This window comes from Streptomyces cinereospinus (assembly GCF_042430725.1).
Classification (GTDB): domain Bacteria; phylum Actinomycetota; class Actinomycetes; order Streptomycetales; family Streptomycetaceae; genus Streptomyces; species Streptomyces cinereospinus.
The window spans coordinates 1-55,728 of sequence record NZ_JBHMCY010000010.1; the positions used below are offsets into that span (position 1 = coordinate 1).

At 72.1% G+C, this 55,728-nt stretch carries 47 protein-coding genes and 3 pseudogenes (1 of these 50 only partly in view); 20 read left to right on the top strand and 30 right to left on the bottom strand.

Annotated elements, in window-relative coordinates:
- Nucleotides 1-154 precede the first annotated feature (154 nt).
- On the top strand, nt 155-844 hold the full coding sequence (locus tag ACFF45_RS07255) for a TetR/AcrR family transcriptional regulator (RefSeq protein WP_381343490.1): 690 nt from the start codon (nt 155-157) through the stop codon (nt 842-844).
- A 10-nt stretch (nt 845-854) separates the two neighbouring features.
- On the opposite strand, the gene ACFF45_RS07260 is transcribed toward ACFF45_RS07255, so the two are convergent.
- Together ACFF45_RS07260 and ACFF45_RS07265 are read right to left on the bottom strand one after the other, a co-directional pair.
- Entirely contained in the window at nt 855-1,211 is a 357-nt protein-coding gene (locus tag ACFF45_RS07260; RefSeq protein ID WP_381343492.1) for a 5-carboxymethyl-2-hydroxymuconate Delta-isomerase, read from the bottom strand.
- Between the two features lie 57 nt (nt 1,212-1,268).
- Nucleotides 1,269-1,572, bottom strand: a pseudogene (locus ACFF45_RS07265) (hypothetical protein); the annotation flags it as partial.
- A gap of 133 nt (nt 1,573-1,705) precedes the next feature.
- Here ACFF45_RS07265 and ACFF45_RS07270 point away from each other — a divergent pair.
- From ACFF45_RS07270 to murJ, 4 genes are all read left to right on the top strand, one after another.
- Entirely contained in the window at nt 1,706-2,629 is a 924-nt protein-coding gene (locus ACFF45_RS07270; protein ID WP_381343495.1) for a DUF4158 domain-containing protein, read from the top strand.
- A complete protein-coding gene (locus ACFF45_RS07275) occupies nt 2,523-4,616 on the top strand; it encodes a Tn3 family transposase (protein WP_381343769.1) in 2,094 nt (697 codons plus the stop codon). The genes ACFF45_RS07270 and ACFF45_RS07275 overlap by 107 nt, the downstream gene beginning before the upstream one ends.
- On the top strand, nt 4,613-4,738 hold the full coding sequence (locus tag ACFF45_RS07280) for a hypothetical protein (RefSeq protein ID WP_381343497.1): 126 nt from the start codon (nt 4,613-4,615) through the stop codon (nt 4,736-4,738). The genes ACFF45_RS07275 and ACFF45_RS07280 overlap by 4 nt, the downstream gene beginning before the upstream one ends.
- Nucleotides 4,739-4,850: 112 nt before the next feature.
- Nucleotides 4,851-6,533: a murein biosynthesis integral membrane protein MurJ gene (gene murJ, locus ACFF45_RS07285; protein WP_381343500.1), complete on the top strand. Its 1,683-nt coding sequence runs from the start codon at nt 4,851-4,853 to the stop codon at nt 6,531-6,533.
- 61 nt (nt 6,534-6,594) lie between these two features.
- Here the strand turns inward: murJ and ACFF45_RS07290 are convergent, their stop codons facing one another.
- The 4 genes from ACFF45_RS07290 to ACFF45_RS07300 all read right to left on the bottom strand — a co-directional run bounded on the left by ACFF45_RS07290 (nt 6,595) and on the right by ACFF45_RS07300 (nt 10,319).
- Nucleotides 6,595-7,686 (bottom strand): tyrosine-type recombinase/integrase, encoded by a 1,092-nt coding sequence (locus ACFF45_RS07290; RefSeq protein WP_381343503.1) that lies wholly within the window; start codon nt 7,684-7,686, stop codon nt 6,595-6,597.
- A gap of 120 nt (nt 7,687-7,806) precedes the next feature.
- Entirely contained in the window at nt 7,807-8,151 is a 345-nt protein-coding gene (locus ACFF45_RS35625; protein ID WP_446697128.1) for a zinc finger domain-containing protein, read from the bottom strand.
- A gap of 184 nt (nt 8,152-8,335) precedes the next feature.
- Entirely contained in the window at nt 8,336-9,025 is a 690-nt protein-coding gene (locus tag ACFF45_RS07295) for a potassium channel family protein (protein ID WP_381343506.1), read from the bottom strand.
- Nucleotides 9,018-10,319, bottom strand: a complete 1,302-nt coding sequence (locus ACFF45_RS07300; RefSeq protein ID WP_381343508.1) for a TrkH family potassium uptake protein — start codon at nt 10,317-10,319, stop codon at nt 9,018-9,020. Before ACFF45_RS07300 ends, ACFF45_RS07295 begins: the two co-directional genes overlap by 8 nt.
- 234 nt (nt 10,320-10,553) lie before the next feature.
- On the opposite strand from ACFF45_RS07300, the gene ACFF45_RS07305 reads away from it, so the two are divergent.
- Entirely contained in the window at nt 10,554-10,730 is a 177-nt protein-coding gene (locus ACFF45_RS07305; protein WP_381343511.1) for a hypothetical protein, read from the top strand.
- Between the two features lie 90 nt (nt 10,731-10,820).
- Here ACFF45_RS07305 and ACFF45_RS07310 read toward each other — a convergent pair whose 3' ends face one another.
- A complete protein-coding gene (locus ACFF45_RS07310; RefSeq protein ID WP_381343514.1) occupies nt 10,821-11,282 on the bottom strand; it encodes a GbsR/MarR family transcriptional regulator in 462 nt (153 codons plus the stop codon).
- Between the two features lie 89 nt (nt 11,283-11,371).
- On the opposite strand from ACFF45_RS07310, the gene ACFF45_RS07315 reads away from it, so the two are divergent.
- Together ACFF45_RS07315 and ACFF45_RS07320 are read left to right on the top strand one after the other, a co-directional pair.
- Nucleotides 11,372-12,298, top strand: a complete 927-nt coding sequence (locus tag ACFF45_RS07315) for an ABC transporter ATP-binding protein (RefSeq protein ID WP_381343517.1) — start codon at nt 11,372-11,374, stop codon at nt 12,296-12,298.
- A gap of 31 nt (nt 12,299-12,329) precedes the next feature.
- On the top strand, nt 12,330-13,169 hold the full coding sequence (locus ACFF45_RS07320) for an ABC transporter permease subunit (RefSeq protein WP_381343520.1): 840 nt from the start codon (nt 12,330-12,332) through the stop codon (nt 13,167-13,169).
- Nucleotides 13,170-13,256: 87 nt separating this feature from the next.
- On the opposite strand, the gene ACFF45_RS07325 is transcribed toward ACFF45_RS07320, so the two are convergent.
- The 3 genes and pseudogenes from ACFF45_RS07325 to ACFF45_RS07335 form a co-directional block, all read right to left on the bottom strand.
- Nucleotides 13,257-14,942 carry a Tn3 family transposase gene (locus ACFF45_RS07325; protein ID WP_381343523.1) on the bottom strand — a complete coding sequence of 562 codons (1,686 nt, stop codon included), beginning with the start codon at nt 14,940-14,942 and terminating at the stop codon, nt 13,257-13,259.
- 929 nt (nt 14,943-15,871) lie between these two features.
- A pseudogene (locus ACFF45_RS07330) lies at nt 15,872-16,273 on the bottom strand (DUF4158 domain-containing protein); the annotation flags it as partial.
- 131 nt (nt 16,274-16,404) lie between these two features.
- Nucleotides 16,405-16,608, bottom strand: a pseudogene (locus tag ACFF45_RS07335) (hypothetical protein); the annotation flags it as partial.
- A gap of 250 nt (nt 16,609-16,858) precedes the next feature.
- Here ACFF45_RS07335 and ACFF45_RS07340 point away from each other — a divergent pair.
- Nucleotides 16,859-17,287, top strand: a complete 429-nt coding sequence (locus ACFF45_RS07340; RefSeq protein ID WP_381343526.1) for a nuclear transport factor 2 family protein — start codon at nt 16,859-16,861, stop codon at nt 17,285-17,287.
- Between the two features lie 133 nt (nt 17,288-17,420).
- On the opposite strand, the gene ACFF45_RS07345 is transcribed toward ACFF45_RS07340, so the two are convergent.
- The 5 genes from ACFF45_RS07345 to ACFF45_RS07365 form a co-directional block, all read right to left on the bottom strand.
- Entirely contained in the window at nt 17,421-18,806 is a 1,386-nt protein-coding gene (locus ACFF45_RS07345) for an alpha-amylase (protein WP_381343529.1), read from the bottom strand.
- A 186-nt stretch (nt 18,807-18,992) separates the two neighbouring features.
- Nucleotides 18,993-20,675: a glycoside hydrolase family 13 protein gene (locus tag ACFF45_RS07350; protein ID WP_381343532.1), complete on the bottom strand. Its 1,683-nt coding sequence runs from the start codon at nt 20,673-20,675 to the stop codon at nt 18,993-18,995.
- Between the two features lie 168 nt (nt 20,676-20,843).
- A complete protein-coding gene (locus tag ACFF45_RS07355) occupies nt 20,844-21,752 on the bottom strand; it encodes a sugar ABC transporter permease (RefSeq protein WP_381343534.1) in 909 nt (302 codons plus the stop codon).
- Nucleotides 21,753-21,765: 13 nt separating this feature from the next.
- The gene (locus ACFF45_RS07360; RefSeq protein WP_381343537.1) at nt 21,766-22,716 is read right to left on the bottom strand and encodes a carbohydrate ABC transporter permease; all 951 of its coding nucleotides are present in this window, start codon (nt 22,714-22,716) and stop codon (nt 21,766-21,768) included.
- A gap of 105 nt (nt 22,717-22,821) precedes the next feature.
- Nucleotides 22,822-24,093 carry an extracellular solute-binding protein gene (locus tag ACFF45_RS07365; protein ID WP_381343539.1) on the bottom strand — a complete coding sequence of 424 codons (1,272 nt, stop codon included), beginning with the start codon at nt 24,091-24,093 and terminating at the stop codon, nt 22,822-22,824.
- Between the two features lie 379 nt (nt 24,094-24,472).
- Here ACFF45_RS07365 and ACFF45_RS07370 point away from each other — a divergent pair, with 379 nt between their 5' ends.
- Nucleotides 24,473-25,507 carry a LacI family DNA-binding transcriptional regulator gene (locus tag ACFF45_RS07370; RefSeq protein ID WP_381343542.1) on the top strand — a complete coding sequence of 345 codons (1,035 nt, stop codon included), beginning with the start codon at nt 24,473-24,475 and terminating at the stop codon, nt 25,505-25,507.
- Nucleotides 25,508-25,637: 130 nt separating this feature from the next.
- Nucleotides 25,638-26,489, top strand: a complete 852-nt coding sequence (locus ACFF45_RS07375; protein ID WP_381343545.1) for a phosphatase PAP2 family protein — start codon at nt 25,638-25,640, stop codon at nt 26,487-26,489.
- A gap of 19 nt (nt 26,490-26,508) precedes the next feature.
- Here ACFF45_RS07375 and ACFF45_RS07380 read toward each other — a convergent pair whose 3' ends face one another.
- Nucleotides 26,509-29,538 (bottom strand): bifunctional [glutamine synthetase] adenylyltransferase/[glutamine synthetase]-adenylyl-L-tyrosine phosphorylase, encoded by a 3,030-nt coding sequence (locus ACFF45_RS07380; RefSeq protein WP_381343547.1) that lies wholly within the window; start codon nt 29,536-29,538, stop codon nt 26,509-26,511.
- Between the two features lie 612 nt (nt 29,539-30,150).
- Here ACFF45_RS07380 and ACFF45_RS07385 point away from each other — a divergent pair.
- The gene (locus ACFF45_RS07385) at nt 30,151-30,606 is read left to right on the top strand and encodes a VOC family protein (RefSeq protein WP_381343550.1); all 456 of its coding nucleotides are present in this window, start codon (nt 30,151-30,153) and stop codon (nt 30,604-30,606) included.
- Nucleotides 30,607-30,690: 84 nt separating this feature from the next.
- Here ACFF45_RS07385 and glnA2 read toward each other — a convergent pair whose 3' ends face one another.
- The gene (gene glnA2, locus ACFF45_RS07390; RefSeq protein WP_381343552.1) at nt 30,691-32,052 is read right to left on the bottom strand and encodes a gamma-glutamylpolyamine synthetase GlnA2; all 1,362 of its coding nucleotides are present in this window, start codon (nt 32,050-32,052) and stop codon (nt 30,691-30,693) included.
- Between the two features lie 317 nt (nt 32,053-32,369).
- Here glnA2 and ACFF45_RS07395 point away from each other — a divergent pair, with 317 nt between their 5' ends.
- Complete coding sequence (locus tag ACFF45_RS07395) at nt 32,370-33,566, top strand: globin domain-containing protein (protein ID WP_381343554.1); 1,197 nt, start codon at nt 32,370-32,372, stop codon at nt 33,564-33,566.
- A 30-nt stretch (nt 33,567-33,596) separates the two neighbouring features.
- Here the strand turns inward: ACFF45_RS07395 and ACFF45_RS07400 are convergent, their stop codons facing one another.
- Entirely contained in the window at nt 33,597-34,049 is a 453-nt protein-coding gene (locus ACFF45_RS07400; protein WP_381343556.1) for an RrF2 family transcriptional regulator, read from the bottom strand.
- 166 nt (nt 34,050-34,215) lie between these two features.
- Here ACFF45_RS07400 and ACFF45_RS07405 point away from each other — a divergent pair, with 166 nt between their 5' ends.
- From ACFF45_RS07405 to ACFF45_RS07415, 3 genes are all read left to right on the top strand, one after another.
- The gene (locus ACFF45_RS07405) at nt 34,216-34,875 is read left to right on the top strand and encodes a thioredoxin-like domain-containing protein (RefSeq protein ID WP_381343559.1); all 660 of its coding nucleotides are present in this window, start codon (nt 34,216-34,218) and stop codon (nt 34,873-34,875) included.
- A gap of 22 nt (nt 34,876-34,897) precedes the next feature.
- Nucleotides 34,898-35,524 carry a DUF305 domain-containing protein gene (locus tag ACFF45_RS07410; protein ID WP_381343561.1) on the top strand — a complete coding sequence of 209 codons (627 nt, stop codon included), beginning with the start codon at nt 34,898-34,900 and terminating at the stop codon, nt 35,522-35,524.
- 88 nt (nt 35,525-35,612) lie between these two features.
- Nucleotides 35,613-37,367, top strand: coding sequence for an NAD+ synthase (locus tag ACFF45_RS07415; protein WP_381343563.1), 1,755 nt, complete (start codon nt 35,613-35,615; stop codon nt 37,365-37,367).
- Nucleotides 37,368-37,794: 427 nt separating this feature from the next.
- On the opposite strand, the gene ACFF45_RS07420 is transcribed toward ACFF45_RS07415, so the two are convergent.
- The 3 genes from ACFF45_RS07420 to ACFF45_RS07430 form a co-directional block, all read right to left on the bottom strand.
- A complete protein-coding gene (locus tag ACFF45_RS07420; RefSeq protein ID WP_381343564.1) occupies nt 37,795-39,009 on the bottom strand; it encodes an MFS transporter in 1,215 nt (404 codons plus the stop codon).
- Between the two features lie 139 nt (nt 39,010-39,148).
- Nucleotides 39,149-40,201 (bottom strand): endonuclease/exonuclease/phosphatase family protein, encoded by a 1,053-nt coding sequence (locus tag ACFF45_RS07425; protein WP_381343566.1) that lies wholly within the window; start codon nt 40,199-40,201, stop codon nt 39,149-39,151.
- A 184-nt stretch (nt 40,202-40,385) separates the two neighbouring features.
- Complete coding sequence (locus tag ACFF45_RS07430) at nt 40,386-40,934, bottom strand: TetR-like C-terminal domain-containing protein (protein ID WP_381343568.1); 549 nt, start codon at nt 40,932-40,934, stop codon at nt 40,386-40,388.
- A 330-nt stretch (nt 40,935-41,264) separates the two neighbouring features.
- On the opposite strand from ACFF45_RS07430, the gene panB reads away from it, so the two are divergent.
- Nucleotides 41,265-42,140, top strand: a complete 876-nt coding sequence (panB, locus tag ACFF45_RS07435; RefSeq protein WP_381343570.1) for a 3-methyl-2-oxobutanoate hydroxymethyltransferase — start codon at nt 41,265-41,267, stop codon at nt 42,138-42,140.
- A 184-nt stretch (nt 42,141-42,324) separates the two neighbouring features.
- Here the strand turns inward: panB and ACFF45_RS07440 are convergent, their stop codons facing one another.
- From ACFF45_RS07440 to ACFF45_RS07460, 5 genes are read right to left on the bottom strand one after another with little or no spacing between them, the layout of a single operon-like run.
- Nucleotides 42,325-43,566, bottom strand: a complete 1,242-nt coding sequence (locus tag ACFF45_RS07440) for a cytochrome P450 (protein ID WP_381343573.1) — start codon at nt 43,564-43,566, stop codon at nt 42,325-42,327.
- Entirely contained in the window at nt 43,563-44,180 is a 618-nt protein-coding gene (locus ACFF45_RS07445) for a GTP-binding protein (RefSeq protein ID WP_381343576.1), read from the bottom strand. Before ACFF45_RS07445 ends, ACFF45_RS07440 begins: the two co-directional genes overlap by 4 nt.
- Nucleotides 44,161-44,508, bottom strand: a complete 348-nt coding sequence (locus tag ACFF45_RS07450) for a DUF742 domain-containing protein (protein ID WP_381343579.1) — start codon at nt 44,506-44,508, stop codon at nt 44,161-44,163. The genes ACFF45_RS07445 and ACFF45_RS07450 overlap by 20 nt, the downstream gene beginning before the upstream one ends.
- Nucleotides 44,505-44,912, bottom strand: a complete 408-nt coding sequence (locus ACFF45_RS07455; protein WP_381343582.1) for a roadblock/LC7 domain-containing protein — start codon at nt 44,910-44,912, stop codon at nt 44,505-44,507. The genes ACFF45_RS07450 and ACFF45_RS07455 overlap by 4 nt, the downstream gene beginning before the upstream one ends.
- The gene (locus tag ACFF45_RS07460; protein WP_381343585.1) at nt 44,909-46,888 is read right to left on the bottom strand and encodes an ATP-binding protein; all 1,980 of its coding nucleotides are present in this window, start codon (nt 46,886-46,888) and stop codon (nt 44,909-44,911) included. The genes ACFF45_RS07455 and ACFF45_RS07460 overlap by 4 nt, the downstream gene beginning before the upstream one ends.
- Before the next feature lie 738 nt (nt 46,889-47,626).
- On the opposite strand from ACFF45_RS07460, the gene ACFF45_RS07465 reads away from it, so the two are divergent.
- Nucleotides 47,627-48,646, top strand: coding sequence for an ATP-binding cassette domain-containing protein (locus tag ACFF45_RS07465; RefSeq protein WP_381343587.1), 1,020 nt, complete (start codon nt 47,627-47,629; stop codon nt 48,644-48,646).
- The gene (locus tag ACFF45_RS07470) at nt 48,643-49,455 is read left to right on the top strand and encodes an ABC transporter permease (RefSeq protein ID WP_381343589.1); all 813 of its coding nucleotides are present in this window, start codon (nt 48,643-48,645) and stop codon (nt 49,453-49,455) included. The genes ACFF45_RS07465 and ACFF45_RS07470 overlap by 4 nt, the downstream gene beginning before the upstream one ends.
- Nucleotides 49,456-49,555: 100 nt before the next feature.
- Here ACFF45_RS07470 and ACFF45_RS07475 read toward each other — a convergent pair whose 3' ends face one another.
- Nucleotides 49,556-52,909: an AfsR/SARP family transcriptional regulator gene (locus ACFF45_RS07475; RefSeq protein ID WP_381343771.1), complete on the bottom strand. Its 3,354-nt coding sequence runs from the start codon at nt 52,907-52,909 to the stop codon at nt 49,556-49,558.
- A gap of 175 nt (nt 52,910-53,084) precedes the next feature.
- On the opposite strand from ACFF45_RS07475, the gene ACFF45_RS07480 reads away from it, so the two are divergent.
- Nucleotides 53,085-53,885: a site-2 protease family protein gene (locus tag ACFF45_RS07480; protein ID WP_381343591.1), complete on the top strand. Its 801-nt coding sequence runs from the start codon at nt 53,085-53,087 to the stop codon at nt 53,883-53,885.
- Here the strand turns inward: ACFF45_RS07480 and ACFF45_RS07485 are convergent.
- The 3 genes from ACFF45_RS07485 to ACFF45_RS07495 form a co-directional block, all read right to left on the bottom strand.
- Nucleotides 53,875-54,060 carry a hypothetical protein gene (locus ACFF45_RS07485; RefSeq protein WP_381343593.1) on the bottom strand — a complete coding sequence of 62 codons (186 nt, stop codon included), beginning with the start codon at nt 54,058-54,060 and terminating at the stop codon, nt 53,875-53,877. The genes ACFF45_RS07480 and ACFF45_RS07485 overlap by 11 nt on opposite strands.
- Before the next feature lie 65 nt (nt 54,061-54,125).
- Nucleotides 54,126-54,845 (bottom strand): NADPH-dependent F420 reductase, encoded by a 720-nt coding sequence (npdG, locus tag ACFF45_RS07490; protein WP_381343596.1) that lies wholly within the window; start codon nt 54,843-54,845, stop codon nt 54,126-54,128.
- Nucleotides 54,846-54,855: 10 nt separating this feature from the next.
- On the bottom strand, nt 54,856-55,728 hold the 3' portion of the coding sequence (locus tag ACFF45_RS07495) for a sialidase family protein (protein WP_381343599.1). Its footprint extends 228 nt past the window's final position; the window shows 873 of its 1,101 coding nt (coding positions 229-1,101); the start codon falls outside the window, past its right edge; it ends in the stop codon at nt 54,856-54,858.

The window sequence follows — 55,728 nt, forward strand, 5'->3', positions numbered from 1 at the left end:
CCGCACCTCAAAGCCCCCTGGACAACCCCACCCGAGCCATAACTTCACGGCCTTGGGGCTAGGGGTAGGCCAGGGGGTGTCTGGATCGTCCCGGCGTCGACCATCTGATCGGACCTGCCCGTTCACGGCCGGATCCGATCGGTAAGGTGTTCGTATGTCTACCGGGGTGCGCCGCAGAATGGGTGTCGAGGAGCGGCGGCAGCAGCTGATCGGCGTCGCCCTCGAACTGTTCAGCCGCCGCTCCCCCGACGAGGTCTCGATCGACGAGATAGCGTCCGCGGCGGGCATCTCCCGCCCGCTGGTCTACCACTACTTCCCCGGCAAACTCAGCCTGTACGAGGCGGCGTTGCAGCGGGCGGCGGACGATCTGGCGGGCCGGTTCGCCGAACCGCACGAGGGTCCCCTCGGCGCCCGGCTGCTGCGCGTGATGCGCCGCTTCTTCGACTTCGTGGACGACCACGGCCCCGGTTTCTCGGCGTTGATGCGCGGTGGCCCCGCCGTCGGTTCCTCCCGGACGAACGCGCTGGTCGACTCCGTGCGGCAGGCCGCGTACGACCAGATCCTGTCGCACCTCGGCGTGGTGGAGGCGCCCGCGCGGCTGGAACTGGTCGTCCGGTCGTGGATCTCGCTCACCGAGTCGACGGCGTTGCTCTGGCTGGACGGCCGGCGGATCCCGCGGGCCGAGCTGGAGCGCCAGCTCGTGCACGACTTCGCGGCGCTGGCGGCCGTCGGCGCGGCCCACGACGAGGAGCTGGCGGCGCTGATGCGCCGGGCCCTCAAGGACGAGCGGTCCGACGGGCCGTTCAGCGATCTGGTGACCCGGCTGCTGGCGCTGGCCTCCTGAACCGCCCCGGTCAGGTGTCGAACTGCCGGTAGGACGGGTCGAGGTCCCGCACCTCGGCCGAGGCGTGCAGGGCCAGGCCCGCGGCGGGCTTGACGTACTGCCGCAGCAGCTCCAGTACGGCCTCGGCGAGCCGGGTCTTGGTCTCGTCGGTGCGGCCGGCCAGCAGTGCCAGCGTCACGTGCACCACGGCGTGGCCCTCGGCGTCCGGGCCGACCGTGGTGTCCTCGCTCCGGCGGAACCGCGTCTTGCAGGCCGGGGGCTTGGCGGCCGCGATCTCCACCACGGTGGCGTGCAGCGCCTGCGCGAACCCCGGCCGGTCGAAGTCCTGCGCCAGCTGCTCCGAGTAGTCGACGGTGATCTGCGGCATGGGTGCTCCTGTTCTCGGGCGGACAGGAGCACCCTAGTGCCGCGGCGGCCGTCAGCCGGCCCGGGTGAAGTCCCGGACGTACAGCTCCTGGGTCTGGGCGTCCTTCAGCGGCACGGCCTCCGGCTCGGCGTACGTCGGCCAGCCGGCGGGCTTGACGACGTGTCGCCGAGGTCGACGACCAGGCTGCGCTCGGCGTCGGCGGTCAGCGCGAGGGAGTAGGGGTCGGCGACCTTGTTGGTGACGGCCTGGCGGACGCTGGGCGCCCACACCGTCACGGCGTACCGGTGGGGCCCGCCCTTCCACGAGCTCGGGCCGGTGACGGACCGGACGCCGGTGGCGGGTCGCGCCGCATCCGCACGGTGGAGGCCCTGTTCTCGTATAGCTACGGCGAACGGACATGTAGCGCTGTGTGACTGCTGTGGCCGTCGTTTCCCCTCGCCTGGCGCCTCGTTGAGCTGAACGAGTGATCTCGGGCGTGGGGCGAGGAGTACGGGGTGCGGCAGGACTGGGAGCCGGAGGACCTGATCGAGGTCTGGACGCTGCTGGAAGACGACATGAAGCGGGTGCGGAACAAGTCCGGGGCGACTCGGCTCGGGTTCGCGCTGCTGCTCAAGTTTTTCGAGGCGGAGGCCCGGTTCCCCGAGTCGGCCCAGGAGGTACCGACCGCCGCGGTGGAGTACGTAGCCCAGCAGGTCAAGGTTCCCGCAGAGGCGTGGGCGGACTACGACTGGCAGAGCAAGGCGATCCAGCGACACCGGGGCGAGATCCGGGCGGCGTACGGGTTCCGGGCGAACACCGAGGAGGACCAGGACCGGCTGGCCGCGTGGTTGGCTACCGAGCTGTGTCCGGTGGAGCTGTCCCGTGACCGGCTCGCGGCAGCCGTGGTGGCACGGTGCCGTAATGACCATATCGAGCCGCTGGCGCCCGGGCAGGTGCGGCGGTTGGTGGGCAAGGCGATCAAGGACTTCGAGAAGCGGTTCTCTCGCAGCACGCTGGACCGGCTCAGTCACACGACCCGATCGCGGCTGGAAGATCTGATCGCGGGTGACGGCACCGAGCACGGCGCGGACGGCGAGGGCGCGGTGGCTGGGGGCGGGCGGTCGCACTTCACCGAGTTGAAGACGGACCCTGGCGCCCCGGGCCTGGAGAGCCTGCTTGCGGAGGTGAACAAGCTGGAGCGGGTGCGGCGGCTGGACCTGCCCGCGGACCTGTTCGCGGACGTGTCGGAGAAGCTGGTGGACGCCTGGCGGGCCCGTGCGTCGAAGGCCGGCGAACCTGGAGCGGATGAAGCCGCCGCGGCGGCTGACGCTGCTGGCCACGCTGTGCCATGTCCGGCAGACGGAGATCACCGACTCGCTGGTGGATTTGTTCATCCAGCTCGTACTGAAGATCAACACCCGCGCGGAGCGGAAGGTTGAGAAGGAGCTGGGGGCGGAGCTGAAGAAGGTCCGCGGCAAGGAGGCGATGCTGCTGCGGGTCGCGGAGGCGGCCTTGTCGGAGCCGTCCGGCACGGTGCGGCGGGTGATCTTCCCGGTGGTCGGCGGGGAGAAGACGCTCAAGGCGCTGGCGGCAGAGGCCGCGGCGAACGAGGCCCGCTACAAGGCGCGGGTGCGTACCGTGCTGCGGTCGTCGTACTCGGCGCACTGGCGGCGGATGCTCGCGCCGCTGCTGAAGGCGCTGGAGCTGAAGTGCAACAACACCGCCTACCGGCCGGTGATGGACGCGATCGACCTGCTGGGGCGGTACCTGAAGCAGCCGCTGAAGGAGGGCGCGTTCTTCGACCCGGCGGAGACGGTGCCGCTGGACGGGGTGGTCCCGGAGCAGTGGCGGGCGGCGGTCGTGGACGACAAGGGTCGTGTCGAGCGCATCCCGTACGAGCTGTGCGTGCTGGTCAGCTTGCGGGACGCGCTGCGACGGCGGGAGATCTGGGTCGTGGGCGCCAACCGGTGGCGTAATCCGGAGGACGATCTGCCCGCCGACTTCGAGGACAACCGAGACGTCCACTACGCCGCCCTGGGCCAGCCGCAGGACGCCGGCGAATTCATCACCGCTCTCCAGAGCAAGCTGCGGGCGTCGCTGGACCGCTTCGAGCAGGCCCTGGCCGAGGGCACCACGGGCGGGGTCGCGATCGTCAAGAAGCACGGCGAGCCGTGGATCAGGGTCTCTCCGCGCGGCAAGCAGGAGGAGCCTGAGTCCCTGGTGGCGATCAAGGCGGAGATCGAGCGGCGCTGGGGCACGATCGACCTGCTGGACATCTTGAAGTACGCCGAGTTCGACACGGACTTCATCGCCGAGTTCACCTCGGTCGCCACCCGCGAGAATCTGTCCAAGGACGTGCTGCGGCGCCGGCTGCTGCTGGTGCTGTTCGGGCTCGGCACCAACATGGGCATCAAGCGGGTCGCGGTGACGGGCAAGCACGGTGAGTCCGAGGCGACACTGCGCAGGGTGCGGCACCTGTTCATCAACCGGGCCAACATGCGCGCCGCGCTGGTGAAGCTGGTGAACGCCACCTTCGCTGCCCGCGACGAGATGTGGTGGGGTACCGGCACCGCGTGCGCGTCCGACAGCCGCAAGTTCGGGGCCTGGTCCTCGAACCTGATGACCGAGTGGCACCAGCGCTACCGGGGCCCCGGCGTGATGATCTACTGGCACGTCGAGCGGAAGTCGGTGTGCATCTACTCGCAACTCAAGTCCTGCTCGGCCTCCGAGGTCGCCTCGATGATCGAGGGCGTGCTGCGGCACTGCACCGACATGGAGGTGGACCGGCAGTACACCGACACCCACGGTGCGTCCATCGTCGGCTTCGCCTTCGCCCACATGCTCGACTTCAAGCTGATGCCGCGGCTGAAGAACATCGGCTCCGCCCGGCTGTACCGGCCGGCCCCCGGGGAGGACGACAACTGGCCGAACCTCGCCCCGGTGCTCTCCACCAAGACGATCAACTGGGACCTGATCCGCCAGCAGTACGACCAGATCGTGAAGTACACCACCGCTCTGCGGCTGGGCACCGCCGAGGCCGAGCAGGTCCTGCGCCGCTTCACCCGCGGCGGCCCCAAGCACCCCACCTACCAGGCGATCGAGGAACTAGGGAGGGCGGTACGTACGGCGTTCGTGTGCGACTACCTCGCCGACGTCGAGCTGCGCCAGGAGATCCACGAGGGCTTGCAGGTCGTGGAGAACTGGAACAGCGCGAACAAGGACCTCTTCTACGGCAAGGACGGCGACCTGGCAGGTGCGGACAAGGAGTCCCAGGAGGTGTCCATGCTCGCCCTTCACCTGCTCCAGTCCGCTCTCGTGCACGTCAACACGCTGCTGATGCAGCAGTCCTTGCCGACCCGAAGTGGGCCGACAAGCTCACCGACGCCGACCGGCGGGCCCTGTCCCCGCTGTTCTGGACGCACGTGAACCCCTACGGCAGGTTCGAGCTGGACATGAACAGCCGCCTGGAGCTGGACCTGGCCACCACGGCCAAGGCGGTTCCCGGCCCGCGCCACCCCGAGAGTGAGAGCGCGACGGACCCCGCGTGAGCGGGCCGGGCGGGTGTGCCGCTCCAGGGAGCGGACGGACGCCTGCCGGGACCGCGCGAGCAGTGAGGTGCGCGAATTGGGGGCGTGGGATCTTGGGGCATAGGTTGACGCCATGGTGGAGGGGGCGAACTCCGCGGCGCAGACCATGCCGCAGGAGCAGCAGACAAGGGGGCGGCATGCCGCCCGGCGGAAGAAGGACAAGGGCGGGCTGGCTCGTTCGTCGTTGTTGATGGCTATTGGCACGGTGGTGTCGCGGGCGACGGGGCTGATCCGTCAGGTGCTGCAGGCCGCGGCTCTGGGAACGGGCCTGCTGGCCAGTACGTACAACACGGCGAACACCGTGCCGACGAGCCTGTACACGCTGCTGATCGGCGGCGCGCTCAATGCTGTGCTGGTGCCGCAGCTGGTGCGGGCCCGGGCCACGGAGCCCGATGGCGGGCGGGCCTACGAGCAGCGTCTGGTCACGCTCGTGGTGTGCGTGTTGGGCGTGGGAACGGCGCTGGCGGTATGGGCGGCGCCGCAGATCGTGGGCCTGTACATGCGGGACACCCCGGACAGTCACGAGGCGTTCGAGCTGACGGTGACGTTCGCCCGGTTCCTGCTGCCGCAGATCTTCTTCTACGGCCTGTTCAGCATCTACGGGCAGGTGCTGAACGCACGTGAGAAGTTCGGCGCGATGATGTGGACCCCGGTGCTGAACAACGTCGTGCTGGTCGGCATGTTCGCCGCCTATCTGGGGCTGATGACGGTGCCTGACCGGGTGGAGGACATCACCGCCGGCCAGGTGCGGCTGCTGGGGATCGGGACGACAGCGGGCATCGCCGTCCAAGCCCTGGCGCTGATCCCGTTCGCGCGGGCGGCCGGCTTCCGGTTCCGGCCGCGGTTCGACTGGCGGGGCACCGGCCTGGGCAAGAGCGTGCACGCAGCGAAGTGGACACTGCTGTTCGTCCTGGCCAACCAGGTCGCCCTGACGGTGGTCACGAACTACGCCAACGCCGCCGACCAGGAGCTGCCGCAGGCCGGCGCGGGCTACTCGGCCTACACCTATGCGCAGACCATCTGGATGCTGCCGCAGTCGATCGTGACGGTGTCCCTGGTGACGGCGCTGCTGCCGCGCATGAGCCGGGCCGTCGCCGAGGGACGCATTCCGGATCTGCGCGCGGACCTGTCCCGGGCGCTGCGGATCAGCGGGGTGGTCATCGTGCCCGCCGCCTTCCTCTTCCTCGCCCTGGGGCCCCAGATCTCTTCGCTGCTGTTCGCCCACGGAGCAGCCGATGCCGCCTCAGCCCGCCCACTGGGCTACATGCTGCAGGCGTTCGGGCTCGGGCTCATCCCGTTCTCCGCGCAGTACCTGCTGCTGCGCGGCTTCTACGCCTTCGAGGACACCCGCACCCCGTTCTTCATGGCGGCCTGGATCGCAGGCGTGAACATCGCCCTGGCCACGGCCTGCCATCTGCTGCTGCCCGCCCGCTGGTCGGTGGTCGGCATGGCCGGGGCCTACACCCTCTCCTATGTGGCCGGTCTCGCACTCACCGCCTACCTGCTGCGCAAGAAGATGGGGGGCCGGATCGACGATGGCGGTCTGCGCCGCACCTACGTGAAGCTGCTGTGCGCCGCGGGCCCGGCTGCCGGGCTGGGCTGGGCCGCAGCGCGTGCGTGTGCTGGCCTGGGAGAGGGAACGTGGCCCACTGCTGTCGCCTTGGGTGCCGGGGCGCTCGCGACAGCCCTGGGCTACCTCCTTGTTGCCCGGTTGCTGAAGGTCAACGAGCTCCGTCGTCTGCCCGGGATGCGTTGAGTCCAGGCGAACGATGGAAGGGGGCGGGTAAGAACGCCGCCACTGGCCGCCAACATGGGTGTTACGTCCGGCGACGTGCGGCGGGGTCGCGCTCGGCGACGTGTCGGGCGACTGCGTCGACGCCGGGGCGGGCGTATCGCTCCAGGGAGCGGACGGAGGCGTGGCGGGAGCGGGCCAGCAGCATCGGGGTGGACGTACCGTCCTCGGCGTCGTGTGTGAGGGCACTGTGGCGGAGCCGGTGGAGCGTCCAGCCGTCCAGTTCCTCGATGTCCTCGGGCGAGGCGAGCGGGTTGGCCAGCAGGCGGGTGTTCTCCTCGAAGATCTCTTCGGCCCGGCGGTAGGAGAGCCGGGCCCGGCCGGTCTCCGGGCACACGTCGAGCGTCGGTGTCCCGGCCGGGGCCTTGCGGTCGGTGAGGAACAGCGGGCCGCGCGTACGGCGGGCGATGAGGCGGGGCATACGGCGGGCGATGAGGCGGGGCAGCAGTTGGGCGGTGCCGGACTGCCAGTGGATCCACTCGGTCGCCCCGCCCTTGGCGGTGATCTTCCCGCGCTTGTCCTGCGGGTAGAGGTCCTCCACGTTCAGGCACAGCACCTCGTCGGCGCGGGCCGCGGACTCGTAAAGCATCTTCCAGAACGTCTTCTCCCGTAGGGCGACGTCCAGGCGCCACAGGGCGGCGATCTGGTTCTCGGCCAGGGACTTGGTGCGGTCGGGCGGTGCCGGCCTCCGCTCGATGCCGATCGTCGGGTCGCAGGTGATCCAGCCCTGGCGCTGCCACCAGCCGATCGCCTTGCGTGCGATGGACAGTTCGCGGTTGACGGTGTCGGCGTCCATCTCGTCCGCCCGCGCCGCCGCCAGTTCGGCCAGCACTTCCGGCAGCGCCGGGTCGTCGATCGAAGTGATGGGGAAGACGGGCGGCTTCGCGCCTCGGCGGGCCGGGCCGGTCGGCGCCGCCTCGCCTGCGAGCATCCACCCCCATGTCGTCAGCGAGATCCGGTAGATCCGTGCGGAGGACTTCGCGATGCCCGCGCCGGTGAGGTACCGCTCGACCGCCGCGGTGTACGACGAGGGCGGGGCGGACAGCGGCACGACCCGGGCGCGTGGCAGTCGGAGCGCGCCCCCGCCTGGGAGTTCGGTCACCGGTTCGATCGCCACGCTTGCTCCGCCCTTCCGATATTGCCGCAGTAAATGCGTACACCTCGCCTACGGTGGCCGGAGAGCCCGCCGCAGGTCGCGATGATCACGGTAGGGGCTCCGTCGCAGTAAATCCGGCATTTACTGCGACACCACCCTGGCGGGCCGTGAGCGGCCGGTAGTTCGATAAACCGACAGGGAAGCGGGATGGCCGCTACCGCCAACGGCTGTACCACCGTCCCTCACGCCGGCCAGGCCCCGAGCATCACGTAGCGCTACATGTCCGTTCGCCGTAGCTATGCGAGAACAGGGCCTTTTCAGCCGGGGCACCAGGGTGAAACGGCGGGTGTGGTAGGCGGAGGCGACCGCGCCGCCGCGCGAGCGGCAGGGCGAGCCGGGCTGGGCGTCGCACTTCGGACAGGCGTGCTGTTCGACGTCTTCGGCGTCCGACCGATCGGTTGGGCAGGGCTGCTGAGGGACCGTCATGGGTCTGGATTTTCGCACAATGCAAGTCTCAGAAGGGGGCCCATCCCGCTTTTGAGTAAGAACGGGTTCTGAGAACGGATTCGGGATCGGCGAGGGTCCTGTGGCCCGTTCTCGATCTTGCTCGCGCAAAGGAACGTTCGTGAGAACAGCGGAGATCTGCGGACCGTTGTCTGCCGGGCCGGTCTTACTGGAGTTCGCTGAAGCGTTCGGTTGCTCGGGTGCGCCCGGCGATGATGATGGTGTCGTCTGCTTCCACGACAGTTTCGGGAGTGGCGTAGGTGAAGTCTTCGCCGGGGCGTTTGATGGCGACGACGGTGATGCCGTAACGGGTGCGGACGGCGCTGTTGGACAGGGGAAGGCCGATGATGTCGGCCGGCGGGTTGGTCTTGACCATGGCGAAGTCGTCCTCGAACTCGATGTAGTCGAGCATCCGGCCCCGTACCAGGTGGGCGACCCGCTGCCCCATGTCGTGCTCGGGGTAGACGACGTGGTGGGCACCGAGCTGGGTGAGGATGCGGCCGTGGGCCTCGCTGGTCGCCTTGGCCCAGACGTCGTCGATGCCGAAGGAGATCAGCAGCGAGGCGGTGAGGATGCTGGCCTCCAGGTCGGTGCCGATGGCGACGACGGCCCGCTCGAACTCGTGGACACCCAGCTGGCGCAGGGCGTCCTCCTTGGTGGAGTCGGCCCGCACGACATGGGTGAGGGACCCGGAAAGGGCCTGGACGACTTCGGCGTTCTCATCGATGCCGAGGACTTCGGTGTCCTCGTCGACGAGTTCCAGGGCCAGGGCACGGCCGAAGCGGCCCAGGCCGATCACGACCACGGAGCCCTCCGGGCCGCTGCGCCGCTTCCTGGGGCTGGGTTTCCTAGCCAATGACGGGTCGCTCCTCAGGAAGGTCGTACAGGCGGACGCGGCTGCGCAGGGCGAGCGCGGAGGCGACGGTGATGGGGCCGAGCCGGCCGATGAACATCAGCACGACCAGCAGCAGCTGCAAGCCCGGGTGCAGGCCGGCGGTGATCCCGGTGGACAGACCGACGGTGGCGAAGGCGGAGGTGGTCTCGAACAGCGACTGGTCCAGGCTGTGGTCGGTGAAGACCACGAAGGCCAGGGTGGAGACGGCGACGGCGGCCACGGACAGCAGTACGACGGTCAGTGCCTGGCGCTGTAGGTCACCGTGCAGGCGGCGGTGGAAGATGTTGACCGCTCCCTCGCCACGGATTTCGGCGTATATGACAAAGAACAGCACGGCGAAGGTGGTGACCTTGATACCTCCCGCGGTGCCGGCGCTGGCCCCGCCGACGAACATCAGCACATCCGTGCCCAGCCAGCTCGCAGGATTCATCTGAGAGGTGTCGATGCTGTTGAACCCGGCGGTGCGCGGCATCACGCCCTGGAAGAACCCGGCCAGCAGCTTCCCGGGGGCGTCCATGGGGCCCAGGGTGGCCGGGTTGGACCATTCGATCGCGGTGATGAAGGCGCTGCCGCCGACCAGGAAGATCCCGGAGGCCCACAGCACGATCTTGGTGTGCAGGGACCAGGACCACGGCCGGTGCCAGCGGCGGCGCAGCTCGAACAGGACCGGGAAGCCCAGTCCGCCGGCGATGACCGCCAGCGCGATGGGCAAGCAGACCCAGGGGTCGGTCGCGAAGCCCATCAGGTTGTCGGAGTAGAGCGCGAATCCGGCGTTGTTGAATGCCGATACGGCGTGGAAGACGCCCAGCCACACCGACCGCGGCCACGGCTCGTCATAGGCGGTGGCGAACCGCAGGGCCAGCACCAGGGCGGTGACCGCCTCCAGCAGCAGGCTGACCTTGACCACACCGGTCACGACCGAGCGGACGTCGCCCAGCCCCAGGGTCTTGGTCTCCGCGGCGGCCGTCAGACGCGCTTTGAGGCCGATACGGTGGGAGACCAGCAGGACCAGCAGGGAGGCGAAGGTCATGATGCCGAAGCCGCCCACCTGGATGAGCGCCAGGATCACCGCCTGCCCGAAACCGCTCCAGTAGGCGGGGGTGTCCACCACGATCAGACCGGTCACACATACCGCGGACGTGGCGGTGAACAACGCGTCCACCGCGCCCGCACCGCCCGGCCCCGCTTTGGCGACCGGCAGCATCAGCAGACCGGTTCCGGCCGCGACAGCCGTGGCGAAGCCGGCCACGACCACCTGCGCCGGATGCCGAAGCCGCGGCCACCGACGCGTCACCACCACAAGCCCTCCGCTGCGCGGACAGGCACCACGATCGTTCGCACTGGAAGACGATAGACAACATCCACACCGTTCCCGGCACCGGGCTCTGCCGTGTGTCCTTTGTCGCCTCTAGGCTTGCGCCATGCGCCTACGGAACAGCACTCAACCGCGTCTTCCTCACTGGTCCGTACCGGGCTTCCAGGCAAGCGGGTGAAAGACTCCGGGCTGGGCCGTGCCCGGGACATGCGGCGCATCGAGCACGGCCTGTTCCTGGCCGCTGGGGTTCTGGTCATCGCCGGTGCCCTCAGTGACTCGTTGTGGGTCCTGGGTGTCGGGGCGTGGGCCCTGATCGCCGCCGGCCTGATCGAGATGATCTATCGGCCGTGAGAATCGCCGCTGGTCGGCGCACGCGGCGCCTGCCCCTGAGCCATTGCTCAAAGGCAGGTGACCGGGGCTGAGTGCCCCGTGCCGGGCGGGTCAGAGGCGTTGTCTTTCGGTCTGCCAGCGCTCCACCAGGGCGGGCAGCTCACGGAACATGAAGCCGTAGAAGTCGCGCATCTCCGTCAGGCGCCGCGCGGCGGGAGTGTCGGCGTCGGCGGCGGCGATGCCCTGGTCTGCGGCCTCAAACATGGCTTGCACCACGCTGTTCTGCGCCGACATTAGGGTGGCCCAGGCTCCTTCGCGGAGCCGGTAGTGCTCGCGACGGCTGCCGGGAGCCGGCACCCTCTCGATCAGTCCGACGGTGGACAGCATCTTAACGGCCCCCGAGACCGACCCGGAGCTGATACCCAGCCCCTCAGCCAGTTCGGGAGCGGTGACACTGTCGGTGTCGGCGAACAGCAGAGCCGCAAGCACCCGGGCGGTCGCCTTCTGCAGGCCCCCCTGGCTCAGCGTCAGGGCCATCTGCTCGGCGGCTTCGGTGGTGTATGCCAAGGCCATCCCTCTCATGCTCGATCCACAACGATCCTACACTCCTCAGAGTCTTCAAAGTTCTCTGAAACCTTTGATAGTTTTGGGTCATGAACACGGTGATCGAGCTGTCCGAGCTCACCAAGAACTACGGATCCCGACGAGGACTCACCGAACTGTCCCTGCAGGTGAACGCCGGCGAGGTGCTTGGCTACCTGGGGCCCAACGGGGCCGGCAAGTCCACCACCATCCGGCTGATGCTGGGCTTCATCCGTCCCACCTCGGGCGTTCTGCGGGTACTGGGAGTGGACCCGCGCGCCGACGCGGACGACGTGCATCGCCGGATCGGCTACCTGGCCGGCGACTTCCTGGTCGACAGCCGTCAGCGAGCGGGAGAGTGCCTGGCCTTCCTGGGCAACCTCCGCGGCGGCGTACCGGCGCAACGGATCGGCGAGCTGGCCGACCGGCTGGAGCTTGACCTGTCCGCCCGGATCAAGAGCCTGTCCAAAGGCAACCGGCAGAAAGTCGGCCTGGTCCAGGCATTCATGCATCGCCCCGAGCTGCTGATCCTGGACGAACCTACCTCCGGGCTGGACCCCCTGATGCAGCAAACGTTCCTGGAGATGGTCACCGAGGCCCGGGATCATGGCCAGACGGTGTTCATGTCCAGCCACATCATGAACGAGGTCGAATCGGTCGCCGACCGCGTGGCCATCATCCGCGACGGCCGCCTGATCGCCACCGATACCGTCGCCGGACTGCGCGCCCGATCACTCCTGCGAGTGCAGATCGAGTTCGCCGCCCCGGTCGCCCCCGAGGAATTCGCCGCCCTGCCCGGCATCACCGACCTCACCCTGACCAGCACCGCGCAAGGCGCCCTGCTCACCTGCCGCCTGGACGGCAGCCCCGACGCGCTGGTCAAGGCCGCCGCCCGGCACACCATCAACGCGCTGCGCGCCGACAACCAGGACCTGGAAGAGCTGTTCCACGCCTACTACACCGGCGAACACTCTGCCCAGGACGCGGAGACAAACCCCATCGCCTGACCCCCTCCCGCTGCGCTCGACAGGATGTGACATGACAACCGATGCCGTCTCCCTCCCCACCCTGCCCGGAACCTCCGGCCCCTCCCGCGCCTTCAGCCGCTCGGTATACGCCAAGACCCTGTTCGACAACCGGCGCGTCCTGGCCGTCTGGGCGCTGGCCACCGGCCTGCTGGCGATGGCCTATGCCGGCTTCTACCCGCAGCTGACAGCGAATGCCGCCGACAGCGTGCCCGAGGCGATGCGCGGGTTCGGCTTCGACGACCTGACCTCGGCCGCCGGCTACCTGCAAGGCGCGGTGTTCGGGCTGCTGGTGCCGCTGCTGGCCACCTTCTACGGAGCCGCCACAGGCGCCCGGATGATCTCGGCCGATGAGGAGTCGGGCTACCTGGACCTGCTGCTGGCCCACCCGATCAGCCGTACACAGCTCCTCCTGCACCGCATCGCTGCGCTGGCGACGGGGGCAGTGCTGATCGCCACCGCGGTACTGGGCGCCATGCTGACTGTCCGCACCAGCGCGAAACTGGACTCGGTCCCCGTGGCAGGCTTCACGGCGCAAGCCGTCAACCTGGCACTGCTGGCACTGGTCTTCGGAGCGCTCGCCACAGCAATCGGAGCGGCTACCGGCAAGGGCCGGGCCACCGTATTCGGCGTCACCGCCGGAGCGGGCGTGTTGGCATACGCGCTCCATGGCTTCGCACCTCAGACCGGCGCCGACTGGCTGCGTCATCTCACACCGTTCCACTACTACATCGGCGGCGAACCGCTGAGGAACGGCTTCCAACTCGCTGACGTAGGCGTCCTGACCGCCACCACCGCCGTGCTCGTCGCACTGGGAGCATGGCGATTCAGCCGCCGCGACATCGGCCGCTGAAGGGAAACCGTCTCCACAGCCATCCCTGAAGTCACCGACCTCTCAGCAGGCACCGACGCCAGGCTTGCCACAGCCTTCAGGACAACGTCACGGCGTGCCGCCCACCCTCCCAGACGCGGTGCGGGGGCCAATGACAGTGGTCGCCTCGGTGGCGACGAGGTCGAGGTGAGAGTTCATGTCCAGCTCGAACCGACCGTAGGGGTTCACGTGGGTCCAGAACAGCGGTGACAGTGCCCGCCGGTCGGCGTCGGTGAGCCTGATCTGCCACTTCTCCTCGCTCAGGATGTCCTGGAGCAGCAGGGTGTTGACGTGCACCAATGCGGACTGGAGCAGGTGCAGGGCGAGCATGGAGACCTCCTGGGACTCCTTGTCGGAGCCGGTCAGGTCGCCGTCCTTGCCGTAGAACAGGTCGTGGTTGGCGCTGTTCCAGTTCTCCACGACTTGGAGCCCGTCGTTGATCTCGCGCCGCAGCTCTGCGTCGGCGAGGTAGTCGCAGATAAACGCCGTACGTACCGCCCGCCCGAGTTCCTCGATCGCCCGGTAGGTGGGGTGCTTGGGCCCGCCGCGGGTGAAGCGGCGCAGGACCTGCTCGGCCTCGGAGGTGCCCAGGCGCAGGGCGGTGGTGTACTTCACGATCTGGTCGTACTGCTGGCGGATCAGGTCCCAGTCGATCGTCTTGGTCGACAGGACCGGCGCCAGGTGCGGCCACTTCTCGTCCTCCCCGGCCGCCGGCCGGTACAGGCGGGCCGAGCCGACGTTCTTTAGCCGGGGCAGCAGGTTGAAGCCGAGCATGTGGGCGAAGGCGAACCCGACGATGGAGGCGCCGTGCGTGTCGGTGTACTGCCGGTCGATCTCCACGTCCGTGCAGTGCCGCAGCACTCCCTCGATCATCGCGGCGACCTCGGAGGCCGAGCAGGACTTGAGCTGGCTGTAGACGCACAGCGACTTCTTCTCGACGTGCCAGTAGATCATCACGCCGGGCCCGCGGTAGCGCTGGTGCCACTCGGTCATGAAGTTCGAGCTCCAGGAGCCGAACTTTTTGGAGTCGCTCGCGCAGGCGGTGCCCTCGCCCCACCACGCCTGATCGCGGGCGGCGAAGGTGGCGTTGACCAGCCGCACCAGCGCCGCGCGCATGTTGGTCCGGTTGACGAACAGGTGCCGCACCCGACGCAGGACGGCCTCGCTCTCGCCGTGCTTGCCGGTGACCGCGACCCGCTTGATGCCCATGTTCGTGCCCAGCGCGAACAGCACCAGCAGCAGCCGGCGCCGCAGCACCGCCTTCGGGACCGCCTCGCGCGTGGCGACCGAGGTGAACTCGCCGGTGAAGCCGGTGGCGAACTCGGCCTCCTTGAGGATGTCGATCAGGTCGATGGTGCCCCAGCGGCGTTCGATCTCCGCCTTCAGCGCGACGAGGTTCTCCGGCTCCTCCTGCTTGCCCAGCGGCGAGACCTTGATCCACGGCTCGCCGTGTCTCTTGACGATGTCCACCCCGCCCGTAGTGCCCAGCTCCAGCGCCGTGTCGAAGCGGGTCAGGGCCTCGCGCAGCCTCTTCTGAAGGGCCTCGATGAACTTCTCCGGGTCCTGCGGTTGGCGGATCGCGTCGTAGTGCACATCGCGGTTGTCCTCGAAGTCCGGCGGCAGATCGTCCTCCGGGTTCTGCCACCGGTTCGCTCCCGGCACCCAGATCTCCCGCCGCCGCAGCGCGTCCCGCAGCGCCACGAGCACGCACAGCTCGTACGGGATGCGCTTGACCCGGCCGCGCTCATCCACCACCGCCTTGCGCCACTCCTCGCGCACCACCCCCGCCAGCGGGTCTTCTCCGCCTCGTCGAAGAACGCCCCCTCCTTCGCGATGGGCTGGTCCAGATACCGCTTGAGCAGGTCGATCGCGTCCATCACCGGCCGGTAGGCCGTGTTGTTGCACTTCAGCTCCAGCGCGTTCAGCAGCGGCGAGAGCATCCGCCGCCAGTGGTTCGAGTACGACGAACGCAGCACCGTACGCACCCGGGCCCGGTAGCGTGCCTCGTTCGCCGCGGCCTCCGCCGCCAGCGCCTTCAGCGTGGACTCCCCGGCCACCGGATAGATCACCTTGCGGACCGTGCCGCCCGGCTCCGCGACCGCCGCCTCCGCCAGCCGCAGCAGGATGCCCTCCTTGCCACGGACCCGCTTGAGCTCCTTGGTGAACTCGCCCTCGACCTTCTTCTCCGTCCGCGTGTTGATCTTCTGAACGAGCTGGATGAACACCTCCACCAGCGAGTCGGTGATCTCCGTCTCCCGCACATGGCACAGCGTCGACAGCAGCGTGTACCGCACCGGCCCGGCCGCCGCCCGCAGGTCCGAGGGGTACTCCTTCGCCGCCCGCGCCCGCCAGGCCGCCACCAGCTTCCCCGACACGTCCCCGAACAGCTCCGGCGGAAGCTGAAGCCCGCGCACCCGCTGGAGCTTGTTCACCTCCGCCAGCAGGCTGTCCAGCCCCAACGCGCCCGGGTCCGCCTTCAACTCGGTGAAGAACGTGCCCCCACCGCCCGCGCTCTCCTCGTCCGTGCCGGCGTCCTCGGCGATCAGGTCGTCCAGCCGGGACCGGGTCGCCGCCGACAACCGGCCCACCGTGGCCGCGCAGAACCGTTCCTCGAAGGTGCTGACCGCCTTGCCCACCAGCCGGGCGACCTGCCCTGGGGCCGGCGGCTCCAGCCGGTCCTTGCGGCAGCGGGCCACCACCGCCTCCGCGAGCCGGTCCCGGTTCAGCTCCACCCCGCACAGCTCGACCGCCAGCCACTCGGCGAGCTGGGCCTGGTCCTCCTCGGTGCACTCACGGAAACCGAACGCGCCTCGGATCTCCATCCGGTGCCGCTTGATCGCCCGCCCCGACCAGTCATACGCGGCCCACTCCTCCGCCGCCACCCTCACCTGCTGAGCGACGTACGACACCGCTGGCGCCGGGATCTCCCCGGCGTGCTCCGGGAACCGGGCCTCCACCTCGAAGAACTTCAGCAACAGCGCGAAACCCAACCGGTTCGCCCCCGACTTGTTCCGCAGCCGCTCCTGATCCTCCTCCAGCAGCGTCCAGACCTCGATCAGGTCCTCCGGCTCCCACTCCTGCCGCACCCCGGGCTCCTTCCGGTCGTCTCGACCGGACCAACCTCGCCGAGCACAACCCCCGATGACCCCAGAAGATCAAAAACGCTGACAAGTACACCCCAGATCCGCTACAGAGAGCTACTTGTCACTTCGCCGTAGCTTCGGGAGAACAGAGCCGTGGAGGCGTCGAGCTCCAGGGTCACGTTCTGCGCGGTGGGCGCCCAGACGGAGAGCGTCGGGCGGCCGTGGTGGAACGGCGGCCCGAGGCCGGCCTTCGTCCCGTCGTGCGGATCGTCCAGGACGCCCGCGATCTGCACGCCGGTCGCCGCGAGGACCGCGCCGTGCGCCGTGCGCCGGGCGGCCCCTGCCCCGCGGCACGGCTCCGGCGCCGGGCGCCGGGCGCCGGGCGCGACCGTATCGCCGCCGAAAGGTACAGCAAGAGGGGTGAAACACATAGCAAGAAGTTTTCAGAGGTCTGGGCGACGGCCCGAGCAGCAGCCCGAACGACGGCCCGAGGGATGCTAATCAAGTTTGACTAGTCAGGGAACGGCGGTGTACGTTCCTCGCCGCGGTCGCTGGACGGACCGTCACCCCGCGGCGAAGGAGTTCCGTATGACCCTGCTGCCCGACACGGGCTACACCCCCACCGCCGACGACCGCACGAGCCTGGACGCCTGGTTCGCGGAGTACGACGCGGCGAGCGGCCGGCGCGACGTGGAGCGCATGGCGGACCTGGCGGTGTTCCCGCTCAACCTCGTGAGCGACGACTCCGCGGGCGCCGGCCGGTCGGCGCAGTGGGACCGGGAGCAGTTCGTCGCCACCATGACCCGGGTGATGGGCGAGGGGGACCAGGACATCGCCTTCGAGTCCACCCGGACCCCGGTGTTCCTGTCCGCCTCGATGGCCGTGGTCTTCACGGACTCGACCATGACCGTGGACGGCCGCCGGGAGCGGCTGCGGTACGCCGACGTCCTGCTCCGGCGGGACGGGAGGTGGGCGTTCCAGACCATGGTGCAGGGCGGCTGGGGAGACGGCCTGTAGCGCCGGCCGCCGGGAACGGTCCCGCGCGTGAGTACCCGCACTCGGCGGGCGGGCCGGGCGGCCCGCGACACGGCGCGGCGAGGGGCGGCCGCCGTCCGGCCGCCCCTCGCCGCGCCTCGTGCCGTCCCGCCGGTCAGCAGCTCGGCCTGCCCGCGTGGATCGCCAGCGCGGTGTGGCCGCCCAGGGTCGCGGTGAACTGGCCGGAGCCGTTCACCGTCACCGTGGTGTTGTTCTGGACGTTGCAGTACGTCCCCGCCGGCAGCGAGGTCTGGTAGGTGCGGGTCAGCGAACCGGCCTCGTGGTTGATCGCCACGTAGCCCCTGCCGCCCCGGCCGAAGGCGATCGCGTCGCCGCCGTTGTCCCACCAGTCGGTCACCGCCGCGCCCCGCGTGGCGTTGCGGAAGGCGACCATGCGCTGGATCTCCGGCCAGGCGTGCTGGCACTTCCAGCCGTCCTGCCAGCAGGCGTCGACCCGGCCGCCGTTGGGCGGGCCGGCGTCGCGGTCGGAGAACTCGTAGCCCGAGTTGATGTCGGGCGCGCCGTAGGGCCAGGCCAGCATGAAGACGTTCGCCAGGGTGTAGGTGGCGCCGTCCTTGTAGCTCAGGGTGGAGCCGTTGCGCTCGGTGTCGTGGTTGTCGACGAAGACACCGGCGACGCCGCTGCTCAGGTAGCCCCAGCCCGCGCCGTGGTTCTTGAGGTGGGCGAGGTTCTCGTTGGTGAACACGCGCTTGAGGTCGTAGGCGTAGCGGAACTCCTGGACGTCCCCGTGGCCGGTGTACTCCGCCGGCTGGACCGCCTCTCCGCTGCCGTGGATGACCTCCTGCTTCCAGTAGACGGACGGATCGCTCAGGCGGGACTTGATGTCCGCCAGGTCGGCCGACGGGATGTGCTTGGCCGCGTCGACGCGGAAGCCGTCGACGCCGAGGGAGAGCAGGTCGTTCAGGTGCTGCGCGACGGCCGAGCGGACGTAGTCCTCACCGGTGTCCAGGTCGGCGAGGCCGACCAGTTCGCAGTTCTGGACGTTCGCCCGGTCCTGGTAATTGCTGATGTGCGCCGTGCAGTCGTCGAAGTCGTACGACGAGTACAGCCCGGGGTAGGTGTACTTGCCGTACGACGAGCCGCCGGTGCCGGTGCCGCCGCCGGCCGACATGTGGTTGACGACGGCGTCGACGACGACCTTCACTCCGGCCGCGTGACAGGTGTTGACCATGTTCTGGAAGGCGGTGCGGTCGCCCAGGCGGCCGGCGATCTTGTAGCTGACCGGCTGGTACGAGGTCCACCACTGGGCGCCCGGTATGTGCTCGGCGGGCGGGGAGACCTGCACGTAGCCGTAGCCGGCGGGGCCGAGGGCGGTCGTGCACTCGCGGGCGACCGAGGCGAAGTTCCACTCGAACAGGACGGCGGTGACGTCCTTGGTGCCGGGCGGCGAGGCCTGCACTTCGGTCGGGTGCATGACAAATCCGGCGACAGTGGCGGCGGCTGCGAGGGCGGCCGCCCAGGGGAGGGTACTGCGAGCCATGGGGGGGTTCCTTCACCGTTGAAGGTCCTTGCTGGAAACTTTCCACCACCTTGCGGTGACGGAGATGGTAGAGGCCCGCCGCCCGAAAGGGCAGCGGGCCGGACCGAGGTGTGTGCACGATCTTGCGAGAGGGCGGTCAGGCGGCCTCCGGAGACGGCTCCCGGGTGCGGCCCTCGACGGCGGTCGTCAGGAAGCCGTCGTCCACCACACCGTGGTGTCGGCCGGCACCTTCGCCTCGCCGTCCGCCTCGCTCACCTCACCGCTGGCGAGCAGCAGACGGCCGTGGGCCGGGATCGTCACCGACTCCCCGCCGGTGTTCGCCACGCACACGAACTCCCCGCGCCGGAAGGCCAGCACGCCCTCGGGCGCCTTGAGCCACTCCACCGCGTCGCCCGCGCCGAGGTCGGGCTGCGCGCGCCGCGCGGCGAGCGCGGCCCGGTACAGCTCCAGCGTCGAACCGGCCACCCCCTGCTGCGCCGCCACGCTCAGCTCGCCCCACGCCGGCGGCTGCGGCAGCCAGCTGCCCCCGCTGCCGAAGCCGTACGACGACCCGGTGCGGGTCCACGGGATCGGCACCCGGCAGCCGTCGCGAAAGCCGTCCTGGCCCGCGCCACGGAAGTACGCCGGGTCCTGGCGCACCTCGTCCGGCAGGTCGACGACGTCCGGCAGGCCCAGCTCCTCGCCCTGGTAGAGGTAGGCCGAGCCGGGCAGCGCCAGCATCAGCAGCGTGGCCGCGCGGGCCCGCCGCAGGCCCAGCTCGCGGTCGCCGGCCTCGCGGATCTGCGTGCCCAGACCGGGCGGGTTGGCGAACCGGGTGGCGTGCCGGGTGACGTCGTGGTTGGACAGCACCCAGGTGGCGGGGGCGCCGACCGGGCGCATGGCGTCCAGGGTGCGGTCGATGACCGCGCGCAGCTCCTCGGCGTCCCAGTGGGTGCTCAGGTACTGGAAGTTGAACGCCTGGTGCAGCTCGTCCGGGCGGACGTAGTTCGCGGTGCGCTCGACGGTCGGCGTCCAGGCCTCGGCGACGAAGATCCGCTCGCCCGAGTACTCGTCGAGGATCAGCCGCCACTGCCGGTAGATCTCGTGCACGCCGTCCTGGTCGAAGAACGGCATGACGTCGTTGCCCAGCAGTTTCAGCTGCTCGTGGGAGCCGAGGTCCGGCAGGCCCTCGGCCTTCACCATGCCGTGCGCCACGTCGATGCGGAAACCGTCGACGCCCATGTCGAGCCAGAAGCGCAGGATCGAGCGGAACTCGTCGCCGACCGCCGGGTGCTCCCAGTTGAAGTCGGGCTGCTCGGGCGCGAACAGGTGCAGGTACCACTCGCCGGGGGTGCCGTCCGGTTCGGTCACCCGCGTCCACGCGGGCCCGCCGAAGATGGACTCCCAGTCGTTGGGCGGCAGTGCGCCGTGCTTCCCCTTGCCGGGGCGGAAGTGGTAGCGCTCCCGCAGCGGGGAGCCGGGGCCCTCGGCGAGGGCGCGCTTGAACCACTCGTGCTGGTCCGAGGAGTGGTTGGGCACCAGGTCGACGATGATCCGCAGGCCCAGCCCGTGCGCGTCGCGGATCAGCGCGTCGGCGTCCAGGAGGTTGCCGAACATGGGGTCGACGGCCCGGTAGTCGGCGACGTCGTAGCCGGCGTCGGCCTGCGGGGAGGCGTAGAAGGGGCTGAGCCACACGGCGTCCACCCCGAGGTCGCGCAGGTACGGGAGGCGGGAGCGTACGCCTTCCAGGTCGCCCATGCCGTCGCCGTTGCTGTCGGCGAAGCTGCGCGGATAGACCTGGTAGATCACCGCGTCGCGCCACCAGTCGCGGCGCTTGGTGACGGTGGCGACGGCGGAGTTCGGTGCCGGGTCGGCAGTGTGCTGGCTCATGGCGTCCTTGATGGGTAACCGGTGGGGCCGAGTAGAGGTCGTGCAGGCGTGGGGGCGGCGCGGGGGCGTGCGGGCGGGGTACGAGGCGGCCGCGGTGGCAGCGGGGCCGGACGGGCACCGCGGCCGCCACCCGCGCGGACAGGGCGCGGGGGTCTTCCCGGGGCGGCGTCAGCCCTTGGTGCCGCCCGCGGTGAGTCCGGTCACCAGGTTCTTCTGTACGAGGTAGAAGAACGCGGAGACCGGTATCGCGATGAGTACCGCGGCCGCGGCCATCAGATTGCGCTGGGCGTCGTGCTCGCTGACGAAGGTCTGCAGACCGACCGCGAACGTGTACTTCCCGTCGTCCAGCAGGAACGTGGTGGCGAAGGCGACCTCGCCGAAGGCGGTGATGAAGCTGTAGAACGCGGCCACCGCCAGGCCCGGCTGGGCCAGCGGCAGGATCAGCCGCACGAAGGTGCCGAACGGGGAGAGCCCGTCGACCCGGCCGGCCTCGTCGATCTCGAAGGGGATGGTGTCGAAGTACCCCTTGAGCAGCCAGGCGCAGTACGGCACGGCCGTCGAGCAGTAGACCAGGATCAGACCGAGGTAGGTGTCGATGAGCCGGAGCTCCGACAGGATCTGGTACATCGGCACGATCAGCACGGCGATCGGGAACATCTGGGTGACCAGCAGCACCCACATGAACGTGCGGTAGCCGGGGAAGCGCATCCGGGACACCGCGTAGCCGGTGGTGGCGGCGATGAGCACGCCGATCACCGTGGTGCCCAGGGAGACGACCAGCGAGCTCTTGAGCCACTCGAAGAAGTTCGTCTCCGACAGCACGAACGCGTAGTTGTCGAACGTCATCTTCCCCCAGATGCGTCCGGGGTGCAGGTAGTCGTCCTTGTCCGGGCCCAGGGAGAGAAAGACCAGCCAGGCGATCGGGATCAGGGCGATCAGGCTGGCGACGGTCAGGGCGCCGTGCGCGGCGAGGGTCCCGGCGAGGCCGCGCTCGCCGCGCCGGCGCACCGTGCGCGGCGCTGCGGGGCCGGCGGCCCGGTCCGCGGCGGCGGACTGCTGAACGGTCGTGGTGCTCATGGGAACTCCTGCCTCAGATCGCGGGCCGCTGCTCATCGCGGTTCAGCCAGCGGCGGTGGACGGAGGTGAAGACGATCAGGACGGCCAGCAGCAGCATGCCGTAGGCGGCGGACTGCGCGAAGTCGCGCGGCTGCTGTCCGAAGCCGAGGTAGTACGCCCAGGTGACGAGGATCTGGGCATCCGGCGCAGTGGAGCCGAACAGCAGGAAGATCACCGCGAACTGGTTGAAGGTCCAGATCACCCCGAGCAGCACGACGGTGGCGCTGACCGACCGCAGACCGGGCAGGGTGACGTACCGGAAGCGCTGCCAGGCGTTCGCGCCGTCCATCTCCGCGGCCTCGTAGAGGGTGGAGTCGATGGACTGCAGGCCGCCGAGCAGCGAGACCATCATGAACGGCACACCGCACCAGGTGTTCACCATGATCGCGGCGAACCGCTGCCAGAAGGTGTCCTCCAGCCACAGCGGGGCCGGCAGGTGCAGGCTTTCCAGGGCGGTGTTGACGACGCCGCCGTCGGCGAGCAGGAAACGCCAGCCGAAGACGGTGACGAAGGTGGGCGCGGCCCACGGCAGGACCATGATCAGCCGGTAGACGGTGCGGCCGCGCAGCTTCTGGTCGAGCAGCAGGGCGAGGCCGAGCCCGATGGAGAAGTGCAGGCCGACACAGGCGGCCGTCCACACGATCGTCCAGATGAAGTGCGACCAGAACCGGTCGTAGGCGGTCTCACCCCACAGGATGTCGGCGTAGTTGTCGAAGCCGATGAACCGGTAGGTGGCCTCGATCTCGTTGACGCCGATCGTGCGTGCCGTGTTGAGGCTGTTGGCGTCCGTGAGCGTCAGGTGGAAACCGTACGCCAGCGGATACAGCACGAGGACGCCGAGCACGACGATCACGGGGGCGATCATCGCGTAGGCGTACCAGTGCTTCTGGTAGCTGCGCCTCAGGCGCTGGACGGCGACCGTCATGGTTCGACAACCTTCGTGTGGTCTGCGGATCAAGGGGCACGGCGCACAGGCCGGTGGCCGCCGGGTCCGTCCCCCCTCGCGGGCGGACCCGCGGCCACGCGGTGGTCACTTGCCGAAGTCCGGCACCAGCTTGGCGATCGCGGTCTCGGCGGTGCTCAGGCCCTCGTCCAGGGACACCCTGCCGCCGGCGATCTTGGGCAGCTCGTCGTCGAGCGGGCCCCACAGCGAGCTGTACTCGGGCAGCGCGGGCCGCGGCCGGGCGGCGGCGAGGACTCCCTGGTACCCGGCGATGCCCGGGTCGGCCTTCACCTGGGCGGTGTACGCGTCGTCGCGGGTGGGCAGCGTGCTGTTCTTCAGGGCGATGGTCTCCTGGGACTTCGCCGAGGTCATGAAGTTGACGAACGTCAGCGCGGCCTTCTGGCGGGCCTCGTCGGAACCGGCGTACACGGAGAGGTTGTGGCCGCCGGTCGGGGCACCCGCCGTGCCGGTGGAGCCGGCCGGGACGGTGGCGATGCCCAGGTTCTGCCTGTCCTCGAACGCGGAGCCCTGGTAGAAGTTGGTGATCTCCCAGGGGCCCTGGATGATCGCGGCGACCCTGCCGTTGACGAACGCGTCCTGGATGTGTGCGTAGGCGTCCGCGGTGGTGTCGGCCTTGTGCAGGCCCTTGCCCTCGAACAGGCTCAGCCAGGTGCCGTAGGCCTTCTTGGCGGCGGGCGAGGCGACCGTGATCTTCTTGGCGTCGGCGTCGACGGTGTCGGCGCCCTCGCCGTGGAGGAAGGACTGGGCGTAGTAGGCCTGGGTGGAGCCCCAGTAGCCGTCGACGCCGGTCTCGTCCTTGACGGCGGCGGCGGCCTTCTTCAGGTCGTCCCAGGTCCTGGGGGCCTCGACGCCGGCCTTGGCGAAGAGCTCCTTGTTGTAGACCAGCGCGAGCGTGTCGGTGGTGAAGGGCACGCCGTAGGTCTTGCCCTCGTACCTGGCCTGCTCGATCAGGCTGGACTGGAAGGCGTCCTGCTCGGCGAGGGCCTCGGTGCCGTCCAGCGGCAGGAAGTAGCCCTTCTTGGCGAACGCGGGGGTCCAGCCGACCTCGGAGCGCAGCACGTCCGGGGCGCCCCTGGAGCCGGCGGCCGTGTCGAACTTGTTCTGCGCCTGGTCGAACGGGACGTTGACGTACTCGACCTTGATGTCCTGGTGGGCGGCCTCGAACTCCTTGACCAGGGCCTGGTACGTCGGCGCCTCGTTGGTGGCGTTGGAGGTGTCCCACCAGGTGAGGGTGACCGGACCGCCGGCCGAGTCGCCGCTGTCGTCGTCCCCGCCGCAGGCCGTCGCCGTGAGGGCGAGGGTCGCCATCAGCGCGGTGGCCGCTATGCCACGCCGCATGAGTTCTCCTTGAGGGTGCGAGCCCGAGTTGCAGGGGGTGGTCCCGTCTGCCGCCCCCGTCGACCTGCCGGCCGCGTCGTTGCCGCCGCCGGGCGACCATGAAAGTAACAGCGATGTAAGCGCCGCGAAAGACCTTGCAGAAAAAAAGTGCAAGGCATCGCCGAAGTCACCCGCGCGCGACGTCACCTCGATCGCCGTGAGACCGTTGTTCTGCGGGGTTGAGCGGCCACCGACCGGGTTGTGAAAGACTCTGCAAGCTCTTGCCATCCGTTCCCGAAGGGACGCCATGCCGCAGCAACCCGCAGCGCGCCGGTCAACCGCCCGCACCCGGCGTCCGCTTGGTGGGCAAGGCGAGACCCGGCCGGTACAGTCCCGTCCCGTGACCACACGGCTTGCCGACATCGCTGCTCAGGCGGGGGGGAGCGAAGCGACCGTCAGCCGCGTCCTCAACGGGAAGCCGGGCGTCGCCGCCACCACCCGCCAGTCCGTGCTGGCCGCGCTCGACGTGCTCGGCTACGAGCGTCCGGTGCGGCTGCGGCAGCGCAGCGCCGGCCTGGTCGGCCTGATCACCCCGGAGCTGGAGAACCCGATATTCCCGGCCCTGGCGCAGGTCATCGGCCAGGCGCTGACCCGGCAGGGCTACACCCCGGTGCTGGCCACCCAGACCCCCGGCGGTTCCACCGAGGACGAGCTGACCGAGATGCTGGTCGACCGCGGGGTGGCCGGCATCATCTACGTCTCCGGGCTGCACGCCGACACCACCGCCGACATGCAGCGCTACGAGCGGCTGCGGGCGCAGGGCGTGCCGTTCGTGCTGGTCGACGGCTTCTCACCGAAAGTGCAGGCGCCCTTCATCTCCCCCGACGACCGGGCGGCGATGACCCTGGCGGTCACCCACCTCGTCTCGCTCGGCCACACCCGCATCGGCCTGGCCCTCGGCCCGAAGCGGTTCGTGCCGGTGCAGCGCAAGATCGAGGGCTTCGTTGGGGCGATGCAGGACCAGCTGGGCCTGAGCCAGGAGGCCGTCGAGTCCGACCTGGTCCAGCACTCGCTGTACACCCTGGAGGGCGGCCAGGCCGCCACCGCCGCCCTCATCGGCCGGGGCTGCACGGCGGTCGTCTGCGCCAGCGACATGATGGCCCTCGGCGCGATACGCGCGGCCCGGCAGCTGGGGCTGCGGGTCCCGGCCGACATCTCGGTGGTGGGCTTCGACGACTCCCCGCTGATCGCCTTCACCGACCCGCCCCTGACCACGATCCGCAAGCCGGTCCCGGCGATGGGCCAGGCCGCGGTGCGGACGCTGCTGGAGGAGATCGGCGGGACGCCGGCGCCGCACAGTGAGTTCGTGTTCATGCCGGAGCTGGTGGTGCGCGGTTCGACCGCTTCGGCCCCCGGGGACCGACATCGTCCTTGAGGGGGAGTCCGGCCGCCCGGCCTGCTCCGTGGGGACGAGGCGGGCGCCTCCCGTGGCCGTAGAACGTGCGTGCGCGATGCCACCAGGGGATGATCGGAGCCGGAAGTCTTTTCTGGCAGACTCTGTGCCCATGGGCGAGACGACCGTGACGACACCGGAAGGCCGGGAAGAGGCCGTTCCGCAGCCCGTCGCGGACGACACGGGGGCGGGTCTGCTGCACCGGCTGCGCGCTCCGCGCCGGCCCCGGCTCTGGTTCGAGATCCTGTTGATCGCGGTCAGTTACTGGACGTACTCGCTGATCCGCAACGCGGTCCCGGAGCAGAAGGCCGAGGCACTGCGCAACGCGGACTGGATCTGGCGGGCCGAGCAGCACCTCGGCATCGCCGTCGAGCAGACCGTCAACCACGCCGTGAACTCGGTCTCCTGGCTCATCGTCGGCATGAACTACTACTACGCGACGCTGCACTTCATGGTCACGCTGGGTGTCCTGGTGTGGCTCTACCGTAGCCATCCCGGGCGCTACGCGGCCACCCGCACGGTGCTGTTCGCGACGACGGGCGTGGCGCTGGTCGGCTACTACCTGTATCCGCTCGCCCCGCCCCGGCTGATGAACGGCGGCCACTTCGTCGACACGGTCATGGTCCACCAGACCTGGGGCTCGATGGCCTCGGGCGACCTGAAGAACATGTCCAACCAGTACGCCGCGATGCCGTCCATGCACATCGGCTGGTCCCTGTGGTGCGGCCTGACGATCTTCGCGCTGGCGGCGGTGCCGTGGGTGCGGGTGCTGGGCCTGCTCTACCCGGCGCTCACCCTCGTCGTCATCGTCGCCACGGCCAACCACTTCTGGCTGGACGCGATCGGCGGCCTGCTGTGCCTCGCCTTCGGCTACGGGGTGGCCCGCGCCTGGTACGGGTCGCTGCCGCACGCCCTGCCGCGCGTGGTGCCGCGGGCGAAGCGCCCGGTGCCCACACGGGCGTAGGACGCGGCCCCACGGCCGCTCAGTCCTGGTAGAACAGCGACTCCACCACCCCCCGCGCCCGCCGGGCCGTGCGCCGGTAGGCGTCGAGCATGTCGCCCACGTGCCCCGGCCCGTACCCGAGGCAACGCCCCACCGCGGCCAGCTCCCGCGCGTGCGAGGGGAAGGTGTCCCCGGCCCGCCCGCGCACCAGCATCACGGCGTTGCGCACCCGCGTCGCCAGCACCCAGGCCTCGTCCAGGATCCCCGCGTCCTCCGCCGAGATCAGCCCGGCCTCCCGCGCCGCCGTCAGGGCCTGCCGGGTCCGGGTGGTGCGCAGCCCCGGCACCTCCCAGCCGTGCCGCAGTTGCAGCAGCTGCACGGTCCACTCCACGTCGGACAGCCCGCCCGGCCCTATCTTGGTGTGCAGCTTGGGGTCGGCGCCGCGGGGCAGCCGCTCCGACTCCATGCGGGCCTTGAGCCGCCGGATCTCCCGGACGGCCTCGTCCCCGAGCCCCCGCTCCGGGTAGCGCAGCGGATCGATCAGCTCCACGAACCGGCGGCCCAGGTCCTCGTCGCCGGCCACCGGTTCGGCCCGCAGCAGCGCCTGCGACTCCCAGACCAGGGACCAGCGGCGGTAGTACGCCTCGTACGACTTCAGGGTGCGCACCAGCGGCCCCGACTTGCCCTCGGGCCGCAGGTCGGCGTCGATCAGCAGCGGCGGGTCGGCGCTCGGCAGCTGGAGGAGCCGGCGCATCTCGCCGACGACCCGGTTCGCGGCGTCGGACGCCTCCCGCTCGTCGGCCCCGTCCCGCGGCTCGTGCACGAACAGCACGTCCGCGTCGGAGCCGTAGCCCAGCTCGTGCCCGCCGAACCGCCCCATGCCGATCACGGCGAACCGGGTCGGCAGGGCGTCGCCCCAGCCTCCCCCGCTCCCGGCCTCGCCCGAGCGGGGGGACCCCCATCGCACCACGGCCCGCAGCGTCCCCGCCAGGGTCGCCGCCGTCAGGTCGGACACGGCCCCGCCGACCAGGTCGACCAGCTCGCCCTGGTCCGCCTCGGCGGGCTGGGCCTCGGTGCCGTAGGAGCCGACGATGTCCGCGGCGGCCGTGCGGAACAGTTCCCGGCGGCGCACGCCCCGGGCCGCGGCCACCGCCTGCTCGCCGCTGCCGGCGCGGCCGGCCGCCGCGAGGATCTCCTGCTCCAGCTGGGCCCGCGGCCGGGGCTCCAGTCCCCCGCCGTCCCCGTCGCCCAGCAGGGCCACGGCCTCCGGCGCGCGCATCAGCAGGTCGGGCGCGAGCCGCCCGGCGGACAGCACCCGGGCGAGGTTCTCCGCCGCCGCGCCCTCGTCCCGCAGCAGCCGCAGGTACCAGGGCGTCCTGCCCAGCGCGTCCGACACCTTGCGGAAGTTGAGCAGTCCGGCGTCCGGGTCGGCGGAGTCCGCGAACCAGCCCAGCAGCACCGGCAGCAGGGTCCGCTGGATCGCCGCCTTGCGGCTGACGCCGGACGCCAGCGCCTCCAGGTGCCGCAGCGCCGCCGCGGGGTCGGCGTACCCGAGCGCGACGAGCCGCTCGCGCGCCGCCTCGGGGCTCAGCCGGGCCTCGCCGGGGGCGAGCTGGGCGACCGCGTCGAGCAGCGGCCGGTAGAAGAGCTTCTCGTGCAGGCGCCGTACGACGGCGGCGTGCCGTTTCCACTCGCGGTTCAGCTCGGCGACCGGGTCGGTGCGCAGACCCAGGGAGCGGCCCAGGCGCCGCTGGTCGGCCTCGCTCTCGGGAACGAGGTGGGTGCGGCGCAGCCGGTGCAGCTGGATGCGGTGCTCCATGGAGCGCAGGAAGCGGTAGGCGTCCTCCAGCTGCGCGGCGTCGGCCCGGCCGACGTACCCGCCGCCGGCCAGCGCCCGCAGGGCCTCCAGGGTGGAGCCGCTGCGCAGCGAGGCGTCCGACCGCCCGTGCACCAGTTGCAGCAGCTGGACGGCGAACTCGACGTCCCGCAGGCCGCCGGGACCGAGCTTCAGCTCGCGCTCGACCTCGGCGACCGGGATGTTCTCGACCACCCGGCGCCGCATCTTCTGCACGTCGGCGACGAAGTTCTCGCGTTCGGCGGCCTGCCACACCAGGGGGCCGACGGCGGCGACGTACTGCGCGCCGAGCTCCAGGTCACCGGCGACCGGCCGGGCCTTGAGCAGCGCCTGGAACTCCCAGGTCTTGGCCCAGCGCTGGTAGTAGGCGAGGTGGCTGCTGAGCGTGCGCACCAGCGGACCGTTTCTGCCCTCGGGGCGCAGGTTGGCGTCGACGGGCCAGATCGAGCCCTCGACGGTGGTCTCGGAGCAGATCCGCATCATGTGCGAGGCGAGCCGGGCGGCCGCGCGCAGCGCCTTGCCCTCGTCGGCGCCCTCGGCGGCCTCGGCGACGAAGATCACGTCCACGTCGGAGACGTAGTTCAGCTCGTTCCCGCCGCACTTGCCCATCGCGACGACCGCCAGCCGGCACAGCGCGGCGTCCTCGGGCGCGGCGGCGGCCGCCAGGGCGAGCGCGCGGCGCAGGGTCGCGGTGGCCAGGTCGGCGAGTTCGGCGGCGGTCTCGGCGACGTCGATCGTGCCGCACACGTCACGGGCGGCGATGGACAGCAGACAGCGCCGGTAGGCGACGCGCAGCGCGACCGGGTCGGCCGCCTCGGCGAGCCCTCGCTCGAACTTGGCGATCCCCGGGTGCAGGTCCCGGGGCTCGTAGGTGACCAGGGCCCGCCAGTCGCCGGCGTGCCGGGCGAGGTGGTCGGCGAGGGCGGTGGAGGCGCCGAGCACCCCGAGCAGCCGGTCGCGCAGGGGTTTGGAGCCCCTGAGGGTGTCGAGCAGCACCCGGCGTGCGGTGGGGTCGGGCTGCGCCTCCAGCAGTGCGGCCAGGCCGTGCAGGGAGAGATCGGGGTCGGCGGTGGCGCCCAGCGCGTCCAGCAGCACCGGGTCGTCGCGGACGGCGCTGAGCCCGGCGCCGTCCAGCAGCCGTTCGGCGGCGGACGGGTCGGTGAAACCGTGCCGCAGCAGCCGCGTGAAGGTACTGCTTCTGCGTCCCGGCGTCATCCTCGCCCTCCCGTTCGGATCAACGTGGTACGAGCCGAGCCTAACCGGCCCGCCGGTGGGAGGCGCTGACGAGTTGCCCGACGCCCTGGGGTCCGCGGCCCGGCCCGAACCGGCACCGGCCCGGGAAACCGGCGCCGCGGCCCGCTGGTGCGGGGCGCGGCCCTCCCGGTGCGCCACGGCAGCCCGGACGACGATACGGCGGCCTCCGCCGCTTCGCGCGCACGGCCGCCCAGGTGCGCCACGGCAGCCGGCCCGGGGGCGCGAGGCCCGGCCCGAACCGGCACCGGCCCCGGAAACCGGGGCCGCGGCCCGCTGGTGCGAGGCCCGGCCCCCCCAGTGCGCCACGGCAACCGACGGCGGCCCGGACGACGATACGGCGGCCTCCGCCGCTTCGGGGGTGCGGAACGGTCGCTGAGGTGCGCAACGACCGCTCGGGTGCGGAGCGAACGCTGAGGTGCGGAACGACCGCTCAGGTGCGGAACGACCGCTTCCGCCCGGTCCCGGCCCCGGCCCCGTATTCCTCATTTCGGTGGCGCCGCGCGCCGTTCTCGGCTTCGGTGAGGGGAAGCCGTCGGGCCGGACCCGTCGGCGCTCTGCTCCGGAGGATGCCTGATGGACTTCACGCTCGAAGTGATCCCGCTGCCGGTGAGCGACATCGACCGGGCCCGCGACTTCTACCGGGACAAGGTCGGCTTCCACGTCGACATCGACCAGGAGGTCATGCCGGGCATGCGGATCGTCCAGCTGACGCCCCCCGGCTCGGGCTGCTCGATCGCCCTCGGCGACCACATCTGGGACCTGGGCCAGGGGCGGACCAGGCCCGAGCCCGGCTCGTACCAGGGCCTGCAACTGTGCGTCGCCGACATCGAGGCGGCCCGCGCGGAGCTGGTCGAACGGGGCCTGGACGTCTCCGAACCGGTCCGGTACGCCCCCGACGACGGCGCCACCTTCCTGTACTTCCGGGACCCCGACGGCAACGGCTGGTCGGTGCAGGAGTACCGCCGCCGGGCGACCGAGCCGCTGCACCGGGTCCTGACCGGCCTCGCGGAACGACGCGGGCGCCAGTGACGGACCAGGGGCGCGGGGAACCGCGCGAGCGGCCCTCCGCCGGCCGCGAGCCGGACGGCGGCCCCGTGCCCCCGCCGCGAGGCGCTACAGCACCGGCAGGTTCTTCCGCCGCTCGAACGCGGTCACCTCGGACCGGTACTCGAACCACTCCTGCCGCTTGTTGCGCAGGAAGAAGTCGAACACGTGCTCGCCGAGCGTCTCGGCGACGAGGTCGCTGCGCTCCATGAGGGACAGCGCCTCCCCCAGGTTCTGCGGCAGCGGCTCGATGCCCATCGCCCGCCGCTCCGCGTCCGACAGCGCCCACACGTCGTCCTCGGCGCCCGGCGGCAGCTCGTACCCCTCCTCGATGCCCTTCAGGCCCGCGGCCAGCAGCACGGCGTAGGAGAGGTAAGGATTCGCCCCGGAGTCCAGCGACCGCACCTCGACCCGCGCGGAGCCGGTCTTGCCGGGCTTGTACATCGGGACGCGGACCAGCGCCGAGCGGTTGTTGTGCCCCCAGCAGATGTACGACGGCGCCTCGCCGCCGGCCCCTGCGGTGCGCTCCGAGCCGCCCCAGATCCGCTTGTAGGAGTTCACCCACTGGTTGGTGACCGCCGAGATCTCCGCGGCGTGCCGCAGCAGGCCCGCGATGAAGGAGCGGCCGACCTTGGACAGCTGGTACTCGGAACCGGACTCGTAGAACGCGTTGCGGTCGCCCTCGAACAGCGACAGGTGGGTGTGCATCCCGGAGCCGGGGTGCTCGGAGAACGGCTTCGGCATGAACGTCGCCTGGAGGTTCTGCTCCAGCGCCACCTGCTTCATGACCAGGCGGAAGGTCATGACGTTGTCCGCCGTCGACAGCGCGTCGGCGTACCGCAGGTCGATCTCCTGCTGTCCCGGCGCGCCCTCGTGGTGGGAGAACTCCACCGAGATGCCCATCGACTCCAGCATGGTGATCGCCTGGCGGCGGAAGTCCATGCCGACGTTGGTCGGGGTGTGGTCGAAGTAGCCGGAGTTGTCGGCGGGGGTGGGCACCGAGCCGTCGACCGGCTTGTCCTTCAGCAGGAAGAACTCGATCTCTGGGTGGGTGTAGAAGGTGAAGCCCAGGTCGGAGGCGCGGGCCAGGGCCCGCTTGAGGACGTAGCGCGGGTCGGCGAAGGAGGGCGAGCCGTCCGGCATGAGGATGTCGCAGAACATCCGGGCCGTGCCCGGGGTCTCCGCCCGCCACGGCAGGATCTGGAAGGTCGAGGGGTCCGGCTTGGCGATCATGTCGGACTCGTAGACCCGGGCGAAGCCCTCGATCGCGGAGCCGTCGAAGCCGATGCCCTCGTCGAAGGCCTGTTCCAGTTCGGCCGGGGCCACGGCCACGGACTTCAGGAAGCCCAGCACGTCCGTGAACCACAGGCGTACGAACCGGATGTCGCGCTCCTCGAGGGTGCGGAGCACGAACTCCTGCTGCTTGTCCATCTTCCGATTCCCCATCCTTGCTGGTCAGGCCGCCCGTCTTCCGCGGTCGGGACGACCGGGCACCTGAGCATCCCACCACAACACCATTTCATGCGCGTTGCGCGTCCCGATCGCCCGAGCGTCCGCGGCCTGAACGCCTGGCGGACGGCAGGTGTACTGCGCTGTCGCCCATCTTGCCTGCTGACGCCCGCATCCGTAATGCCCGCGGGACGCACTCGGCGCCGGAGGCGCGAAGTGAGCGACACCATGCCCGTTTAATTTGCATCTCATATGCAAGTTTTCGTAGCGTGCCGCCAGCCGAGCCCTGAGGAGTCGAGATGCTCTCCGCCCCGTCCGCAGCCACCGTCCGCGCCACCCTCCCCGTCGTCGGCGCCGCCATCGGCCAGATCACCGAGCGCTTCTACGCCCGCCTCTTCGCCGACCGTCCGGAACTGCTCCGCGACCTGTTCAACCGCGGCAACCAGGCAGCCGGCACCCAGAAGCAGGCCCTGGCCGGCTCCGTCGCCGCCTTCGCCGCGCACCTGCTGGACCACCCGGACCAGCGGCCCGACGCCCTGCTCGGCCGCGTCGCGCACAAGCACGCCTCCCTCGGCGTGGCCCCCGAGCAGTACGCCCTGGTGCACGAGCATCTCTTCGCCGCCATCGCCGAGGTCCTCGGCGAGGCCGTCACGCCCGAGGTGGCCGCCGCCTGGGACGAGGTCTACTGGTTGATGGCGAACGCGCTGATCGCCGTCGAGAAGCGGCTGTACCAGGAGCGCGGCGGCGCCGGCACGCGGGAGTGGCGGGTCGAGGAGCGGGTCGAGGAGACCGCGGACGTCGCCACCTTCCGGCTGCGCCCGGTGGACGGCGGCCCGGTGGCCGGCTTCCGGGCCGGGCAGTACGTCTCCGTCCGCGTCACCCTGCCCGACGGCGCCCGCCAGACGCGGCAGTACAGCCTGTCCGGCGCCCCGGACGAGCGCGTGCGCCAGTTCAGCGTCAAGCGGGTGCACGGCGGTGCGACGCCGGACGGCGAGGTCTCGAACCGCCTGCACGCGCGCGTGCGCCCCGGTGACGTCCTGGAGCTGTCCGAGCCGTACGGCGATCTCGTCCTGGACGCCGGTACGGACACCCCGCTGCTGCTGGCCTCGGCGGGCATCGGCGTGACCCCGATGATCGCGATGCTGGCCGATCTCGCCGCCGGGGGCCACCGGGGCCCGGTCACCGTCGTGCACGGCGACCGCTCGCCCGCCGACCACGCCCTGCGCGCCGACCACGAGTCCTACGCCGGCAAGCTGCCGGACGCCTCGGTGCACTTCTTCTACGAGCGGGACGCCGGGCCCGGCCACCGCACCGGCCTGGTCGACCTGGACGGCGTCGGCGTACGGCCCGGCACGCGCGCGTACCTGTGCGGACCGCTGCCCTTCATGCGCGCGGTGCGCACCCGGCTGATCGGCGAGGGCGTGGCCCCGGCCGACATCCACTACGAGGTGTTCGGTCCCGACCTGTGGCTGGCGCAGGCCGCCCCGGTGCGGTGACCGGCGGCCCGGCCGGTTCCCGCCACCGGGTCAGTCGCCCGCCGCAGCCCGGGTCCGGGGGATGCCCAGCAGCAGCGGTCCCGTCGGGTCGGCCACCATGTCCGCGACGGTGAGCGGGTCGAGCGCCGCGAAGAACGCCTCCTGGGCCGTGCGCAGGGCGCCGCGCAGCCGGCAGCCGGAGCGCAGCGGGCAGGGGTTCGCCCCCTCGCACTCGACCACGTCGTCGTCGCCCTCGAAGGCGCGCACGACCGTGCCGACGGAGGCCGCGCGGCCCCGCTCGGTGAGGGAGAGCCCGCCGCCCCGGCCGCGGCGGGCGTCGACCAGACCCAGGCGCTGCAACTCGGCGACGATCTTCGCGGCGTGCGTGTAGGGCACGTCCATGTCCGCCGAGACCTGCTTGGTGGTGGGGTTGTCGGTGGCGGCGGCGACGGCGAGTCGCATCAGGACGCGCAGGGCGAGGTCGGTGGAGCGCAGCAGCCGCATACCGGGAGAGTAGTAATACGCATCGGCGGTTCCAAATTGTCCCGCCCGTCCCCGGCCGGCACCCGTTGTTCGCGCCACCTCCCTACGGCCCGGCCCCCGTTGCCCATTACCATCAGCGAGCCCCACCCGTTCCGTCCGTCCGCCCCCCTGTCGAAGGACACGTCTGATGGGTTCCGCCAAGAAGAGCAGTGCGTCGCGCAAGGCGCGCATAGAGGAGATGCGGCGCGCGGAGCGTTCCCGCGAGCGCCGCAACCGGATCCTCACCGTCGCGGCCAGCGTGGTGGTGGTCGCCGGGCTGGTGGTCGGTGGTGTGGTGCTGCTCCAGTCGCAGTCCGGCGACTCGGACACCGCCGGTGACGCCAAGAGCACCGGCACGTTCGCCGCCGGCGCGGACGGCGTGCGGACCTGGCAGGGCGAGCTGACCCAGAACCACGTCACCGAGAAGGTGGCGTACCCGATGAAGCCCCCGGTCGGCGGCGACCACAACCAGGTGTGGATGAACTGCAACGGCGACGTCTACACCGAGGAGATCCCGAACGAGAACGCCGTGCACTCGCTGGAGCACGGCGCGGTCTGGGTGACGTACACGAGCGAGGCGGACAAGGCGGACGTGGACGCGCTGGCGGCGAAGGTGAAGCGGACGCCGTACACGCTGATGAGCCCGGTCGAGGGGCAGCAGGACCCGGTCATGCTGTCCGCGTGGGGCCACCAGCGCACGGTGACCGGCGCGGACGACCCGGACGTCGACACGTTCTTCGAGACCTACGTCCAGGGCAGGCAGACCCCCGAGCCGGGCGCCGCCTGCACGGGCGGGCTGGCGCGGTGACGGCGGCCGTGGGGCGGGACCGGTGAGGAACGCGCAGGCCGGCTGGATCGCCGGGGCGGCGGCGGCGCTGCTCGTCGCGGTCGGCACGATCACCTACGCGGTCGCCGGGGACGGCGGCTCCGGCGGCGGCGTCCCCGCGGCCGGCTCGGCGGACGCCGGCTTCGCGCGCGACATGGCGGTCCACCACCAGCAGGCCGTGGAGATGTCGTACATCGTGCGCGACCGCACCGACGACGAGGAGGTGCGGCGCCTCGCGTACGACATCGCGCAGACCCAGGCCAACCAGCGCGGCATGCTGCTGGGCTGGCTGGACCTGTGGGAGCTGCCGAAGGTGTCGTCGGACCCGATGGACTGGATGGGCATGGGCGGCATGGCCTCCGGCGAGGACGGCGCGCTGATGCCGGGGATGGCGACGGACGCCGAGCTGGACCGGCTCGGCAGGCTCGACGGCCGGCAGGCCGAGGTGTTCTACCTCCAGCTGATGACGGACCATCACCGGGGCGGCGTCCACATGGCCGAGGGCTGTGCGGACCGGTGCACGGTCGAGGTGGAGAAGCGGCTGGCACGGGGCATGGTCGAGGGCCAGCAGTCGGAGATCGGGCTGATGGCGGACATGCTGGCGGAGCGGGGCGCGCGGGCCCGGGAGTAGGCCGGCGCCGGACGGTACGGCGGGTGGCGTGGGGCGGCCCACACTCCGCCGCCCCCCATCGCGTCGCTCTGACGATTACACTGGGCCCGTGCCTCAACTACGTCTCGCCCTGAACCAGATCGACTCGCGCGTCGGCGACCTCGCCGGGAACTGCGAGACGATCCTTCGCCGGACCCGGCACTGCGCCGAGCGGGGAGCGCATCTCGTGGCGTTCCCGGAGATGGTCCTGACCGGGTATCCCGTCGAGGACCTGGCCCTGCGCTCGTCCTTCGTCGAGGCCTCCCGCGCCGCCCTGCGCTCGCTCGCGGCGCGGCTCGCCGAGGAGGGACTCGGGGAGCTGCCCGTGGTGGTCGGCTACCTCGACCGCAGCGAGAGCGCGCAGCCCCGGTTCGGCCAGCCGGCCGGCGCCCCGCAGAACGCGGGCGCGGTGTTGTACGGCGGCGAGGTGGCCCTCACCTTCGCCAAGCACCACCTGCCGAACTACGGCGTCTTCGACGAGTTCCGCTACTTCGTGCCCGGCGACACCATGCCGGTCGTGCGGCTGCACGGCGTGGACGTGGCGCTGGCCATCTGCGAGGACCTGTGGCAGGACGGCGGCCGCGTGCCGGCGGCCCGCTCGGCGAAGGCCGGGCTGCTGTTGTCCGTCAACGCCTCGCCGTACGAGCGCGACAAGGACGACACCCGGCTGGAACTGGTCCGCAAGCGGGCCCAGGAGGCCGGCTGCACCACCGCCTACCTCGCCATGATCGGCGGGCAGGACGAGCTGGTGTTCGACGGTGACTCGATCGTGGTCGACCGGGACGGCGAGGTCGTGGCGCGGGCACCGCAGTTCGCCGAGGAGTGCCTGATCCTGGACCTCGACCTGCCGGCCGCCGCACCGGACGCCCCCACCGGCGTGGTGGACGACGGGCTGCGCGTCGAGCGGCTGGTGCTGTCCGAGGAACCGCTGCCGGCGTACGAGCCGGAGCGGACGGGCGGGTACGCCGAGCGCCTCGACGACGACGAGGAGGTGTACTCCGCGCTGGTCACGGGCCTGCGGGCGTACGTCCGCAAGAACGGCTTCCGGTCGGTGCTCGTCGGCCTGTCCGGCGGCATCGACTCCGCCCTGGTGGCGGCGATCGCGTGCGACGCGGTGGGCGCGGAGAACGTGTACGGCGTCTCCATGCCGTCGAAGTACTCCTCCGAGCACTCCAAGGGGGACGCGGCGGAGCTGGCGCGGCGTACGGGGCTGAACTTCCGCACCGTCGCGATCGAGCCGATGTTCGACGCGTACATGGGATCGCTGGGGCTGACCGGGCTGGCCGAGGAGAACCTCCAGTCCCGGCTGCGCGGCACGCTGCTGATGGCCATCTCCAACCAGGAGGGCCACATCGTGCTGGCGCCCGGCAACAAGTCCGAGCTGGCGGTGGGCTACTCCACGCTGTACGGCGACTCGGTGGGCGCGTACGGGCCGATCAAGGACGTGTACAAGACGTCGGTCTTCCGGCTGGCCAGGTGGCGCAACCGGGCGGCCGAGGAGCGGGGCGAGACGCCGCCGATCCCGGAGAACTCCCTCAGCAAGCCGCCGAGCGCGGAGCTGCGGCCGGGGCAGGTCGACACGGACTCCCTGCCCGACTATCCCGTCCTGGACGCGATCCTGGAGCGGTACGTGGACCGGGACGAGGGGGCCGACGCGATCGTGGCGGCCGGGTTCGACCGCGGGCTGGTGACGAAGACGCTGCGGATGGTGGACACGGCCGAGTACAAGCGGCGGCAGTACCCGCCGGGGACGAAGATCTCGCCGAAGGGGTTCGGGAAGGACCGGCGGTTGCCGATCACCAATGGGTGGCGCGAGACGGCGTGACGCCGGGCCGGGGGGGCACGGTGGGGTGCGGTGCGTCGTCGGGTGGGGTGTTCGAGGGCCGGCCGCGCAGTTCCCCGCGCCCCTGACAGGGCGTTGCCCTCGGCTTCCTCGCGATGTCGAGGGCGTTGCCCTCCCCCAGCGGGGGGCGCCGGGGCGGGTGCGGTGTGTTGCCGGGCGCGGGGCGCGTGAGGGCCGGTCGCGCAGTTCCCCGCGCCCCTGACAGGGCGTTGCCCTCGGCTTCCTCGCGATGTCGAGGGCGTTGCCCTCCCCCGGCGGGGGGCGCCGGGGCGGGTGCGGTGTGTTGCCGGGCGCGGGGCGCGTGAGGGCCGGCCGCGCGGTTCCCCGCGCCCCTGACAGGGTGCGGGGTGCGTGGGGGCCGGCCGCGCAGTTCCCCGTGCCCTGAGAGGGCGTTGCCCTCGCCCCCCGGTCAGTGGTGCAGGGCGTCTGAGGTATGCGGGACGTGGGATGCCACCAGGCGCTGCCGGCTCGTGCCGGTGGAGCGGCGGTCGACCGCGTAGGCCGTGGCGGCGACCGCGACGCCCAGGACCGCCAGTGCCGCGCCCGCCGTGGCCGGGGACGTGGTGCCGAGGCCGGCCGCGAGGGCCAGGCCGCCGATCCAGGCGCCGCCGGCGTTGGCCAGGTTGAAGGCGGCCTGGTTGGCGGAGGACGCCAGGGACGGGGCCGCCGACGCCTTCTCCATGACCATCAGCTGCAGCGGCGAGCCGGTGACGAAGGCCGCCGTACCGAGCAGGGCCACGGCCGGCGCGGCGGTCCACCTCTCCGCCATGAGCACCGGGAAGAGGGCGAGCACCACGACCAGCGACGCCAGGCCGCCGAAGAGGGTGCCCCGCATGTGGTGGTCGGCCAGCCGGCCGCCCAGCAGGTTGCCGATCGTCGCGCCGACGCCGAACAGCGCCAGCAGCAGCGTCACGCTGGTCCCGGCGTACCCGGCGGCGTCGGTGAGCATCGGCGTGATGTAGCTGTACGCGGCGAACAGCGCCCCGAAGCCCGCGACCGTCGTGCCGAGCGCCAGCCACACCGGCAGCGACCTCAGCGCGGCCAGCTCGCCGCGCAGCCCGCTCGCGGGGCCGTGCGGGCGGTCGTGCGGGATCAGCAGCGCCAGCGAGGCGATCGCCGCCAGGCCGATCGCGGCGACGCCGAGGAAGGTCGCCCGCCAGCCGAGGTGCTGGCCCATGAGGGTGGCGGCCGGGACGCCCACGATGTTGGCGACCGTCAGGCCGAGGAACATCAGCGAGACGGAGCGGGCCTTGCGCTCCGGCGCGACCATGCCGGTCGCGACGACGGCGCCGACGCCGAAGAAGGCGCCGTGCGGCAGACCGCTCAGGAAGCGGGCGGCGAGCAGCCAGTGGTGGTCCGGGGCGAACGCCGAGAGCGCGTTGCCGACGACGAACAGGACCATCAGGCCGATCAGGACGGCCCGCCGGGACATCCGGGCGGTGACCGCGGCCAGCAGCGGGGCGCCGACGACGACGCCCAGGGCGTAGGCGGAGACCAGATGGCCCGCGGTGGGGATCGAGACGTGCAGGTCGTCCGCGACGCCGGGCAGCAGCCCCATCATCACGAACTCGGTCGTACCGATGCCGAAGGCGCCCACGGCGAGGGCGAGCAGGGCCAGGGGCATGGAGGGCCTTTCAGAGCGGAGTTCCGAACCTCGTATGTTCATGTTCGGAACAAAGGCTCTCAGGGCGAGTATTCCGGCAGGTTAAGGCGGGGTTGCGGTGAGCTAGCCCACAGTGTGAGCCCGGCCACACCGGCACCGCTCAGGAGCCGGACGGCTCCAGCCGCACCCGCGCCGCCACCGGCAGGTGGTCGCTGCCGGTCGCCGGCAGGGTCCAGGAGCTCATCGGCTCGACGCCCTTGACCATGATCTGGTCGATCCGGGCCAGCGGGAACGACGCCGGCCAGCTGAAGCCGAAGCCGCTGCCCGCCGCGCCCTGCGTGGAGCGCATCTGGGCGGTCACCGCGTTCAGGGCGCGGTCGTTCATGGTGCCGTTGAGGTCGCCGAGCAGGATCACCCGGTCCAGCGCCTCGGCCGCGATGGCCTCGCCGAGCGCGTCGGCGCTGGTGTCGCGCTGCCGGGCGGTGAACCCCGCCTCCAGCTTGACCCGCACGGAGGGCAGGTGGGCGACGTAGACGGCGAGCCGGCCGCCGGGCGCGGACACCGTGGCCCGCATGGCCCGGGTCCAGCCGAGCTTGATGTCGACGGGCCGGACGTCGCTGAGCGGGTACTTGCTCCACACCCCGACCGTGCCCTGCACCGCGTGGTACCGGTACGTCGGCGCCAGCGCCGCCTCGTACGTCGGTACGGCCGCCGCCCGCAGCTCCTCCAGCGCCACCACGTCCGCGCCGGACGCGGCGACGTCCCGGGCGGTGCCGTAGGGGTCGGCGTTGTCGGCGTTGACGTTGTGGGTGGCGACGGTGAGGTCGCCGCCGGCGCCGGCCTTGTCGGTGAGCAGCCCGCCGAAGAGGTTGAGCCAGACGACCGCGGGCAGCAGCACCGCGATCAGCGCGGTGACGGACCGGCGGACCACGGCCAGCAGGAGCAGCAGCGGGACGAACAGGCCGAGCCAGGGCAGGAACGTCTCGGTGAGGCTGCCGAGGTTGCCCACGCTGTTCGGGATGTGCGCGTGCACCACCATCACGACGGCCAGCAGCACCGCGAGCACGGCCACCACCAGGCCGCGCCGCCAGACGCGGGGGTCGCCGCGCCAGCCGTCGGCCACACGGGCCACCACGCGCCGAAGCCGAGATCCGCGGCGCTCGTCCCCCGAGCCACCGCCCGCCGTCTTCGTCGCGTACGCCTGCTGCGCCATACCGTCGCCTCGCTACCTGCCGTGCACACCGTCGTCCCCCGCGCCTAAGACCCTAGGGGATGTTCGGTTCCGATCCTGCCGTCACATGACGGCCGTACGGGCACTTAGGACGAACAAGTCGGCGCCGGTAGTTCCGGTTTCGCGGGACGGAGGCCCCCTCTGTGACGAAACACGCACATTCGGGTTACGGGGCCGATGAGCTGACGGGCCGTAGCCCTGTCGGCAGGGTGTCGACGAGCTGTTGCGCGAGGCCCTCGGGGAGTTCGGCCTCGGGGTGCGGCAACGAGCGGACCAGCAGGGGGCCGAAGACGATGTCGTGGACGAGTTCGACGTCGTGGACGAGTTCGAAGCCGGTGTCGGCGCGCAGTTCGCCGTCCCGCTGCCCGCGGCGCAGGACCTCCACGCCGAGGCGGCGGCGCGGGGCGACGACGGCGCTGTGGCAGGCGGCCCACAGGTGCGGGCCGGACTTCATCTGGGCGTGCACGTTGTGCGGGATCGCCGTGCGGTTGGCCAGGCCGCGGCGGCGCAGCGCTGCGCGGAGGACGACGAGGTCGTCGCGCGGGCAGGCGCCGGGGAGTTCGGGGTCGGGGGGCTCGGCGGCGCGGACGACGTCGAGGAGGAGTTCCTCCTTCTTGCCGCGCCGGCGGCGGTAGATGGTGGCCTCGCCGGCGGTGCGGGCGAGGCGTTCGACGGAGAGCTCGGCGAGCGGGACGCCGTCCTCCAGGAGTCTCATCGTGCCGTCGATGACGGCGCGTTCCGCGGCCGCGCCGCGGGGCCGGCCCCGGACGGGGGCCGGGTGGCCGGTGCACCGCTTCCGGGACCCGGGCGCCGGGGGCGGCGGGAGCAGTCACGCCGCCGAGGGCAGGACGTACGATACGAGACGGTACCGTATCGAAGGGTTCTTACCCGGCTCCGGGGCTTTCCTTGCGCGCGTCCCCGGCGGACCTGCCCCAGGGGCCCGGAGTGCCGGGGTCCCCTGGCCCTCCCCGGCACGAGGTGCCACCATGGGACTGGTCCGGGGACGCCGTCAGGGCGCCTCGAGATGACGTAAGGAGCCGTTGCCATGACGCAGCTTCCGGCTGCCCAGAGCACACCGCAGCAGACCTCCGACGGCAGCAGGGCGCTGTACGGGGGCAAGGGCACCCGCCGCATCACGGTGCGCGACATCGCCGCCGCCAAGGAGCGCGGCGAGAAGTGGCCCATGCTCACCGCGTACGACGCGATGACCGCGTCCGTCTTCGACGAGGCCGGCATCCCGGTGATCCTCGTCGGCGACTCGGCGGGCAACTGCCACCTCGGGTACGAGACCACCGTGCCCGTCACCCTGGACGAGATGACCATGCTCTCCGCGGCGGTGGTACGCGGCACCAGGCGCTCCCTGATCGTCGGCGACCTGCCGTTCGGGTCCTACCAGGAGGGGCCGGTGCAGGCGCTGCGCTCGGCGACCCGGCTGGTGAAGGAGGCCGGGGTGCAGGCCGTGAAGCTGGAGGGCGGCGAGCGCTCGCACGAGCAGATCCGGCTGCTGGTGGAGTCCGGCATCCCGGTCATGGCCCACATCGGGCTCACCCCCCAGTCCGTCAACGCCATGGGCTACCGGGTGCAGGGGCGCGGCGAGGAGGCGGCGGCGCAGCTGCTGCGGGACGCCAAGGCCGTGCAGGACGCGGGGGCGTTCGCGGTGGTGCTGGAGCTGGTGCCGGCCGGGCTCGCGGCCGAGGTGACGCGCACGCTGCACATCCCGACGGTCGGGATCGGCGCGGGCGCGGAGACGGACGCGCAGGTGCTGGTCTGGACCGACATGCTCGGGCTGACCGGCGGGCGGTTGCCGAAGTTCGTCAAGCAGTACGCCGACCTGCGGGCGGTCATGGGGAACGCGGCGAAGGCGTTCGCCGAGGACGTCGTCGGCGGGACGTTCCCGCTGGAGGAGCACTCCGTGCACTGACCAGTGCCCCGCCACCGAGCCACCGCCGCACCACGGACGGCCCGCCGGTCTTCCCCCGCCGGCGGGTCGTCCCCTCATCTCCGCCGGACAGCCGAACCGGGGGCCTCACCCACCTCGCCACCGGAACCCGGGCCGCCGAACGCCGCGCGTCCGTCCTCCGGCGTCGGTGTGTCCGGGCCGGCCGTCATGTGCGCGTCGCCCCGAGGGCGGGGGTGGGGGTGAAAGTGACCGGGAGTTCGGACAGGCCGCGCAGCCACGGCGAGAGGCGGCGGGTCAGCGAGGCGGCCGGGACGGACAGGTCGATGTCCGGGAGCCGGTCCAGCACGACCTCGATGCCGGTCCGCGCGATGACCTCGGCGATCTCCTGCGCCGGGAACGGGCAGCGGTGCTCCCCGTGGCCGAAGGAGAAGTGCGCGCCGTTGCCGCCGGTCAGCGCCGACCCGTCGGTGCGCACCTGCGGGTCCGAGTTGGCGCCCTGGAGGCCGAGGAGCAGCATGTCACCGGCGCGGATGTGGCGACCGCCGAGCTGGGCGTCGCGGGACGCCCAGCGCCCGGCCACGTTCTGGGTGGGCGCGTCCTCCCAGAGCACCTCGTTCATCGCCTCGGCGACGCTGTTGCGGCCACCGAACAGGGAGGCGGCGAACCGGTCGTCGGTGAGCATCAGGTGCAGGGAGTTGCCGATCCAGTCGGCGGTCGGCTGGTGCCCGGCCGCCATCATCACCATCAGGTCCTGACCGATCTCCTCCACGGTGAAACCGGCCGTGTTGGCGAGCATCCGGGACACCACGTCGTCGGCGGGCGCCTCCATGCGGCTCGCCACCAGCCGCGTCATCGCCCCTGTCACGTGGATCTGGCCCGCCAGGGCCCGCTCCCGCCCGTCGACCATGTCGTTGAGGGCGGTGACCAGGTCCGGGCCCTCCTCGTCGGCGAAACCGTAGAGCCGGGCCAGCACCCGCAACGGCAGCAGCATCGCGAACTCGCCGATGAGGTCGGCGCTGCCCCTGGCGCAGATGCCGTCGATCAGTTCGTCGGCGAACTTCTCGGCGTAGCCGCGCAGTTCGACCGGGTTCACCGCCTCCAGCGCGTCCACCAGCATCCCGGCCCGCTCGCGGTGCCGCTCGCCGACCGTGTACAGGATCGACGGCTGCCCGCGGCCGATCATCGGCCGCAGCGGCCAGTCCTCGGGGATGTCGTCCCACTGGTTCCACAGCTCGGAGTCGCGGCTGAACAGCACCGGGTCGCCGGTGACCTGGTGCAGTTCGCGGTAGCCGAGCACCAGCCAGGCCGGGACGTCACCGTCGAGCAGCACCGGGACCACGCTGCCGTGCCGGCGACGCAGCTCCCGGTACACCCGGGCCGGGTCGTCCTGGAGCAGGGGCCCGCTGAGGGGGACGGGGGCGGGACCGTGGGCGGGGGCGGTGTTCACACCAGCTCCTGACGGGAGACTCGGGCGGGGTCGGCGTGCACGGCCTTGACGCGCTCCACCAGAGTGATCAGCACCAGCTTGCTGGACTCACGGGACCGGGCGTCGCAGTGGACCAGCGGCACGTGCGGGTCGAGGTCGAGGGCCTCGCGGATCTGCGCGGGGGTGAAAGCGGGGCCGCCGAAGTCGTTGCACGCCACGATGAACGGCGTGCCGTGCTTCTCCAGGCGGTCGATGGCGTACCAGGAATCGCCGATGCGCCGGGTGTCGACCAGGACCACGGCGCCCAGGGTGCCGGAGAACAGCCGGTCCCACAGGAACCAGAAGCGCTCCTGGCCGGGCGCGCCGAACAGGTACAGCACGTTGTGCGCGTCGAGCGTGATGCGGCCGAAGTCGAAGGCGACGGTGGTCGCCGTCTTGCCGCGCACCCCGCCGAGGTCGTCGATGGCCGCTCCGGCCTGCGTCATCGTCTCCTCGGTGTTGAGGGGGCGTATCTCGCTGACCGAGCGGACCAGCGTGGTCTTGCCGGCGCCGAAGCCGCCCACGACCACGATCTTGAGGCCGTTGTCGGCCGACGCGCCCAGTGGCGTGCGCGTCTCAGAGGTTGCGGAGTCCAACGAGCACCTGCTCCAGGATGTCGGGGTCGGGAACGGCGGCCTTGCGGGGGTGGCGGGCACTGACCCGGCCCGTCGCGAGGAGGTCGGCCAGCAGGATCCGGGTGATGCTCACGGGCAGCCTCAGCTCGGCCGCGATCTCCACGACCGCCGTGGGGCGTTCGGTCATCCGCAGGATCGCCGCGTGCTCGGACTGCATGCCGGGCACCGGGTCGCACTCGGCGACGACCAGGGTGACCAGGTCGAACGGGTTGCCGGGACCGGACCGGCTGCGCCCTCCGGTGAGGGTGTACAGGCGGTCCGGAGCATCGTCCCTGCCGGGCCTGCTCATGAGGTGCGCGGCCCGGCGGTCAGATGTTCGCCGAGCTGTTCCACCAGCTCGCTCATGGTGTGCCCGACGAGCCCGGCGTCCGCGTCCTCGGTGGTGACGACGGCCAGGTGCGCGCCCTCGCCCGCCTCCACGATGAACAGCACGCCGCCGTAGAACTCGGTCATCGCCGAGCGCACGCCTCCGCTGCCGTCGCCGAACTCGACCGAGGCGCCGTGCGACAGCGACTGGATGCCGGCGGCGATCGCGGCGAGCTGGTCGGCCTGGTCGGCGGACAGCTCGGGGGTACGGCACAGTTTCAGGCCGTCACGGGAGAGCACGAGCGCGTGCCGAGCGCCCGGCGTCCGCTCCAACAGGCCCTCTATCAGCCAGGTGAGCTTCTCGTCCGTGGTCGTCGTGCCGGTCATGAAGTGGTGTCGCCTTCCGGGGTCGGGGAGGTGGACTGTGCTTCGGGGGTGGCGCTCCGGCCGGCACCGGTGCCCGGGTCGTCCGGGGTGCCGCGCACGGCCTCGCGGAAGCTGCTGAAGCGGGCCGTGCGGGCCTTGGTCTCCTCGGCGGTCGGGGTCGGGCGCGGGGCGGCGGGGCCGCTGCCGGAGCGTGTGCGCTCGGCGTCGGCCAGGGTCTGGCCCCGGCGGCGGCGGGGCAGCACCAGCGGCGGCGTGTCGCCGTCCTGGTCCGGGGATTCGTGCGCGGGCACCGGGTCGGGGTCCAGGTCGGTCCCGGCGCGGGACGCGGCGTAGGAGGAGGTGGGGGCCGCGGGGCGCACGGTGGCGCGGTCCGCCGTCCCGCCGTCCGCCGGGGCCGTGCCGTACGCGGTGCCGTGGCCGGTCCCCGGTTCCGTCGCGTCCGCGGCGTGCTCCGGTTCGGCCTCCGTGCCGCCACCCCGCCGTCGCGGGAGGACGACCGGCGCCGGCGACCCGGCCGCGGGGGACTGCGCGGGCCGCGGGGCCTTGCGTGCGGGCGGCAAGGCGGCGGACGCGACGGCGGTGCCGGCCGGTGCGGCGCCGGCGGCCGGGCTCGCGGGCCCGTCCGGCGATACCAGGATGTCCTGCGGGACGAGCATCAGCACGCCCGTGCCGCCGCGGGCCGAGGGGCGGTACGAGACCCGGAGGCCGTAGCGCCGGGACAGCCGGCCGACCACGGCGAGGCCGAGCCGGGTGCCGCTGAGACCGCCGAGTCCGGCCGTCTCGCCGGAGACCGCGCGTTCGGCGCGGCGCAACTGGGCCTCGCCCATGACGAGCCCGCTGTCCTCGACGGACACGATGACCCCGGCCGGGACCTCCTCGACGTAGACGTGGACCTCGGCGGTCGGCGGCGAGAAGTTCGCGGCGTTGTCGAGGAGTTCGGCGAGCGCGTGCATGACGCCCTCGGCGGCGTGCCCGGCCACGGCGGTGTCGCTGGCGGAGTGGAGACGGACGCGCTGGTAGCCGCTGATCCGGCCCATGGCGCCGCGCAGGATCGACTCCATGGCGATGGGCCGGGCCCAGCGGCGGCCCGAGCGGGCGCCGGTGAGGACGGCGACGGAGTCGGCGATCCGGCCGGCCTGCGCGGTGCGGTGGTCGAGGTGGAGCAGGTCGGTGAGCACCTCCTCGTCGTGGTGCTTCTCCTCCATCGCGCGCAGGTCCGCGAGCATGGCGGTGGCCAGGGCCTGCATGCGGCCGGCCACGTTGGCGGTCGCGGACAGCGCGGCGGCCCGGGCGCCTTCGGCCTCGCGCAGCCGGGCGGCCAGCCGCTCGTTCTCCCCGGTCAGCCGGTCGCGCTCCTGTGTCAGCCGGTCGCGCTCGTCGGCGTGTTCCCGGGCCGACCGGGCGGTTGCGGCGTCGTGCTCCTCGCCGAGGAGGCGCAGTTCCCCGGCGTGTTCGTCGGTGAGCCGGCGGAGCGCGGCGGCGTGGTCGTCCGCGAGCCGGGCCAGCTCGTCGGCGTGTTCCCGGGCCGACCGGGCGGTTGCGGCGTCGTGCTGTTCGGTGAGCCGGTCGCGTTCCGCCGCCAGGGTCTCGGCCAGACGCGTCCGTTCCTGGTCCAGCTCGGCGGACAAGCGGGCGCGTTCCCGGGTGAGTTCGCCGGTCAGCCGCTCGTGCCGGTGGCGGAAGTCCTCCGTCAGCCGGGACCGTTCCTGGAGCAGCCGGCCGGCGTCCTGGGTGAGGGCGTCCAGCCGCACCCGGGTGGCTCGCGCCGACAGGACGGCACGGGCGGCCACCGTGGCCGCCGCGCACAGCAGCAGGGCGGCGATCGTCCCGGCCGTCGCGAGGGCACTGCGCGCGGCGTCCGGACCGAGGAGAACGGCGGCGGTGACCGCGGCCGCGGCGAGGACCGCGGTGAGCAGCGGGACGGGCAGCAGGTTGCGGAGGGTGGGGCGGTCGCCGGGGAGCAGGGGAGAGGTCATCAATCAGGGTCCTCGATCGGGTCCTCGGTCGGGTCCGCGGGCGTGCACCGTCTGCTGCGCGCGCCGTCGGGCGGGTTTCATGGCGTTGCCGGACCTGAGGTGCGGTCACTTCTCGGCAGAGGACCGACAACTCTGTGCAACTTCCGGTCACTATAAGAGAGAGAGTGATCGGCTGGGAATAATCTGTTCACAGTGTCACCATGTGGTTATCATCCGGGCACCGCGGGTTCCGCCGTCTCGCCACGTGGGCACGGCGAGGACACGGCGGTTCGCCCCGGGCCGCCGCGGGGCCGCGCCGACCGGTGCCCGCCCAACCGCCGAGGGCCTGGCCGCGAGCGGCTCAGGGGCGGGCACTCGGCCACCACGACGAGACCACCACGCGTCTCGTCACGGAAGCCGGCGGAACCTGGAGCCGGTACGCCCCCGGCGATCACCACCCGATGAGGACCGGCCACGTCCTTGCGCAGGGCCCGCAGGGCCACGACGGCCCTCCACGCGGACGATGTGCGGCCCGGTGCCGTCCCGGCGGCGCGACGTCCGCACGTCCCGACAGCGTCCGGCGGCGCGACGCACATCCCGGCAGCAGCGTTCTCCCGGCCACCGGACTCGTCGGGCGCGGCATACGCCCGGTCCGGGCGGTGGGCGCGGGACGTCGCGGGACGCGCTGACGACCGCGCGCCACGCGGCTGTCGGCGAACTGTCGGTCGTTTGTCGGTGGGCCCTGACACCGTCGTCGTCATGACACGCATCGAGAAGAACGACGGCAGCACGGCCGTGACCGTACGAGGGCTGGTGAAGCACTACGGGGAGACGAAGGCGCTGGACGGCGTCGACCTGGAGGTGCGGGAGGGCACCGTGATGGGGGTGCTCGGGCCGAACGGGGCCGGCAAGACCACCCTGGTGCGGATCCTGTCCACCCTGCTCGCCCCGGACGCCGGCCGGGCCACCGTCGCCGGCTACGACGTCGTACGGCAGCCCCGGCAGCTGCGCCGGGTGATCGGGCTGACCGGGCAGTACGCCTCCGTCGACGAGAAGCTCCCGGGATGGGAGAACCTGTACATGATCGGGCGGCTGCTGGACCTGTCCCGCAAGGACGCCCGCGCCCGCGCCGACGAGCTGCTGGAGCGGTTCTCGCTCACCGAGGCGGCCAGGCGGCCCGCGGCCACCTACTCCGGGGGGATGCGGCGGCGGCTGGACCTGGCCGCGTCGATGATCGGGCGGCCGGCCGTGCTCTTCCTCGACGAGCCCACCACCGGCCTCGACCCGCGCACCCGCAACGAGGTGTGGGACGAGGTGAAGTCCATGGTCGGGGACGGCGTCACCGTCCTGCTGACCACCCAGTACATGGAGGAGGCCGAGCAGCTCGCCGCCGAGCTGACCGTCGTCGACCGCGGGAAGGTCGTCGCGGGCGGCGGGATCGAGGAGCTCAAGGCCAAGGTCGGCGGGCGCACCCTGCGGGTGCGGCCGGCCGATCCGGCGCAGCTGCGGCCGCTGGCCCGCGCTCTGGACGAGCTGGGCATCACCGGGCCGGCCACGACCACCGTGGACACCGAGGGCGGCACCGTGCTGGTACCGGTCCTCAGCGACGACCAGCTGACCGCCGTGGTCGGCGCCGTCACCGCGCGCGGCCTCACGCTCGCCGCCATCAGCACCGAACTGCCCAGCCTGGACGAGGTGTTCCTGTCCCTCACCGGCCACCGCGCCGGCGCCCCGCAGGACGCCGCGCCCGCCGACGACCGTAAGGAGGTCGCCGTATGAGCGCCGCCGTCACCATCCCCGACGCCGACACCCGCATCCCGCTCCGCGCCCACCTGCGCCACACCGGGGCCCTGATCCGCCGCAACCTGCTGTGGATCCGGCAGGACCCCGAGTCGATGTTCGACGCGCTGCTGATGCCGGTCGTCTTCACCCTGCTGTTCGTCTACGTCTTCGGCGGCTCGATCGGGCAGGCCCTGGGCGGCGGGCAGGACGGATACGTGCAGTACGTCATCCCCGGCATGATCGCGATGATGAGCATGACGCTGTCCCAGGGCGTCGGTACCGGCTTCAGCCAGGACTTCAACTCCGGTGTCATGGACCGTTTCCGGTCGCTGCCGATCGGGCGTGGCTCGGTGCTGTTCGCGAAGGTCTCGGTCGAGCTGCTGCGGATGCTGTTCGCGACCACCGTGCTGATGATCGTCGCCGTGCTGGTCGGCTTCGACATCATGAGCTGGCCCGGCGTGTTCGCCGCCGTCGGCCTGTCCACGGCGTTCGCCTCGTCGATCATGTGGGTGTTCCTCACCCTGGGCGTGGTGCTGAAGAACGCGCAGTCCGTGCAGGCGATGGGCTTCCTGGTGCTGTTCCCGCTCCAGTTCGGCTCGTCGATCTTCGCGCCGACGGCGTCGATGCCGGGCTGGTTGCAGGCGTTCACCGACTACAACCCGCTCTCCACGCTGGCGGACGCGGCCCGGGGCCTGATGGTGGGCGGCCCGGTCGCGCACGACCTGTGGGTGACCCTCGGCTGGTCGGTGGCGATCACCGCGGTGATGGCGCCGGTCGCGATCCACAAGTTCCGCACCAAGCACTGAGGACGCGCCGGGGGGTGTGCGGCGCCCTAGCTAGTGCCGCGGCAGGCAACGTTCGCCCCGTCGCGACGCCCGCCACGGGCGAACATTGCCTGCCGCGGCACTAGATCAGGGCGGTGGCCTCCTGCTCTCCGAGGTCGCCGCCCTCGGCGTACGCCGCCTCGAACTCCCCCGCGGCCAGCAGTTCCCGCACCGCCGCGGTGGCCCGGTGGCGTATCTCCCGCTCCTGGGTGAAGACGTGGTGCCGGGACGGCCGCAGCGCGTCGGCGGCGCCGAGACAGCGGGCCGCGTCCCGGGCGCCGGGCCGGCCCTCGCCGCCCGCCAGGGCGAACGCGGCGACGGTCAGGTACACCGATGTCAGCTGCGGCGCCATGGCCTTGGTCAACGGGTCCCCGGCCCGCTCCAGGGCCTGCCGGATCCGTTGCCGGGCCGCCGCGTACTGTCCCTCGGCGACGTCCAGCCAGGCCTCCTGGCCCAGGATGAAGGCGTCGAAGAGAGCGAAGTGGGCGATGTCGAAGTCCTCGCGCAGCAGCCGGATCTGCTCGCGGGCCTCGGCGGCCCGGTCGGTGACGCTGAGCCGGCCCGCCAGGAAGAGCCGCGCGGTGGGCATGGCCTCGCCGCCGGTCCCGTCCAGGGAGTCGATGACCTCCCGCAGGACGCGCTCGCCCCGCTCCGCCTCACCGGCCTCCAGCAGGGCGCCGCCGAGGCGGGCGTTGAGCACCGCCAGCTGGGCGCGGGCGCCGAGCCGTTCGGCGATCTCCATGGCGGCCTGGTAGTCGGCGGCGGCCTTCAGGTGCGCGCCGTCGCGCTCGTGTCCCTCGCCGCGCGCGGAGAGCGCCTCGGCGATGCCCCAGCCGTCGCCGAGGCGCCGGTAGATCTCCAGCGCCTCGTCGGCGTCGCCGACGGCGTCGCAGGACCGCTCGGGGCGGTGCGCGAGGAGGTTGGCGCGGGTCTGCAGGCTGAAGGCGAGCTCCCAGTCGTAGCCGGGGGTCGCCCGGCAGGTCGCCACGGTGGCGTCGAGGATGGCGCGCAGCCGGTCCATGCCGCCGGTCAGCATCACGGCGAAGAACCAGAACATGCCGGGGCTGCGGCAGGTCTGCGGCAGACCGGGCACGTAGGTCCCGGCGATGGTGCGCAGCTTCCGCTGCGCCTGGGGCGTCTGCCAGGCGTCCAGTTCGGTGTCCATGCAGGCGAGGTGGGACAGGTGCACCCCGCGCCGGGCCTCCCAGAGGACCTCGCCGGTCATCGGCGGCGGCTCGGCGGTGGGCCGCCGCCACACCGGGGCGGCCCGGCGGACCGGCTCGGTGAACGGGTCGGGGCCGAGGGCCGTGATCTCCTGGCACCAGTTGCGCGCCTCGATGCGCAGGTCGCGCGCCTGCCAGTACCAGCCGAGCGACAGCGCCAGGCACAGCGCCTCCTGCTCGTCGCGTTCGGCGACGGCGTGCCGCAGCGCGGTGCGCAGGTTCTCGTACTCGCGCTCCAGCCGCTGGATGGCGGCGAGTTGACCGGATCCGCGCAGCTGCGGATCGGTGGTGCGGGCCAGTTCGCGGTAGTACGTCAGGTGGGCGCGCTCGGTGGCGCGGCGCCGACCGGCCTCGTCGAGCCGTTCACGGGCGTACTCGGCGACGGTCTCCAGGAGCCGGTAGCGCATCTCGCCGTCGCCGGACGGGGCGGCCACGACGAGCGACTTGTCGACCAGGGAGCCGAGCGCGTCCAGGGCGGACGGCCCGCACACGGCCTCGGCGGCGGCCAGGTCGCAGCCGCCGGCGAACACCGACAGGCGGCCCAGCACCTCCCGTTCGCCGGCGTCGAGCAGGTCCCAGGACCAGTCCACGACGGCCCGCAGCGTCTGCTGGCGGGGCAGCACGGTCCGGCTGCCGGAGGTGAGCAGGCGGAAGCGGTCGTCCAGCCGGTCGGCGAGCTGGCGGGGCGTGAGCATCCGCAGCCGGGCGGCGGCGAGTTCGATGCCGAGCGGCAGGCCGTCGAGGCGGCGGCAGATCTCGGCGCAGGCCTCGGGGTCGTCGTCCACCCGGAACCCGGGCCGGGCGGCCGACCCGCGGTCGGCGAGCAGCCGCAGCGCGTACGGCTCCGGCAGCGGCTCCACCGGCCGCAGCACCTCCCCGGGCACGCCGAGCGGTTCCCGGCTGGTGGCCAGGACCGTCAGGTGCGGGCAGCGGGCCAGCAGCTCCTCCGCCAGACGGGCGGCGGCGTCCACGACGTGCTCGCAGTTGTCCAGGACGAGCAGCATGCGGCGCCGGGCGCAGTGCTCGACGAGACGGGCGACGGGGTCGTCGTGACGGTCGGCCACGGCGGCCCGCAGCTCCTCGGCGCCGGCACCGTGCAGCACGGTCTCGCGGGCGCCGATCGCGGTGAGCACCGCCTCGGGCACGGCGGCGGGATCGTCGACCGGCGCCAGCTCGGCCAGCCACACCCCGTCGGGGGCCGCGTCCCGTACGGTCTCGGCGGCCTCCTGGGAGAGCCGGGTCTTGCCCGCCCCGCCGGGCCCGAGCAGCGTGACCAGCCGGGCGGTGGCCAGGTCGCCGCGGATGGCCTCGAGGTCGCCGGTCCGCCCGACGAAGGAGGTGAGGCGGGCACGCAGATTGCCCGGCGGCGGGGTGCGGGCGCCGGACGGCGCGGCGGGGCCGGGGGCCGCGCGGTCCGCGCCGTGGCCGGGGCGCCGACGGGCCGCGGGGTCCGGCGGGGCGGCGGTTCGTTCGGCGGGGACCGGGGCCGGGCTCAGCAGGTCGGCGTGCAGGGCGCGCAGCTCGGGGCCCGGGTCGGCGCCCAGCCGGGCGGCGAGCAGCCGGCGCACGTCCTCGTAGGCGGCCAGTGCCTCGGCGGGGCGGCCCGCGTCGCGCAGGGCGCGCAGCCGCAGCGCCTGGAGGGCTTCGTCGAGGGGGTGGCTCTCGCACACGGCGGTCAGCTCGGGCAGTGCCTGCCCGGCCCGGCCGAGCGCGAGGGCGGCGGCGAGCCGGGCGCGCCGCGCGTCCAGCCGGCGGGCCGCGCAGCGGGCCGCCTCGACGGTGCCGTCGGGGAGGTCGGCGAGGGCGGGTCCGTGCCACAGGGCGAGCGCGTCGTCGAGGAGCACGGCGGCCCGGGCGGCATCGCCGTCCGCCAGCGACCGCGCGCCCTCGTCGGCGAGCCGCTCGAAGCGGTGCAGGTCGACGTCGTCGGGCGCGGCGGCCAGCCGGTACCCGCCCTCGGCGGAGGCGACCGCCGTCGCCCCCAGGGTCCGGCGCAGCCGTCCCACCAGCGCTTGCAGGGCCCCGGCCGCGTCGGCGGGCGGATCGCCGTTCCACACCTCGTCCACCAGCAGCCCCGTGGACACCACTCGCCCGGCCCTGAGCGCCAGCACGGTGAGCAGCGCGCGCAACCGCGCCCCGCCGACCGGGACGACCGTGCCGTCGGGGCGGACCGCCTGGGTGGTGCCGAGGATGCGGTAGCGCACGGGCCCCATTGTCTCCGGCAACGGCGGGACCGACGCCTCCGGGTTTCGCCCACGCGTGCGGCGCGAGCGGACGGAGGCCCGGCGGGGAACCTCCCGCCGGGCCGCTGACGTTCCCCCCACGTGCCCGGTACGGTCGACCGCGCACGTCCCGGCCGCCGACCCCGTCCCCCCAGGAGTCCCTCCCATGACCACCGCCGCCTCCCGCCGCGCCGAGCGGCGGATCAGTCCCGTCTTCGCCGGGATCCTGGCCGTCACGGCGGTGACCGGGTGGGCCGCCTGGACCGGGTTCGCGGCGCAGCCCGGGGTGGCCGTCTTCCTGTTCGTCACCGGCGCGTGGGTGGTGTCGCTGTGCCTGCACGAGTACGCGCACGCCCGGACCGCGCTGCACGGCGGCGACATCACGGTGGGCGCGAAGGGCTATCTCACGCTCAACCCGCTGAAGTACACGCACGCGCTGCTGAGCGTCGTCCTGCCGGTGCTGTTCGTGATCATGGGCGGGATCGGGCTGCCGGGCGGCGCGGTGTTCATCGAGCGGGGGCGGATCCGGGGGCGGTGGCGGCACAGCCTGGTCTCGGCGGCGGGACCGCTGACGAACGTGCTGTTCGCGGCCGTGTGCACGGCGCCGTTCTGGCTGGACGCGCTGGACGGGGTGCCCAGCGACTTCCGCTACGCGCTGGCGTTCCTCGCGCTGCTCCAGGTGACGGCCGCGATCCTGAACTTCCTGCCGGTCCCGGGCCTGGACGGCTACGGCGTGGTCGAGCCCTGGCTGTCGTACGGCGTCCGGCGGCAGGTGGAGCCGCTGGCGCCGTTCGGGCTGCTGCTGGTGTTCGCGCTGCTGTGGATCCCGGCGGTCAACGGCGCGTTCTTCGGCGTGGTCGACGCCGTGCTGTGCGGCCTCGGCGTCGGTGACCTGGACACCTACTGCGGGTACGAGCTGTACCGCTTCTGGCGCGGGACGAACGCGTACTGCTCGGTCAGCCCGTGACCGAGTCCCGCCGGGCGGCCCGGCCGCGCCTGAGGTAGTACCAGGCCATGTTCGACGACAGGCCCGCCAGCAGGACCCACACCACGCCCAGCCAGCTGCCGCGGGTGAAGGACAGGACGGCCGCGGCGGCGGCGAGGACGCAGACGGCCAGGGCGTAGAGGGCCAGGCGGGGCATGGTGGTCGGCTCCTGTCGGGGGACACGGCTGGGGATGGCGCTGTCCACCAGTGTCCCCCATGCGGTCAGACGTCCGTGACCCGCAGGCCCGCGTGGGCCTTGTAGCGTCGGTTGACGGAGATCAGGTTGGCGACCAGCGACTCGACCTGGTGCGCGTTGCGCAGCCGGCCGGCGAAGACGCCGCGCATGCCGGGGATGCGGCCGGCCAGCGCCTGCACCGTCTCCACGTCCGCCCGCTCCTCGCCGAGGACCATGACGTCGGTGTCGATCTCCGCGAGCTCCGGGTCCTGGAGGAGCACGGCCGACAGGTGGTGGAAGGCGGCGGTGACCCGGGACTCCGGCAGCAGGGCGGCGGCCTGCTCGGCGGCGCTGCCCTCCTCGGGCTTCAGCGCGTAGGCGCCCTTCTTGTCGAAGCCGAGCGGGTTGACGCAGTCGACGACCAGCTTGCCCGCCAGCTCGTCGCGCAGCGACTCCAGCGTCTTGCCGTGCCCCTCCCACGGCACGGCGACGATCACGATGTCGCTGCGCCGGGCGCACTCGGCGTTCTCGGCGCCCTCGACGCCGTGCCCCAGTTCCTCGGCGGCGGCCTGCGCGCGCTCGGCGGCGCGCGAGCCGAGGATCACCTTCTGGCCGGCCCGGGCGAACCGGTAGGCGAGGCCCTTGCCCTGCGGCCCGGTCCCGCCGAGCACTCCGACCACCAGCCCGGAGACGTCGGGCAGGTCCCAGGGGCCCGTGGCGGGGGCCTTCGCGGGCTTCTCAGCGGCAGAACTGTCGGTAGAGGTCATGGGCCAGACTCTACGTCCGCCCCGCCGGGCCGTGGGGCCGGACGAGGCGGTCCACGGGCAGCCGCAGGAACGCGATCCGCTCGTACGCGCCGAGGTCACCGGTCTCGTACAGCAGCCCGACCGTGTGCGCGTCGACGCGGACCAGGTCGGAGTAGGCGGCGGGCAGGCCGTCGACGGTGTGGGCGTCGCGCCAGGTGGCGCCGTGGTCGGTGGAGGCCCGCACGGTCATCAGGCCGCGGCCGCCGGGGAGGGCGGGGCCGGAGAAGAGCAGCACGTCGGGCTCGCCCAGGTGCAGCAGGCTCGCCTGGCAGACGGGGCCGGCCAGGCCCGCCTGCGGGCGGAAGGGCCGCACCAGTGTGCGGCCGCCGTCCGCGGAGTGGGCGTCGGCCCGGTTGCCGGGGGACGGGGAGGCGTCGCGGGTGTTGAAGTAGACGCGCCCGTCCGGCAGTTCGGCGGCGGTGGTCTCGTTGGCGTTGACGTGGCCGTGCGTGTTCTGGTCCAGGTAGCCGAGATACCAGGTCTCGCCGCGGTCGTCGCTGAGCAGGCAGTGGCCGCCGTTGTACTTCGCCTCGTCGCCGAGGTCGGTGCCGGTGGGCGGCACGGTGTGGTTGCCGGGGACGACGACCCGGCCGGTGCTCAGCTGGAGAGCGTGCCCGGGGGTGGTGGCGTACCAGCGCCAGCCGGGGTGCTTGACCTGCCCGGTGATCTCCCTGGGCGCGGACCAGCCGCGCCCGTCGTCGTCGCTGTGCTGCACCCACACCCTCCTGCCGTCGGCCTCGCCCACCTCGCCGCGCAGGATGCGGTGTTCGGAGGCGGACGCGGCGGAGCGGACGTGGACCAGGAGGATCCGGCCGGTGTCGAGGACGACGGGGGCGGGGTTGCC

What these genes read in the sequence shown, in the direction of transcription:
- ACFF45_RS07255 (WP_381343490.1), top strand. Translation starts at nt 155, where the DNA reads ATGTCTACCGGGGTGCGCCGCAGAATGGGTGTCGAGGAGCGGCGGCAG.
- ACFF45_RS07260 (WP_381343492.1), bottom strand. Translation starts at nt 1,211, where the DNA reads ATGCCGCAGATCACCGTCGACTACTCGGAGCAGCTGGCGCAGGACTTC.
- murJ (WP_381343500.1), top strand. Translation starts at nt 4,851, where the DNA reads ATGGTGGAGGGGGCGAACTCCGCGGCGCAGACCATGCCGCAGGAGCAG.
- ACFF45_RS35625 (WP_446697128.1), bottom strand. Translation starts at nt 8,151, where the DNA reads ATGACGGTCCCTCAGCAGCCCTGCCCAACCGATCGGTCGGACGCCGAA.
- ACFF45_RS07310 (WP_381343514.1), bottom strand. Translation starts at nt 11,282, where the DNA reads ATGGCCTTGGCATACACCACCGAAGCCGCCGAGCAGATGGCCCTGACG.
- ACFF45_RS07320 (WP_381343520.1), top strand. Translation starts at nt 12,330, where the DNA reads ATGACAACCGATGCCGTCTCCCTCCCCACCCTGCCCGGAACCTCCGGC.
- ACFF45_RS07340 (WP_381343526.1), top strand. Translation starts at nt 16,859, where the DNA reads ATGACCCTGCTGCCCGACACGGGCTACACCCCCACCGCCGACGACCGC.
- ACFF45_RS07345 (WP_381343529.1), bottom strand. Translation starts at nt 18,806, where the DNA reads ATGGCTCGCAGTACCCTCCCCTGGGCGGCCGCCCTCGCAGCCGCCGCC.
- ACFF45_RS07350 (WP_381343532.1), bottom strand. Translation starts at nt 20,675, where the DNA reads ATGAGCCAGCACACTGCCGACCCGGCACCGAACTCCGCCGTCGCCACC.
- ACFF45_RS07355 (WP_381343534.1), bottom strand. Translation starts at nt 21,752, where the DNA reads ATGAGCACCACGACCGTTCAGCAGTCCGCCGCCGCGGACCGGGCCGCC.
- ACFF45_RS07360 (WP_381343537.1), bottom strand. Translation starts at nt 22,716, where the DNA reads ATGACGGTCGCCGTCCAGCGCCTGAGGCGCAGCTACCAGAAGCACTGG.
- ACFF45_RS07365 (WP_381343539.1), bottom strand. Translation starts at nt 24,093, where the DNA reads ATGCGGCGTGGCATAGCGGCCACCGCGCTGATGGCGACCCTCGCCCTC.
- ACFF45_RS07375 (WP_381343545.1), top strand. Translation starts at nt 25,638, where the DNA reads ATGGGCGAGACGACCGTGACGACACCGGAAGGCCGGGAAGAGGCCGTT.
- ACFF45_RS07380 (WP_381343547.1), bottom strand. Translation starts at nt 29,538, where the DNA reads ATGACGCCGGGACGCAGAAGCAGTACCTTCACGCGGCTGCTGCGGCAC.
- ACFF45_RS07385 (WP_381343550.1), top strand. Translation starts at nt 30,151, where the DNA reads ATGGACTTCACGCTCGAAGTGATCCCGCTGCCGGTGAGCGACATCGAC.
- glnA2 (WP_381343552.1), bottom strand. Translation starts at nt 32,052, where the DNA reads ATGGACAAGCAGCAGGAGTTCGTGCTCCGCACCCTCGAGGAGCGCGAC.
- ACFF45_RS07395 (WP_381343554.1), top strand. Translation starts at nt 32,370, where the DNA reads ATGCTCTCCGCCCCGTCCGCAGCCACCGTCCGCGCCACCCTCCCCGTC.
- ACFF45_RS07400 (WP_381343556.1), bottom strand. Translation starts at nt 34,049, where the DNA reads ATGCGGCTGCTGCGCTCCACCGACCTCGCCCTGCGCGTCCTGATGCGA.
- ACFF45_RS07405 (WP_381343559.1), top strand. Translation starts at nt 34,216, where the DNA reads ATGGGTTCCGCCAAGAAGAGCAGTGCGTCGCGCAAGGCGCGCATAGAG.
- ACFF45_RS07420 (WP_381343564.1), bottom strand. Translation starts at nt 39,009, where the DNA reads ATGCCCCTGGCCCTGCTCGCCCTCGCCGTGGGCGCCTTCGGCATCGGT.
- ACFF45_RS07425 (WP_381343566.1), bottom strand. Translation starts at nt 40,201, where the DNA reads ATGGCGCAGCAGGCGTACGCGACGAAGACGGCGGGCGGTGGCTCGGGG.
- ACFF45_RS07430 (WP_381343568.1), bottom strand. Translation starts at nt 40,934, where the DNA reads ATGAGACTCCTGGAGGACGGCGTCCCGCTCGCCGAGCTCTCCGTCGAA.
- panB (WP_381343570.1), top strand. Translation starts at nt 41,265, where the DNA reads ATGACGCAGCTTCCGGCTGCCCAGAGCACACCGCAGCAGACCTCCGAC.
- ACFF45_RS07450 (WP_381343579.1), bottom strand. Translation starts at nt 44,508, where the DNA reads ATGAGCAGGCCCGGCAGGGACGATGCTCCGGACCGCCTGTACACCCTC.
- ACFF45_RS07455 (WP_381343582.1), bottom strand. Translation starts at nt 44,912, where the DNA reads ATGACCGGCACGACGACCACGGACGAGAAGCTCACCTGGCTGATAGAG.
- ACFF45_RS07460 (WP_381343585.1), bottom strand. Translation starts at nt 46,888, where the DNA reads ATGACCTCTCCCCTGCTCCCCGGCGACCGCCCCACCCTCCGCAACCTG.
- ACFF45_RS07465 (WP_381343587.1), top strand. Translation starts at nt 47,627, where the DNA reads ATGACACGCATCGAGAAGAACGACGGCAGCACGGCCGTGACCGTACGA.
- ACFF45_RS07470 (WP_381343589.1), top strand. Translation starts at nt 48,643, where the DNA reads ATGAGCGCCGCCGTCACCATCCCCGACGCCGACACCCGCATCCCGCTC.
- ACFF45_RS07475 (WP_381343771.1), bottom strand. Translation starts at nt 52,909, where the DNA reads ATGGGGCCCGTGCGCTACCGCATCCTCGGCACCACCCAGGCGGTCCGC.
- ACFF45_RS07480 (WP_381343591.1), top strand. Translation starts at nt 53,085, where the DNA reads ATGACCACCGCCGCCTCCCGCCGCGCCGAGCGGCGGATCAGTCCCGTC.
- ACFF45_RS07485 (WP_381343593.1), bottom strand. Translation starts at nt 54,060, where the DNA reads ATGCCCCGCCTGGCCCTCTACGCCCTGGCCGTCTGCGTCCTCGCCGCC.
- npdG (WP_381343596.1), bottom strand. Translation starts at nt 54,845, where the DNA reads ATGACCTCTACCGACAGTTCTGCCGCTGAGAAGCCCGCGAAGGCCCCC.